At 68.5% G+C, this 55,524-nt stretch carries 55 protein-coding genes (2 of these 55 cut by a window edge); 34 read left to right on the forward strand and 21 right to left on the reverse strand.

All coding sequences use genetic code 11. The features are described from left to right. Positions 1–144: the 3' portion of a glutathione peroxidase gene (locus AC3WLD_RS14730; protein WP_492557729.1), read on the forward strand. It extends 336 nt beyond the left edge of the window; only the last 144 of its 480 coding nucleotides appear in the window; the start codon falls outside the window, past its left edge; its stop codon occupies positions 142–144. 129 nt (positions 145–273) lie between these two features. Here AC3WLD_RS14730 and AC3WLD_RS14735 read toward each other — a convergent pair whose 3' ends face one another. Next, positions 274–930, reverse strand: a complete 657-nt coding sequence (locus AC3WLD_RS14735) for an alpha/beta hydrolase (protein ID WP_492557730.1) — start codon at positions 928–930, stop codon at positions 274–276. A 111-nt stretch (positions 931–1,041) separates the two neighbouring features. Here AC3WLD_RS14735 and AC3WLD_RS14740 point away from each other — a divergent pair, with 111 nt between their 5' ends. The 3 genes from AC3WLD_RS14740 to AC3WLD_RS14750 are packed head-to-tail and all read left to right on the forward strand — an operon-like array spanning position 1,042 to position 3,497. Next, positions 1,042–2,088 carry a cysteine desulfurase family protein gene (locus tag AC3WLD_RS14740; RefSeq protein ID WP_492557731.1) on the forward strand — a complete coding sequence of 349 codons (1,047 nt, stop codon included), beginning with the start codon at positions 1,042–1,044 and terminating at the stop codon, positions 2,086–2,088. Further along, a complete protein-coding gene (locus tag AC3WLD_RS14745) occupies positions 2,085–3,164 on the forward strand; it encodes a cysteine desulfurase family protein (RefSeq protein WP_492557732.1) in 1,080 nt (359 codons plus the stop codon). The genes AC3WLD_RS14740 and AC3WLD_RS14745 overlap by 4 nt, the downstream gene beginning before the upstream one ends. A 3-nt stretch (positions 3,165–3,167) precedes the next feature. After that, positions 3,168–3,497, forward strand: a complete 330-nt coding sequence (locus AC3WLD_RS14750; protein WP_492557733.1) for a 2Fe-2S iron-sulfur cluster-binding protein — start codon at positions 3,168–3,170, stop codon at positions 3,495–3,497. A 133-nt stretch (positions 3,498–3,630) separates the two neighbouring features. On the opposite strand, the gene AC3WLD_RS14755 is transcribed toward AC3WLD_RS14750, so the two are convergent. Further along, entirely contained in the window at positions 3,631–4,212 is a 582-nt protein-coding gene (locus AC3WLD_RS14755; RefSeq protein WP_492557734.1) for a type 1 glutamine amidotransferase domain-containing protein, read from the reverse strand. Between the two features lie 110 nt (positions 4,213–4,322). Between AC3WLD_RS14755 and parC the strand changes: the two genes are divergently transcribed. After that, positions 4,323–6,608 carry a DNA topoisomerase IV subunit A gene (gene parC, locus AC3WLD_RS14760; protein WP_492557735.1) on the forward strand — a complete coding sequence of 762 codons (2,286 nt, stop codon included), beginning with the start codon at positions 4,323–4,325 and terminating at the stop codon, positions 6,606–6,608. A 14-nt stretch (positions 6,609–6,622) separates the two neighbouring features. Then, positions 6,623–7,402, forward strand: a complete 780-nt coding sequence (locus AC3WLD_RS14765; protein ID WP_492557736.1) for an SDR family oxidoreductase — start codon at positions 6,623–6,625, stop codon at positions 7,400–7,402. Between the two features lie 133 nt (positions 7,403–7,535). Here AC3WLD_RS14765 and AC3WLD_RS14770 read toward each other — a convergent pair whose 3' ends face one another. Then, the gene (locus AC3WLD_RS14770; RefSeq protein ID WP_492557737.1) at positions 7,536–9,596 is read right to left on the reverse strand and encodes a protein-disulfide reductase DsbD family protein; all 2,061 of its coding nucleotides are present in this window, start codon (positions 9,594–9,596) and stop codon (positions 7,536–7,538) included. A 58-nt stretch (positions 9,597–9,654) separates the two neighbouring features. On the opposite strand from AC3WLD_RS14770, the gene AC3WLD_RS14775 reads away from it, so the two are divergent. Both AC3WLD_RS14775 and AC3WLD_RS14780 read left to right on the forward strand, forming a co-directional pair. Beyond that, positions 9,655–11,403, forward strand: a complete 1,749-nt coding sequence (locus AC3WLD_RS14775) for an alkaline phosphatase family protein (protein ID WP_492557738.1) — start codon at positions 9,655–9,657, stop codon at positions 11,401–11,403. Between the two features lie 10 nt (positions 11,404–11,413). Continuing rightward, complete coding sequence (locus AC3WLD_RS14780; protein WP_492557739.1) at positions 11,414–12,643, forward strand: UbiH/UbiF/VisC/COQ6 family ubiquinone biosynthesis hydroxylase; 1,230 nt, start codon at positions 11,414–11,416, stop codon at positions 12,641–12,643. A gap of 112 nt (positions 12,644–12,755) precedes the next feature. Here the strand turns inward: AC3WLD_RS14780 and AC3WLD_RS14785 are convergent, their stop codons facing one another. The 3 genes from AC3WLD_RS14785 to hemC are packed head-to-tail and all read right to left on the reverse strand — an operon-like array spanning position 12,756 to position 15,240. After that, positions 12,756–13,601: a hypothetical protein gene (locus AC3WLD_RS14785; RefSeq protein ID WP_492557740.1), complete on the reverse strand. Its 846-nt coding sequence runs from the start codon at positions 13,599–13,601 to the stop codon at positions 12,756–12,758. Between the two features lie 11 nt (positions 13,602–13,612). Beyond that, on the reverse strand, positions 13,613–14,314 hold the full coding sequence (locus tag AC3WLD_RS14790; protein WP_492557741.1) for a uroporphyrinogen-III synthase: 702 nt from the start codon (positions 14,312–14,314) through the stop codon (positions 13,613–13,615). Then, positions 14,311–15,240: a hydroxymethylbilane synthase gene (gene hemC / locus AC3WLD_RS14795; RefSeq protein WP_492557742.1), complete on the reverse strand. Its 930-nt coding sequence runs from the start codon at positions 15,238–15,240 to the stop codon at positions 14,311–14,313. Before hemC ends, AC3WLD_RS14790 begins: the two co-directional genes overlap by 4 nt. A 42-nt stretch (positions 15,241–15,282) precedes the next feature. On the opposite strand from hemC, the gene tsaD reads away from it, so the two are divergent. The 5 genes from tsaD (at position 15,283) to AC3WLD_RS14820 (ending at position 21,392) form a co-directional block, all read left to right on the forward strand. Then, positions 15,283–16,473 (forward strand): tRNA (adenosine(37)-N6)-threonylcarbamoyltransferase complex transferase subunit TsaD, encoded by a 1,191-nt coding sequence (gene tsaD, locus AC3WLD_RS14800; RefSeq protein WP_492557743.1) that lies wholly within the window; start codon positions 15,283–15,285, stop codon positions 16,471–16,473. Then, positions 16,470–17,462: an NAD(P)H-dependent glycerol-3-phosphate dehydrogenase gene (locus tag AC3WLD_RS14805; protein ID WP_492557744.1), complete on the forward strand. Its 993-nt coding sequence runs from the start codon at positions 16,470–16,472 to the stop codon at positions 17,460–17,462. The genes tsaD and AC3WLD_RS14805 overlap by 4 nt, the downstream gene beginning before the upstream one ends. Further along, positions 17,459–18,937 carry a lipopolysaccharide biosynthesis protein gene (locus AC3WLD_RS14810; protein WP_492557745.1) on the forward strand — a complete coding sequence of 493 codons (1,479 nt, stop codon included), beginning with the start codon at positions 17,459–17,461 and terminating at the stop codon, positions 18,935–18,937. The genes AC3WLD_RS14805 and AC3WLD_RS14810 overlap by 4 nt, the downstream gene beginning before the upstream one ends. A gap of 414 nt (positions 18,938–19,351) precedes the next feature. Next, the gene (locus tag AC3WLD_RS14815; RefSeq protein ID WP_492557746.1) at positions 19,352–20,803 is read left to right on the forward strand and encodes a vWA domain-containing protein; all 1,452 of its coding nucleotides are present in this window, start codon (positions 19,352–19,354) and stop codon (positions 20,801–20,803) included. Positions 20,804–20,837: 34 nt separating this feature from the next. Continuing rightward, positions 20,838–21,392 carry a helix-hairpin-helix domain-containing protein gene (locus tag AC3WLD_RS14820; RefSeq protein WP_492557747.1) on the forward strand — a complete coding sequence of 185 codons (555 nt, stop codon included), beginning with the start codon at positions 20,838–20,840 and terminating at the stop codon, positions 21,390–21,392. A gap of 46 nt (positions 21,393–21,438) precedes the next feature. On the opposite strand, the gene AC3WLD_RS14825 is transcribed toward AC3WLD_RS14820, so the two are convergent. The 4 genes from AC3WLD_RS14825 to uvrB all read right to left on the reverse strand — a co-directional run bounded on the left by AC3WLD_RS14825 (position 21,439) and on the right by uvrB (position 24,943). Further along, positions 21,439–21,981 carry a hypothetical protein gene (locus AC3WLD_RS14825; protein WP_492557748.1) on the reverse strand — a complete coding sequence of 181 codons (543 nt, stop codon included), beginning with the start codon at positions 21,979–21,981 and terminating at the stop codon, positions 21,439–21,441. 38 nt (positions 21,982–22,019) lie between these two features. After that, positions 22,020–22,337, reverse strand: a complete 318-nt coding sequence (locus tag AC3WLD_RS14830; protein ID WP_492557749.1) for a HigA family addiction module antitoxin — start codon at positions 22,335–22,337, stop codon at positions 22,020–22,022. Beyond that, positions 22,312–22,593 (reverse strand): type II toxin-antitoxin system RelE/ParE family toxin, encoded by a 282-nt coding sequence (locus AC3WLD_RS14835; protein ID WP_492557750.1) that lies wholly within the window; start codon positions 22,591–22,593, stop codon positions 22,312–22,314. Before AC3WLD_RS14835 ends, AC3WLD_RS14830 begins: the two co-directional genes overlap by 26 nt. Positions 22,594–22,738: 145 nt before the next feature. Continuing rightward, entirely contained in the window at positions 22,739–24,943 is a 2,205-nt protein-coding gene (gene uvrB / locus AC3WLD_RS14840) for an excinuclease ABC subunit UvrB (protein ID WP_492557751.1), read from the reverse strand. A gap of 99 nt (positions 24,944–25,042) precedes the next feature. On the opposite strand from uvrB, the gene AC3WLD_RS14845 reads away from it, so the two are divergent. The 4 genes from AC3WLD_RS14845 (at position 25,043) to AC3WLD_RS14860 (ending at position 27,401) form a co-directional block, all read left to right on the forward strand. Continuing rightward, on the forward strand, positions 25,043–25,426 hold the full coding sequence (locus AC3WLD_RS14845; protein WP_492557752.1) for a PilZ domain-containing protein: 384 nt from the start codon (positions 25,043–25,045) through the stop codon (positions 25,424–25,426). Positions 25,427–25,544: 118 nt separating this feature from the next. After that, a complete protein-coding gene (locus AC3WLD_RS14850; protein WP_492557753.1) occupies positions 25,545–26,111 on the forward strand; it encodes a DUF3617 domain-containing protein in 567 nt (188 codons plus the stop codon). A 10-nt stretch (positions 26,112–26,121) separates the two neighbouring features. Beyond that, on the forward strand, positions 26,122–26,664 hold the full coding sequence (locus tag AC3WLD_RS14855) for a DUF3617 domain-containing protein (RefSeq protein ID WP_492557754.1): 543 nt from the start codon (positions 26,122–26,124) through the stop codon (positions 26,662–26,664). Then, positions 26,661–27,401 (forward strand): esterase/lipase family protein, encoded by a 741-nt coding sequence (locus tag AC3WLD_RS14860; RefSeq protein ID WP_492557755.1) that lies wholly within the window; start codon positions 26,661–26,663, stop codon positions 27,399–27,401. Before AC3WLD_RS14855 ends, AC3WLD_RS14860 begins: the two co-directional genes overlap by 4 nt. Positions 27,402–27,556: 155 nt before the next feature. Here the strand turns inward: AC3WLD_RS14860 and AC3WLD_RS14865 are convergent, their stop codons facing one another. Beyond that, entirely contained in the window at positions 27,557–29,614 is a 2,058-nt protein-coding gene (locus AC3WLD_RS14865) for a molybdopterin oxidoreductase family protein (protein WP_492557756.1), read from the reverse strand. A 73-nt stretch (positions 29,615–29,687) separates the two neighbouring features. Beyond that, positions 29,688–30,191: an RrF2 family transcriptional regulator gene (locus AC3WLD_RS14870; RefSeq protein ID WP_492557757.1), complete on the reverse strand. Its 504-nt coding sequence runs from the start codon at positions 30,189–30,191 to the stop codon at positions 29,688–29,690. A 66-nt stretch (positions 30,192–30,257) separates the two neighbouring features. On the opposite strand from AC3WLD_RS14870, the gene AC3WLD_RS14875 reads away from it, so the two are divergent. The 8 genes from AC3WLD_RS14875 (at position 30,258) to AC3WLD_RS14910 (ending at position 37,980) form a co-directional block, all read left to right on the forward strand. Next, a complete protein-coding gene (locus AC3WLD_RS14875; protein WP_492557758.1) occupies positions 30,258–31,181 on the forward strand; it encodes a hypothetical protein in 924 nt (307 codons plus the stop codon). Between the two features lie 128 nt (positions 31,182–31,309). Further along, positions 31,310–31,945 carry a response regulator transcription factor gene (locus tag AC3WLD_RS14880; RefSeq protein WP_492557759.1) on the forward strand — a complete coding sequence of 212 codons (636 nt, stop codon included), beginning with the start codon at positions 31,310–31,312 and terminating at the stop codon, positions 31,943–31,945. After that, positions 31,935–32,387 carry a BLUF domain-containing protein gene (locus AC3WLD_RS14885; protein WP_492557760.1) on the forward strand — a complete coding sequence of 151 codons (453 nt, stop codon included), beginning with the start codon at positions 31,935–31,937 and terminating at the stop codon, positions 32,385–32,387. The genes AC3WLD_RS14880 and AC3WLD_RS14885 overlap by 11 nt, the downstream gene beginning before the upstream one ends. Before the next feature lie 114 nt (positions 32,388–32,501). Beyond that, on the forward strand, positions 32,502–33,929 hold the full coding sequence (locus tag AC3WLD_RS14890; RefSeq protein ID WP_492557761.1) for a circularly permuted type 2 ATP-grasp protein: 1,428 nt from the start codon (positions 32,502–32,504) through the stop codon (positions 33,927–33,929). Between the two features lie 169 nt (positions 33,930–34,098). Continuing rightward, positions 34,099–35,046, forward strand: a complete 948-nt coding sequence (locus tag AC3WLD_RS14895) for an alpha-E domain-containing protein (RefSeq protein ID WP_492557762.1) — start codon at positions 34,099–34,101, stop codon at positions 35,044–35,046. Positions 35,047–35,319: 273 nt separating this feature from the next. After that, entirely contained in the window at positions 35,320–36,132 is an 813-nt protein-coding gene (locus tag AC3WLD_RS14900) for a transglutaminase family protein (RefSeq protein ID WP_492557763.1), read from the forward strand. A gap of 92 nt (positions 36,133–36,224) precedes the next feature. Continuing rightward, positions 36,225–36,989: a proteasome-type protease gene (locus AC3WLD_RS14905; protein WP_492557764.1), complete on the forward strand. Its 765-nt coding sequence runs from the start codon at positions 36,225–36,227 to the stop codon at positions 36,987–36,989. Positions 36,990–37,356: 367 nt separating this feature from the next. Beyond that, the gene (locus AC3WLD_RS14910; RefSeq protein ID WP_492557765.1) at positions 37,357–37,980 is read left to right on the forward strand and encodes a response regulator transcription factor; all 624 of its coding nucleotides are present in this window, start codon (positions 37,357–37,359) and stop codon (positions 37,978–37,980) included. 180 nt (positions 37,981–38,160) lie between these two features. Here the strand turns inward: AC3WLD_RS14910 and AC3WLD_RS14915 are convergent, their stop codons facing one another. From AC3WLD_RS14915 to rpsF, 4 genes are all read right to left on the reverse strand, one after another. Beyond that, positions 38,161–39,033: an OmpA family protein gene (locus AC3WLD_RS14915; protein WP_492557766.1), complete on the reverse strand. Its 873-nt coding sequence runs from the start codon at positions 39,031–39,033 to the stop codon at positions 38,161–38,163. Positions 39,034–39,237: 204 nt separating this feature from the next. Then, positions 39,238–39,834 carry a 50S ribosomal protein L9 gene (gene rplI, locus AC3WLD_RS14920; RefSeq protein ID WP_492557767.1) on the reverse strand — a complete coding sequence of 199 codons (597 nt, stop codon included), beginning with the start codon at positions 39,832–39,834 and terminating at the stop codon, positions 39,238–39,240. 12 nt (positions 39,835–39,846) lie between these two features. Further along, a complete protein-coding gene (gene rpsR, locus AC3WLD_RS14925; protein ID WP_067617428.1) occupies positions 39,847–40,071 on the reverse strand; it encodes a 30S ribosomal protein S18 in 225 nt (74 codons plus the stop codon). A 3-nt stretch (positions 40,072–40,074) separates the two neighbouring features. Beyond that, a complete protein-coding gene (gene rpsF / locus AC3WLD_RS14930) occupies positions 40,075–40,437 on the reverse strand; it encodes a 30S ribosomal protein S6 (RefSeq protein WP_492557768.1) in 363 nt (120 codons plus the stop codon). 319 nt (positions 40,438–40,756) lie between these two features. Here rpsF and AC3WLD_RS14935 point away from each other — a divergent pair, with 319 nt between their 5' ends. Both AC3WLD_RS14935 and AC3WLD_RS14940 read left to right on the forward strand, forming a co-directional pair. Next, the gene (locus tag AC3WLD_RS14935; protein WP_492557769.1) at positions 40,757–41,236 is read left to right on the forward strand and encodes a group III truncated hemoglobin; all 480 of its coding nucleotides are present in this window, start codon (positions 40,757–40,759) and stop codon (positions 41,234–41,236) included. 259 nt (positions 41,237–41,495) lie between these two features. Beyond that, positions 41,496–42,443 (forward strand): DUF808 domain-containing protein, encoded by a 948-nt coding sequence (locus AC3WLD_RS14940; protein WP_492557770.1) that lies wholly within the window; start codon positions 41,496–41,498, stop codon positions 42,441–42,443. A 4-nt stretch (positions 42,444–42,447) separates the two neighbouring features. Here the strand turns inward: AC3WLD_RS14940 and AC3WLD_RS14945 are convergent, their stop codons facing one another. From AC3WLD_RS14945 to AC3WLD_RS14955, 3 genes are all read right to left on the reverse strand, one after another. Further along, entirely contained in the window at positions 42,448–42,804 is a 357-nt protein-coding gene (locus AC3WLD_RS14945; protein ID WP_492557771.1) for a PilZ domain-containing protein, read from the reverse strand. Between the two features lie 131 nt (positions 42,805–42,935). Next, the gene (locus AC3WLD_RS14950) at positions 42,936–43,370 is read right to left on the reverse strand and encodes a hypothetical protein (protein ID WP_492557772.1); all 435 of its coding nucleotides are present in this window, start codon (positions 43,368–43,370) and stop codon (positions 42,936–42,938) included. A gap of 11 nt (positions 43,371–43,381) precedes the next feature. Next, the gene (locus AC3WLD_RS14955; RefSeq protein ID WP_492557773.1) at positions 43,382–44,791 is read right to left on the reverse strand and encodes a UDP-N-acetylmuramate--L-alanine ligase; all 1,410 of its coding nucleotides are present in this window, start codon (positions 44,789–44,791) and stop codon (positions 43,382–43,384) included. 266 nt (positions 44,792–45,057) lie between these two features. Between AC3WLD_RS14955 and AC3WLD_RS14960 the strand changes: the two genes are divergently transcribed. The 6 genes from AC3WLD_RS14960 (at position 45,058) to AC3WLD_RS14985 (ending at position 50,623) form a co-directional block, all read left to right on the forward strand. Further along, on the forward strand, positions 45,058–45,876 hold the full coding sequence (locus AC3WLD_RS14960) for an LD-carboxypeptidase (RefSeq protein WP_492557774.1): 819 nt from the start codon (positions 45,058–45,060) through the stop codon (positions 45,874–45,876). A 134-nt stretch (positions 45,877–46,010) separates the two neighbouring features. Further along, complete coding sequence (fabD, locus tag AC3WLD_RS14965; RefSeq protein ID WP_492557775.1) at positions 46,011–46,946, forward strand: ACP S-malonyltransferase; 936 nt, start codon at positions 46,011–46,013, stop codon at positions 46,944–46,946. Positions 46,947–46,984: 38 nt separating this feature from the next. Further along, positions 46,985–47,425 (forward strand): GxxExxY protein, encoded by a 441-nt coding sequence (locus AC3WLD_RS14970; RefSeq protein ID WP_492557776.1) that lies wholly within the window; start codon positions 46,985–46,987, stop codon positions 47,423–47,425. Position 47,426: 1 nt separating this feature from the next. Then, a complete protein-coding gene (fabG, locus tag AC3WLD_RS14975) occupies positions 47,427–48,191 on the forward strand; it encodes a 3-oxoacyl-[acyl-carrier-protein] reductase (RefSeq protein WP_492557777.1) in 765 nt (254 codons plus the stop codon). A 159-nt stretch (positions 48,192–48,350) separates the two neighbouring features. Then, positions 48,351–49,469, forward strand: coding sequence for a DNA polymerase III subunit beta (gene dnaN / locus AC3WLD_RS14980; RefSeq protein ID WP_492557778.1), 1,119 nt, complete (start codon positions 48,351–48,353; stop codon positions 49,467–49,469). Positions 49,470–49,546: 77 nt separating this feature from the next. Beyond that, positions 49,547–50,623 carry a DUF2855 family protein gene (locus AC3WLD_RS14985; protein WP_492557779.1) on the forward strand — a complete coding sequence of 359 codons (1,077 nt, stop codon included), beginning with the start codon at positions 49,547–49,549 and terminating at the stop codon, positions 50,621–50,623. Positions 50,624–50,665: 42 nt separating this feature from the next. On the opposite strand, the gene AC3WLD_RS14990 is transcribed toward AC3WLD_RS14985, so the two are convergent. After that, a complete protein-coding gene (locus AC3WLD_RS14990) occupies positions 50,666–52,429 on the reverse strand; it encodes an N-acyl-D-amino-acid deacylase family protein (RefSeq protein WP_492557780.1) in 1,764 nt (587 codons plus the stop codon). Between the two features lie 140 nt (positions 52,430–52,569). Here AC3WLD_RS14990 and AC3WLD_RS14995 point away from each other — a divergent pair, with 140 nt between their 5' ends. Then, a complete protein-coding gene (locus AC3WLD_RS14995) occupies positions 52,570–53,622 on the forward strand; it encodes an acyltransferase family protein (RefSeq protein ID WP_492557781.1) in 1,053 nt (350 codons plus the stop codon). Positions 53,623–54,344: 722 nt separating this feature from the next. On the opposite strand, the gene AC3WLD_RS15000 is transcribed toward AC3WLD_RS14995, so the two are convergent. Further along, a protein-coding gene (locus tag AC3WLD_RS15000; RefSeq protein ID WP_492557782.1) for an FAD-dependent oxidoreductase crosses the window boundary here: on the reverse strand, positions 54,345–55,524 show its 3' portion. Its footprint extends 137 nt past the window's final position; only the last 1,180 of its 1,317 coding nucleotides appear in the window; the start codon falls outside the window, past its right edge; it ends in the stop codon at positions 54,345–54,347.

Genomic DNA, 55,524 nt, shown 5'->3' on the forward strand with positions numbered 1-55,524 from the left:
GAGGCGCGCGGGCTGATGGGCTCGCGCGGGATCAAGTGGAACTTCACCAAGTTCCTGATCGACCGCGAAGGCAAGGTCGTCGGGCGGTACGCGCCGACGACGAGGCCGGCGGACCTGGAAGCGACGATCGAGGGCCTGCTTTGAACCTCGGCTGCGTCCCCGCCCTTCGACAAGCTCAGGATAAACTTCCGACCGAAGGTCGGAAGGCGGGGACCTCCATCGATCTAGCGGACCGTAACCGGCACGAGACCCCCGCCTCCGCGGGGGCTCACGTCATTTAATCGGCGAATCCGGCGCCAGCCGCATGTCGAGGTAGTTGTCCACCGACCGCATCATGTCGTCCATTTCGTTCTCGAAGAAATGGTTGGCGCGCGGGATTTCGTCGTGGTGGATGGTGATGTGCTTCTGGGTGCGCAGCTTGTCCACCAGCTTCTGCACGGCGCCCGGCGCAACCACGGTGTCTGCCGCGCCCTGGACGATGATGCCCGACGACGGGCACGGGGCGAGGAAGCTGAAGTCGTACATGTTGGCCGGCGGCGCGACCGAGATGAAGCCGCGGATTTCCGGGCGGCGCATCAGCAGTTGCATGCCGATCAGCGCGCCGAAGCTGTAGCCGGCGATCCAGGTCGTCTGCGCCTCCGGGTGGATCGACTGCACCCAGTCGAGCGCGGCGGCCGCATCGGACAGTTCGCCGATGCCGTTGTCGAAGCTGCCCTGCGACCGGCCGACACCGCGGAAGTTGAAGCGCAGCGTGGCGAAGCCGCGGTTCACGAAGGTCTTGTACATCGCCTGGGTGATGCGGTCGTTCATCGTGCCCCCGGCCTGCGGGTGCGGATGGAGGATCATCGCGACGGGCGCGCGCGGGCGCGGGGCCGGCTGGAAACGGCCTTCGAGACGGCCCTCGGGACCGGGGAAGATGACTGCGGGCATGAGGACCTGCCTGATCTGGAGCCAATCCGGCGCTGGAGCCGCCGGGGCTGTGAATTGAAGTTGGGCGCTATATAGAAAGCGATGCCTCGAAAGCAATGAAAACGGAACGACTTGCCGCCCCCGCTCTACCTCGACCACGCCGCGACCACGCCGCTGCTGCCCGAAGCCCGGGCGGCGCTGGCGCATGGCTTTGCGATCTGGGCCAATCCGTCGAGCCCCCACGCCGCCGGCCGCAAGGCCCGCGCGGCGCTGGAAGACGCCCGCGCGCGGGTCGCGGCGGCGCTCGGCTGGGCAGGCGAGGTGGTGTTCACCGCGGGCGCGAGCGAGGCACTGGCGCTGGCGATCCGGGCCTGTGTCCAGCCGCTCGTCGCGGTCGGCGCGACCGAGCACGAGGCGGTGCTGCGCCTGGCGGGCGATGCGGCGCGGCTGCCGGTCGATGCCAATGGCCTGGTCGACACCGAAGACTGCCGCCTCTCCGGCCTCGTCGCGGTGCAGCAGGCGAACAGCGAAACGGGCGTGATGCAGAGCGATTTCCGCATTGCCGAAACGGTGCGCGAGGCGGGCGGTATCTACCTGTGCGACGCGGCGCAGGGCGCGGGCAAGCTGCTGACGCCTGAGGCCGATCTCGTTGCGCTGTCGGCCCACAAGTTCGGCGGACCGATCGGCGTCGGCGCGCTGCTGGTGCGCGACTGGAAGCTGCTCAGGCCCGGCGGCGGGCAGGAGCGCGGCTACCGCGCCGGGACCGAGAACCTGCCCGGCGCGCTGGCCATGGCCGCCGCGCTGGAGGCCCCGCGCGACTGGCTGGACGATGCGGTTCGGCTGCGTCACAAGCTTGACGACGCCATCCTTGCGGCGGGCGGGGAGTCGCTGTGCATCGACACGGCGCGGGTGCCGAGCATCGCCGCCTACCGGATGCCCGGCCGCTCGGCCAATGCCCAGCTGATCGCCTTCGACGCGCAGGGAATCGCGGTCTCGGCGGGTAGCGCGTGCTCGTCGGGCTCGCTGCGCACCAGCCACGTCCTCACCGCGATGGGGATGGACGAGAAGGCCGCGGGCGAGGTGATCCGTGTCTCCATCGGGCGCGAGACGACCGAGGCCGATATCGACCGCTTCATCGCCGCGTGGACCGCATTCGCCGGCGGACGGCGCGCGGCATGATCTACCTCGATTACCAGGCGACGACCCCGCTCGCCCCCGAAGCGCGCGAGGCGATGCTGCCGTGGCTCGCCGGGCCGGAAGGGCCCGGCTTCGCGAATCCGCACAGCCCGCACCGGATCGGCCGCGCTGCGGCTGCGGCGGTCGAGGTCGCGCGCGAGCAGGTCGCCGCGCTGTTCCCGCCGGGCGGCCGCGTGATCTTCACCGGCAGCGCGACCGAGGCGCTTAACCTCGCCATCTTCGGCTCGCGGGCGCAGCGGCTGGCGGTCTCGGCGATCGAACACGCGGCGGTGCTCGACACGGCGCGGGCGGCCGACCCGGGCGTCCATGTCCTGCCGGTCGGCACCGACGGGCTGGTCGATCCGGACGTTGAAATTCCGGCGGGCACCGGCCTCGTCGCGGTGATGCAGGTCAACAACGAGATCGGTACGGTCCAGCCGGTCGCCGCGCTGGCGCAGAGGGCGCACGGCGCGGGCGCACTGTTCCTGTGCGATGCGGTGCAGGGCGCGGGCAAGCTCGCCGCGCCCGAAGGAGCAGACCTGATCGCGGTTTCCGCGCACAAGCTCTACGGCCCCAAGGGCATCGGCGCGCTGTGGGTGCGCGAAGGCGTGGAACTCACGCCGCTGATCCATGGCGGCGGGCAGGAAGGGGGCCTTCGCTCGGGCACGCTAAGCCCGGCACTGTGCGCGGGTTTCGGGGCGGCGGCGGCCCTGTGCAGAGCCTTGCGGGAAAGCGATGCGGCGCATGTGGAAAGGCTGTGGACAAGGGCGGGAGAACTCTTCGCCGGCTGGACCCTGAACGGCAGCGCGGAGCAACGCTGGCGCGGCAACCTCAACCTGCGGCGCGGCGGGCTCGATGTCGCAAGGCTGTTGTCGGAATGTCGCAGTGTCGCGTTTTCAGCGGGTTCGGCCTGCGCCAGCGGCTCCGGGCGGCCCAGCCATGTCTTGCGCGCCATCGGACTTTCCGACAGGGAAGCAAGAACCGCGATCCGGCTCGGCTTCGGACGCTATACGAGGGAAGAGGATCTGGAAGAGGCTGCTGCGGCAATTCTTGCCGCCGCCGCGTCGCAGGGAGTCTGAGCCATGGTCCGCGTCACCTTCGTCACCGCGCAGAACCAGAAGGTGGAAGCCCAGGGGCAGGAGGGCCAGCGCCTGCTCGAACTGGCGCAGAGCGCGGGGATGCCGCTCGAGGGCACCTGCGAGGGCCAGATGGCCTGCTCGACCTGCCATGTGATCGTCAGCGGGGACTGGTTCGACCGCCTGCCTGCCGCCAGCGATGACGAGGAAGACATGCTCGACCTCGCCGCCGGGGTGACCCGCACCAGCCGGCTATCCTGCCAGATCAGCCTGAGCGCCGCGCTCGACGGGCTGGAGGTGCGCATCCCGGCCGAGAGTCACGACATGCAAGGGTGAGGGGACGGGGCGTCAGGCCCACCCCCCGGCCCCCTCCCGCAAGCGGGAGGGGGAGATTGAAGGGCCAGCTTTTACGGTCAGCTTGACCAATTCCCCTACCGTTTGCGGGAGGGGTCAGGGGTGGGCCTGAAAGTCAAAGCTCCTCGACTTCATCCTCGACTTCGTCCTCGTCTTCCTCGTCCTCTTCATCCGCGTTTTCCAGCGCCTCGATCAGCGCGCGCGAGAACGCCGGGATGTCCTCGGGCTTGCGGCTGGTGATGAGGTTGTCGTCGATCGCCACTTCCTGGTCGACCACATCGGCCCCGGCATTTTCGAGGTCGGTGCGGATCGAGGGCCAGCCGGTGACGGTGCGGCCGTCGAGGATGTCGGCTTCGGCGAGCAGCCACGGCGCGTGGCAGATCGCGGCGATCGGCTTGCCGGCGTCGTCGAAGTCCTCGACCAGGCCGATCACCCGCTCGTCCATGCGCAGGATGTCCGGGTTCATCTGCCCGCCGGGCAGCATCAGCGCGTCGAAATCGCCCACGGCGACATCGTCGATGCTGGCGTCGACCGGCACGCTCTCGCCCCAGTCCTTCTGGTGCCAGCCTTTGATCGAGCCGGATTCGGGGCTGGCGACGACGGTTTCGATACCGGCGGCCTCGAGAGCCTTCTTCGGCTCGATCAGTTCGGACTGCTCGAAGCCGTGGGTGGCGAGGATGAGCACGCGCTTGGTCATGAGACGCTCCTGTCAGGGAAATGTGGGAAGATTGCCCCCGACAATGAGCGGTGGATGCCGTGGTTCCGGTGCTTTCTTGCAACCCGCCCGCTTGCTAGGGCGTTTCGGCCATGGTCACCGAGACTTCAGAACCCGATCCGTTCGATGCAATCGTCGATGCGCCGTTCGATTCCGCGCTGTCGGAACGCTATCTGGTCTATGCGCTGTCGACGATCACCGCGCGCTCGCTGCCCGACCTGCGCGACGGGCTGAAGCCGGTCCACCGCCGCCTGCTGTGGGCGATGCGCCAGCTGAAGCTCGATCCGGCCAGTGCGTTCAAGAAATCGGCGCGTGTCGTCGGCGACGTGATCGGCAAGTACCATCCGCACGGCGACCAGTCGGTCTATGACGCGATGGTCCGCCTCGCGCAGGACTTTGCGCTGCGCTATCCGCTGGTCGACGGGCAAGGCAACTTCGGCAACATCGATGGCGATAACGCCGCCGCCTACCGCTATACAGAGGCGCGGCTGACGAAGACCGCGATCCAGCTGATGGCCGGGCTGGACGAAGGCACGGTCGATTTCGTCCCCACCTACAACGGCGAGGAGCAGGAGCCGGAGATTTTCCCGGGCCTGTTCCCCAACCTGCTCGCCAACGGGTCCAGCGGCATCGCCGTGGGCATGGCGACCAACATCCCCAGCCACAACGTCGCCGAGATCGTCGACGCCACCCTGCTGCTGATCGACAACCCGCATGTCGAGCACGCGCAGCTGATGGAGGTGTTCAAGGGGCCCGACTTCGCCACCGGCGGCGTGGTGGTGGACAGCCCGGCGGTGATCTCCGCCGCCTATGAGACAGGCCGCGGCTCGTTCCGGGTGCGCGGGCGGTTCCATGCGGAGGAGGCCAAGGCCGAGGAAGACCGTCTTGCTGGGATCGAGCGGCTGGGCAGCGGGCAGTGGCAACTGGTCGTCAGCGAAATTCCCTACATGGTCCAGAAGGGCAAGCTGATCGAGCAGGTCGCCCAGCTCATCGCCGACAAGAAGCTGCCGATCCTCGAGGACGTGCGCGACGAAAGCGACGAGCAGATCCGCATCGTTTTCGTGCCCAAGAGCCGCAACGTCGATCCGGAGCTGCTGAAGGAATCGCTGTTCCGCCTGACCGACCTCGAAACGCGGTTCGGCCTGAACCTCAACGTGCTGGATTCGCGCCGGACTCCGGGCGTGCTCGGGCTCAAGCTGCTGCTGCAGGAATGGACGATCAGCCAGATCGACATCCTGCTGCGCCGCACCCGCCACCGGCTCGACAAGATCGCGGCGCGGCTGGAGCTGCTCGAAGGCTACATCATCGCCTTCCTCAACCTCGACCGGATCATCGAGATCATCCGCACCGAGGACGAGCCCAAGCCGGTGATGATGGCCGAGTTCGAGCTGAACGACCGCCAGGCCGAGGCGATCCTCAACATGCGGCTGCGGTCCCTGCGCAAGCTCGAGGAAATGGAGCTGCGCAAGGAACACGCCGAGCTGCTGGTCGAGCAGGAGGAACTGCAGAAGCTGCTCGACAGCCCGGCTCGCCAGCGCACCCGGCTGAAGCGCGACCTCGCCGCGCTGCGCAAGGACTACGGCGAGGACACCGAACTCGGCCGCCGCCGCACGACGATTGCGGAGGCCGCGCCGACCGCCGTGTTCAGCATGGACGCGATGATCGAGAAGGCCCCGGTGACCGTGATCCTCTCGGCCCGCGGCTGGATCCGCGGCGCTTCGGGGCACGAGCCGCTGGACCGCGAATACAAGTTCAAGGAAGGCGACGGCCCGGCCTTCGTGCTCCATGCCCAGACCACCGACAAGCTGCTGATCGCGGTCGATAACGGACGGTTCTATACGCTGGGCTGCGACAAGTTGCCCTCGGCGCGCGGCTTCGGCGAGCCGATCCGGACCATGCTGGATATCGACGCGGCGGCGCAGATCGTGGCGGTGACGGTGTACAAGCCCAAGGGCCAGCTGCTGCTCGCCTCCAACGCCGGGCGCGGGTTCGCGGCGGAGATGGACGAACTTCTCGCCGAGACCCGCAAGGGCCGGAGCGTGGTCACCACCAAGCCGGGGGTCCGGCTTGCCGTGGTTCGCGAAATCGCCGCCGCGCACGACCATGTCGCGGTGGTCGGCGACAACCGCAAGCTGGTGATCTTCGCGCTGAGCGAGGTGCCGGTGCTGGCCAAGGGGCAGGGCGTGACGCTCCAGCGCTACAAGGACGGCGGACTGTCGGATGCGGTGACGCTGAGGCTCGAGGACGGGCTCAGCTGGGCGATGGGCGGTGACACCGGCCGAACCAGGACGGAAAAGGACCTGATGCTGTGGAAGGTCGCGCGCGGTGCCGCAGGCCGCCTGCCGCCGCAGGGCTTCCCGCGCGACAACAAGTTCTGATCAGGAGAGAACCCTTGCACTTTGACAACCTGCCCTATTCGCTTGCCGGCCGCACCGCGTTCATCACCGGAGCCTCGTCCGGTTTCGGCGAGCGGTTTGCGTGGCTCTGTTCGGCGGCCGGGGCCAACGTCGTGTTCGGCGCGCGCCGGGTCGAGCGGGTCGAGCGGCTCGCGGCGGAGATCGAGGCGGGTGGCGGCCAGGCGCTGGCGGTGCCGCTCGACGTGACCGACGAGGCTTCGATCATCGCCGCGTTCGACGCCGCCGAGGCGCGGTTCGGCGCGCCGGACGTGGTGGTGGCGAACGCCGGCACCTCGGCGGCCGGGCGCTCCACCGACGTGCCGCTGTCGGGCATCCGGTCGGTCGTCGATACCAATTTCACCGGCCTCTACCTGACCGCGCGCGAGGGCGCGAAGCGGATGATGGCGGCGGGGAGCAAGGGCAGCGGGCGCGGGCGGATCATCCTCCTCGGCTCGATCACCGCGCTGATGACCGGGCAGGGCGATTCCGCCTATGCCGCATTGAAGGCCGGGGTTGCCCATCTCGGCCGCCAGTTCGCCCGCGAGTGGGCGCGCTCGGGCATCAACGTCAACACCATCCAGCCGGGTTACATCCGCACCGAGATCGACGGCGAGTGGTTCGACACCGAAGGCGGCGCGCGCCAGATCGCCTCGTGGCCGCGCAAGCGGCTGGCCGACATCTCGGCGCTCGACGACATGGTCCTGTACTTCGCCTCGGACCGTTCGGCGCAGGTCACCGGGGCGGTCATGACGATCGACGACGGGCAGAGTTTGTAAGGCTTTCGCGTCCCATATCAAAACCGTCGGTCCTGAGCTTGTCGAAGGACCGTACTTTCTTTTCCGCGACGGTGGACCAGAAGGACAGTGCTTCGACAGGCTCAGCACGGGCGGGGTTGGGGTAGAGGGATGGTTATTCCTCAGCCAATTCCGCCAGCGTCTCCGGCCCCAGCACCTGCGGCAACTGCCGCGGTGCCCCTCCGCCCGCCGGATACCACAGGTAGAGCGGCACGCCCGCGGCCCCCTGTGCCGTCAGGAACCGCGTGATCGCGTCGTCGCGGCGGGTCCAGTCGCCGCGCAGGGTCACGACCCCGGCCCTGGCGAACGCGGCTTTCGTCGCCTCGGTCTCGATGGCGACGCCCTCGTTGACCTTGCACGACAGGCACCAGTCGGCGGTGAAATAGACGAACACCGGCCTGCCGGACTTGCGGGCCTCGGCCAGCGCGGCCTCGCTGAAGGGCTTCGCGTCGAGCAGCCCCGCCTGCGCCGCCGCGCCGGTTCCGGCGAAGCGCGGCAGCGCGGCGATCGCGGCCACGCCCAGCACGAGGCTCAGCGGCAGTGCCCAGCGGCCCGCATGGTGCCCGGTCCGCTGCGCCCGCCCGGCCAGCCACAACAGCGCAAGCAGGACCAGCATCGCCAGCAGGGCCAGTGCGGCGAAGGTCGTGCCGCCCAGCCGCGAGGCGAGCCACAGCAGCGCCAGCGTGGTCAGCCCCATCGGCAGCGCCATCCAGCGGCGGAAGCGCTCCATCCACGGGCCAGGCCGTGGCAGGGCGCGGCGCAGTGCGGGGACGAAGCCCAGCAGCAGGAACGGCAGGGCGAGGCCCAGCCCCAGCGCGGCGAACACGCCCAGCGCCGCCGCCGTCGGCAGGACCAGCGCCGCGCCCATTGCTGCGGCCATGAACGGCCCGGTGCATGGGGTGGCGACGAACGCCGCGAGCAGCCCTGTCGCGAACGCCCCCGGCGAGCCCGAGCCGCGCTCCAGCGAGAGGCCCGGAAGGTCATAGAGCCCCGCAAAGTTGGCGGTAATCGCGCCCGCGAGTAGGACCAGCGCGGCGACGACGCCCGGCTCCTGCAGCTGGAACGCCCAGCCGACCTGTTCGCCCGCGGCGCGCAAGGCCAGCATCGCCCCGCCGAGCGCGAGGCAGGCGAGCACCACGCCCGCGGTATAGGCCAGCCCCTCGGCCCGCGCCGCCGCGCCCGAATGGCCCGAGCGCGCCAGCGTCAGCGCCTTGAGGCTGAGTATGGGAAACACGCAGGGCATCACGTTGAGCACCAGCCCGCCGAGCAGCGCCGCGCCGAGCAGCAGCGTCAGCGCCCCGGCATCGAGCGCGCCGCCGCCGACGGGATCGCCGCCGGTCGGGACAGGGCCGGGCGTTGCGGAAATCTCCAGCCCCCGCGCCTCGCCGCCGATCGCCAGCACGCCGCTCATCGATGGCACCGCGCTGGCCGCAGGGTCGCGTTGCAGTTCGGCGACCAGCATGTCCCCCTGCCGCAGGAACCGTTGCGGCGCGGCGTAATCGAGCTGCCCGGTCTCGACGATGAAGAAGTGCGGATCGCTGACCGGGGCACCCGCCGGGAAGGGGATCGCAATGCGCAGCGTCTTGCCGCTGATCGCGAACCGCGCCGGCTGGCCGAGCGGGGCAGGAAGCGCCGCGCGCCATGCGGCAAAGCGCGGATCCCTGGCGCCGCTGCCGATGCTCACCGCGCCCTCCAGCTCGGCGCGCTCTGGCACGCAGATCTTGTCGGTGCAGGCGAGCCAGTCCGCCTTGACCTTCACGGGCACGATCCCGCTCGCATCCCTGGGCAGGGTCAGCGGCACCAGCACGGCATAGTCGTGCTCGTAGACGTGGTTCATCAGGCCCGAGAGCAGCAGCGTCTGCGGCACCGGGAACTCCAGTTCGCCCACGCTCGCCCCTTGTGGCAGCGTCCAGTCGAGCGTCAGTCCGAAGCCCGCGTTGCCGGGGTTCTTCCAGTAGCCGTGCCATCCGGGCTCCGGCTCCATCAGCACAGCCAGCATGACCGTCTCGCCGGGCCTTGCCGGGCCTTCGGCGACGAGGCTGGCGCGGATGTTGTTGGCCAGCGCGGGGGGTGACGCGAAAGCGACACAGACGAGCGCGATGAGAGCGGCCAAGAGAACCCGAAGACTGCGCCATACCGGCGCAGCACAGTTGTATCGCGGACATTCCCCGGCCATGCAGTCGCTCTACGGTCGCATGGGATTCGTGTCCAGCAACCACCCAGGAGGAAGCAGAATGTTGAAGCGGGCCTTGGCAGGAGGACTAGCGGCAGTGCTGGCGGGCGCGATCGCGATGCCGTCGTTCGCGGACGACGTGGCGCCTGCCGCGCTGGAGCCGCCGCCGGTGGCGAACGCACGGCTCAACATTCCGCCCAAGCTGATCGTGGCGATCTCGGTCGACCAGTTTTCCGCCAACCTGTTCGCGCAGTACCGCCAGCGCTTCGTGGGCCAGAAGATCGTGCCGCTGGTCAATCCCCGGCCGAAGGGCAAGGCTCGTTACGTCCCCGGCGGCTTCGATGTGTTGATGCGCGGGGCGGTGTTCCCCTCCGGCTACCAGTCGCACGCCGCGACGGAGACCTGCCCGGGCCACTCGACGATCCTGACCGGCATGCGTCCCGAGCACACCGGGATCATCGCCAACAACTGGTACGATCCGGCCCGGCCAAAGCCGAAAATCTACTGCGCCGAGGACGAGAATTCGCCGATCAAGCCCGATTACGGCAGCTACGTGCCCTCTGCCGTCCACCTCAAGGTGCCGACGCTCGGCGAGAAGCTGATGGCCGCCAACCCCTTGAGCAAGAACGTCGCCGTGTCGGGCAAGGACCGCGGCGCGCTGATGATGGGCGGCAACAAGACCACCGCCGCCGTGTGGTGGGATGACAAGGCGAAAGCGTTCCGCACGTACGACGGGCAGGCGGTGAGCCCGGCCACGAAGATCGTGAACGACGCGCTCGAAAAGGTCGTTGACGACGGTTCGGCCGGTCTTCCGCCGCGGGATTGCGCAAGGTTCGACCGCGCGATCGCTGCCGGCAGCACCAGTGTAGGTACCGGCCGCTTCGCCATGGACAAGGGCAGCTATCCTGCGTTCAAGACGTCTCCGCGGCTCGACAAATCCACGCTCGACCTCGCCTATCGCCTGATCGGCGAGAACCAGCTTGGCCAGGACAACAATCCCGACGTTCTCGCGATCAGCCTCTCCGCGACCGACTATGTCGGCCACGCCTATGGCACCGAAGGGCCGGAGATGTGCATCCAGATGGCGATGCTCAACGAGCGGCTGGGCACGTTCATCGACCAGCTCAATCAGGCCAAGCTCGACTACGTCATCGTCCTGACCGCCGACCACGGAGGCTTCGACGTGCAGGAACGGCTGGTCGAGCAGGGTGCTCCGCAGGCGCAGCGGGCATTGGACACCCTCGAGCCGGGCAATCTGGGGGACGCGATTTCCACGACGCTGCGCCTTGGCGTGGCGAACCTCCTCCTGGGGGACGGCCCCGCCGGGGATTACTACATCGCCTCGTCGGTCACCGGATCGAAGCGCGACGCAGTCGTTGCCGAGGCCAAGAAGCTGGTCGACACCAACCCCCAGGTCGCGGCCGTTTTCTCCGCGAAGGAATTGCAGGCCGCGCCCGAGCCGAAAGGTTCGCCCGATGCCTGGTCGCTGCTCGACCGCGCCAAGGCGTCCTACATGCCGGGTCGCTCCGGCGACTTCGTCATCCTCCTCAAGCCCCAGGTGGTCGCGCAGACCAAGGCCGGTCCCGGCTATGTCGCCACGCACGGCTCGCCGTGGGACTATGACCGCCGCGTGCCCATCCTGTTCTATCGCAGCGGGATGACCGGCGGGTTCGAGCAGTCGGTCCCGGTCGAGACGGTCGATATCGCGCCGACCCTGCTGTCGCTGGTAAAGCGCCCCGATCTCGCCGCGGGCCTTGACGGACGCTGCATCGATCTCGATTCAGGACGATACGATTTCTGCAAGCCTTGAGGACTGTCCCGTGACCCAGCCTGCCCGCGAAGACGCCGCCGATGTCGTGATCCTCGGCGGCGGGCTGGTCGGCATGACGCTGGCCATCGCCCTGTCGCAGAAAGGCATCGTCAGCCACGTGGTCGACGCTGCCGATCCCGCGGCGCTGACGGCGGAGGGCTTCGATGGCCGCGCCTCGGCGATTTCGACGGCGAGCTGGAACCTCTATACCCACCTCGGCATGGCCGATGCGCTGGCCGAAAAGGGCTGCCCGATCGAATCGATCGCGGTGACCGACGCGATGAAGCCCGGGCGGATCGACTTCCAGCCCAAGCCGGAGGAAGGCTCGCTGGGCTTCATGTTCGCCAACCGCGACTTGCGCATGGCGATGTATGCGCAGGCCGAGAATGAGCCGAACATCCGCTTTCACCCCGGCGCACGGGTCGTCTCGCGCGAGCGGGGCGAGCATGGCGTAACGGTAACGATGGCCGATGGCCGCTTGCTGAAGGGCAAGCTGCTCGTCGCCGCCGAGGGGCGTGCTTCGCCGACCCGCGACGAGGCCGGATTCACCCCTGCGCGCTGGGACTACAAACACCGCGCGATCATTGCCGGCCTGACGCACGAGAAGCCGCACGGCAACGTCGCGTGGGAAATCTTCTATCCCGCGGGCCCGTTCGCGCTGCTGCCCTTGCGCGACGATGCCGAGGGCAGGCACCGCTCGGCGCTGGTCTGGACCGTGTCGGAAAAGGACGCGGCCGGCGTGCTGGCGCTGCCCGAGGACGTGTTCCTTGGCGAGGTGGCGAAACGGATGGACGGCATCTTCGGCGAGATCGCGCTCGCGGCGCCGCGCACGTCGTACCCGCTCAACTTCCACCACACCGCGAAAGTCGTGGAGCACCGGCTGGCGCTGGTGGGTGACGCCGCGCACGGGATGCACCCGATCGCCGGGCAGGGCCTCAACGTCGGCCTGCGCGACGTGGCGGCGCTTGCCGAGGTGCTGGGCGACGGGATGCGGCTGGGGCTCGAGCCGGGCGATGCCCAGCTCCTCGCGCGCTACGAACGCTGGCGCGCGGTCGATACCTTCATGGTCGCGGGCGCGACCGACGTGCTGACCCGGCTGTTCGGCCTCCCCGGCCGTATCCCCAGCGCGGTGCGGCGCCTCGGCATGGCCGGCGTCCAGCGCCTGCCCACGCTCAAGCGCTTCTTCATGAACGAGGCGCGGGGGATGAGCGGCGACCTGCCACAACTGCTGCGGGCTTAGGCGCGCACGCTTTCAAATAACCTTGCGCGTCCCCGCGCAGGCGGGGACCTCGTGCCGCATACGGTCCGCTCGATTGAGGGAGGTCCCCGCCTGCGCTGGGACGCAAGCCCTGTCAGGGCGCGGCCGTCGGTGACGGGGCAGGCGCAGGTGACGCCGCAACCGGCGCCTGCGGCTGCAGGAGCGCCGCCGTCTCGAGGATATCCAGCGCCCGCTGCGTCGTCACGTATGCCTCGGCGCGGCCCAGCCAGCCCTGCGCCGCAGCCGCACCGGGCATGCGCCGGATCTCGTCCGCCGCGGCATCGACGCGCCCCCCGGCGAGGTACAGCCTGGCCCGGTCGAGCCGCTTTTCCGGCGCGGGCGAGGGCGAGTCGGCGTGGCGAATGATGAACAGCTCGCTGGTCTCGCGGGCGATCCAGTCCCACGTCCCCTCCTGCGGGGAAGAGCTGACGAGCTGCGGCTCCAGCGCCAGCAGCTGTTCGTTGAGCTGGTCGAGCGTCAGCGGGTGCGCGGCGGCATCGACCACCTGCTTGACGGCCCTCGGCTGGACCTCGCCGAAGCGCAGCTGGAGCTGGTTTTCGAGATAGCCGAGCGCCTGCCCGCGCTCGATCGCGCGGCGGGTGGCGAAGGCGATCAGCAGGCCTTCCGCGCGGGTCGCCTGGCCGGACGCGGCGGTGGCCTGGGCATCGACCTGGGCGATGCGGGATTCGAGGCTGGCGAGCTTGGCGGCGCTGTCAGGCGCAATCACCGGGACCGGATCGGGCGCACCGGCGACCTGCTGCGGCGCGGCCTCGCCGCCCAGCCACGGGCCGTCGATCTTGAGCCAGCCCATCTCCCAGCTGAGCCACGCCGTCCCCGCAGCGCCGAGCAGCAGCGCCCCGGCAAAGGCCGCGGCGAGCCAGCGCCCTCGTCCGGCGCGGCGGCGCATCGCCTGTGGCGCGGTGAAAGTGTCGTCCTGCATGCCCGTGTTGTTTATCCTAGGCCCCCGATGGAGGCGTTCTGGCACATTGCGCGGGCCAAGGCCAGCAGCGCGGAATCGCTGCGCTCGGTGGAAACCCGGCACGCGGCCCAGCCCTCGCCGGCCAGCTCGGCGATGCGCGGGGCGAGGCAGGCCAGGGCCATGCGGCCATGGGCCAGGGCGAGCCGGTCGCACTCGGCGGCGAAATGCCGCGCCGCTTCGCCCGAGTGCAGCGCGACGACGGCTCCGCTGCGGAGCAGGTTGGCGGCCTGCGCGGGGAGTGCGAGCGGCCGCGCGGTATAGACCTCGCGCGTCTCGAGGCTCGTCCCCGCAGGCGGGTGCAGCACGATCCGTTCGGTTCCGGCGAGGCGGAGCAGGCGCCGCCCCGGCAGGCGGTCGAGCACCGACTGCAAGCCGCCCTCGCCAGTGGTGGCAACGGTGAACCCTGCGCTCCGCGCGGCCTCGGCGGTGGTCGCCCCGACGACATGGACGGGCAGGGCGCGCAGCCGTTCCAGTGCGGTGCCGCCATGGCGGAACACGTTGGCGCTGCCGGCGAGGATGCCGTCGAACCCGGCCGCATCGGGCGCGTCCCAGTCCAGCGGGGCAATTGCGAACACCGGCGCGGCGTGCGCGTCCAGCCCCAGTTTCCGCGCCGCGGCCACGGTCGCCGCGTTGCCCGGTTCGGGCCGCACCACGAGGAGCGGCAGCGCGCTCATGCGGCGGCGGGCGGCCCGTCGAAGTGGACGCGGATGCCCTCGGGCGCATCGGCCAGCAGCTGCGCGGCGAGGCGGGCGGGCCCGTCGGCGTCGGTGAACGCGGCGCTGCCCTCGACCCGCATCGACCCGTCCGGACTGAACAGCGCGGCGCGCATAGTCAGGCCCGCTCCGTCCGGCTCGGTCAGCACCGCGATCGGGCTGTGGCAATTGCCGCCGAGCGCCAACAGCAGCGCCCGCTCGGCCTCGATGGCGGCGCGGCTGGGGGCATGGTCGATGGCGGCGAGCACGGCGCGCACGTCGTCGCGCGCGGCGAGGCACTCGATCCCGATCGCCCCTTGCGCCGGGGCCGGGAGCCATTCGTCCACCGCCAGCGGGTGGCCGACGCCGGTCTCGCCCAGCCGGTGCAGCCCGGCGGCGGCGAGGAGCGTCACCTCGGCCTCGCCCGCCGCCAGCTTGGCGAGGCGGGTGGCGACATTGCCGCGGAACGAAACGACCGAGAGGTCCGGCCGGGCGTGGAGCATCTGCGCGGCGCGGCGCGGGGCGCTGGTGCCGACGCGCGCGCCCGGCGGAATCGCGGCGACGCTCTCGGCCCCCACCAGCACGTCACGCACGTCCTCGCGCGGGAGCACGGCGGCAATGGCGAAGTGGTCGGGGCGGATCGTCTCAACGTCCTTCAGCGAATGGACCGCGAAGTCGATCCGGCCGTCCTCCAGTGCTGCGTCGAGTTCCTTGGTCCAGAGCGCCTTGCCGCCGATCTCGGCGAGCGGGCGATCCTGGATCTTGTCGCCGCTGGCGAGCACGGTGACCAGCTCGACGGCGCTTTCCTCCCAGCCATGTGCGGCGCACAGGCGGGAGCGGGCCTCTTCGGCCTGAGCGAGGGCGAGGGGAGAGCGGCGGGTGCCGAGGCGCAGAACGGCTTGGGTCATCGGCCGCTTGCCCTAACCGCCATTCCTTCTAAGGGGAACCCCATGGCGCTGATCCTCGGCATCGAATCCAGTTGCGACGAAACCGCCGCCGCGGTGATCGACAGCGAGGGCAAGGACCTTGCCGGCCGCATCGTTGCGCAGCGCATCGCCTCGCAGGAGGACGCGCACCGTCCCTACGGCGGCGTCGTCCCCGAAATCGCCGCCCGCGCCCATGCCGAGATCGTCACGCCGCTGGTCGAGGGAGTGCTCGCCGACGCCGGGCTGGGGCTCGACGATATCGACGCGATCGCCGCGACCGCCGGTCCGGGCCTCATCGGCGGGGTCATGGTCGGGCTGGTCACCGGCAAGGCACTAGCGATGGCGAGCGGCAAGCCGCTGATCGCGGTCAACCACCTCGAAGGCCATGCGCTGTCGCCGCGCCTCGCCGATCCGGGGCTGGCTTATCCTTACCTGCTGCTGCTCGTCTCTGGCGGGCATTGCCAGATCCTCGAGGTGCAGGGGCTGGGCGAGTACCGCCGCCTCGCCACCACCATCGACGACGCGCTGGGCGAGGCGTTCGACAAGACCGCCAAGATCCTCGGCCTCGGCTATCCCGGCGGTCCGGCGGTGGAGCGGCTGGCGAAGCTGGGCAATTCGAAAGCCGTCCCCCTGCCGCGCCCGCTGGTCGGCAGCGGCGAACCGCACTTCTCGTTCGCCGGCCTCAAGAGCGCCGTGATGCGGGCCAAGCAGGGGCAGGCCAATGCGCTTCAGCCCAGCCCCGCCCATCCTGAGCCTGTCGAAGGATCGTCCTTCTCTTCGGACAAGGCGCAAACCGCTGAAAGGAAGAGCGGTCCTTCGACAGGCTCGGCACGGGCGGGTTCGGGGGCACGGGCAGCGGCATACACCGACGCCGACATCGCCGCCTCGTTCCAGCAGGCTGCGCTCGATTGCGTGATCGACCGCACCCGCATCGCGCTTGCCGGGACCACGGGCATGACCGCGCTGGTCGTCGCCGGCGGGGTCGCGGCCAATGCGGCGCTGCGCGGCGCGCTTCAGCAGCTTGCCGGGGAATACCGCCTGCCGCTGGTTGCGCCGCCGCCCGCGCTGTGTACGGATAACGCCGCGATGATCGCGTGGGCCGGGGCGGAGCGCCATGCGCTCGACCAGTCCGACCCGCTCGACATCGCCGCGCGCCCGCGCTGGCCGCTCGACGAAGGGGCCGCACCGGTGCGGGGAGCAGGGGTCAAGGCATGACGGCAGCAATCGGTGTGGTGGGTGCGGGAGCCTGGGGCACCGCGCTCGCCCAGATGCTGAGCTCCGACGATCGCGAGGTCGTGCTGTGGGCGCGTGAGCCTGAGCTGGTTTCGCAGATCAACGACGACCGCCGCAACGGGCTGTTCCTGCCCTCGGCGACGCTGAACCCCACCATCCGCGCCACGAATGCGCTGGCCGACCTCGGCGGGCTGCCGGTGCTGCTGGTGGTCACCCCGGCGCAGCACCTCGGCGCGATCCTCTCGCAGATCCCGGGCTCGGGCGCGGACCTCGTGCTCTGTTCCAAGGGGATCGAGGCGGGCAGCGGACGACTGATGGCCGACGTCGCCCGCGATGTCGCGCCCGCCGCCAGCCTCGCCGTGCTGTCCGGCCCGACCTTCGCGCACGAAGTCGCTGCGGGCCTGCCCACTGCGGTGACGCTGGCCTGCGCCGGCGGCGAAGCGCAGTGGGAACGGCTCGCCCCGGCCGTCGCCCGTCCGGCGTTCCGGCCCTATTATTCCGACGACGTGACCGGCGCCGAGATCGGCGGGGCGGTAAAGAACGTCCTCGCCATCGCCTGCGGGGTGGTCGACGGGCTGCGGCTCGGGCAGAACGCCCGCGCCGCGCTGATCAGCCGGGGCTTTGCCGAAATGGTCCGGTTCGGGTCAGCCATGGGGGCCAGGCAGGAAACCTTGTCCGGGCTTTCGGGGTTGGGAGACCTCGTGCTGACCTGCTCCTCCACCTCCAGCCGCAACTATTCGCTCGGCAAGGACCTTGGCGAAGGGGCGAGCGCGGCCGCGATTCTCGCCGACCGCACCACCGTGGCCGAGGGCGCCTTCACCGCGCCGGTGCTGGCCAGGCTGGCGGCGGAGAAGGGCGTGTCGATGCCGATCGTCGACGCGGTCGCCGCGCTGCTCGAAGGAGCGGCCCCGGCCGGTGAGGTCGTAACCCGCCTGCTCTCGCGCCCGCTGCGTGCGGAAACCGCCGCTTGAGCGACGATACCCCTCCCGGCAAGGCGGACATCGCCGCGCTCGCCAAGGGCGGGCGAACGAACTTCCTCGGCTTCCTGCTGCGCCTCGTCGCGCGCATCCCGTTCCTGTTCATCGCCAGCCGGCTTTACGGCGCGCCGGCGATGGGCCGGTTCGTCTCGGCGCTGGTCATGGTCGAGTTCGCGGGGATGCTGGCGACCTTGGGCCAGAAGCGCGGGCTTGCGCAGCGCCTGGCCGAGGACAAGGAACACCCGGCCAACACCGTCGGCGATGCATTCCTGCTCGCGCTGGCGGTGTCGCTGGCGATGGGCGGGCTGATCTATGCCTTCCCGGAGTCGATGTATCCCACGGGCAATTATACGCTGGCCGACCGGCTGCTGGTGCTGGCGATCCCGGGCCTTGCGCTGGGCGACATTGCGCTGGCGGCGCTGGCCTATCGCTTCGATGTGGCGACCACGGTGCGGGCGCGCTCAGTGGTGGAGCCGTGGACCATCTCGATCGCCGCGGGCGCGTTCTTCTTCATCTGGCCCAAGGCGGGGCTGAGCATGGCCTATCTCGCCTCGGTCTGGGCGGCGACCGGGGTCGCGCTGTTCGCGCTGGTCCGCGCTTATGGCCTGCCCAGCGCATGGAAGCCGCGACCGATGCTGCTGTGGCAGATCGCCCGCCGCAACCTTCCGCTCGCCGGGGCCGACGCGGTCGAATGGGGCACGCGCAAGCTCGACGTGTTCATCCTGCGCTTCTTCGTCGGCGAAGCGCCGCTTGGCATCTATTATTTCGCGCAGCAGTTCGCATCGCTGCCGCAGAAATTGAAGACCAGTTTCGAGCCGGTGCTGGGCCCGGTCATCATCCAGAGCGTCAGGGCCAAGGACTATCTCGCGATCGCCAAGCAGGTCTGCCAGGTCGGCTTCTGGATCACCGCCGCACAGGTCGGCATCGCGCTGGCGCTGGGCATTCCCGGCGAGGGGCTGATGGGTCTCGGCGGCCCGGAGTTCGTCTCCGGCACCGCCGCGCTGGTGTTCCTGCTGATCGCCGAGGTCGTCGCCTCCAAGGCGGTGGTGAGCGAGGCGGCGCTCGTCTACCTCGCGCGGCTGCGCAACCTGTGGGTCAGCCTCGCCACGATCGGGCTGCAGGCGGTGCTTACGATCGGCCTGATCCTCGTCGCCAAGCGGATGGGGATGGGGCCGATGTACGTCGCCGCCGCCGCCGCGCTGGCGCTCGCGATTTCGCTGGCGCTGTCGTCGGCAGTCAAGTCGCGGGTGCTCGCCAAGGTGCTCGGCCACGGCATCAGCAACTGGCGCTGGGGCTTGGCGTGGGCGGTGATTCCGGCGGTCGCGCTGGGCACGGCGATGACCTGGCTGCCCGAATGGATGGAGATGGCGGTCGGCATCCCCGCGATCCTCGGCATCTATTGCTGGATGCTGTGGTTCAAGGCCTTCGGGCCCGAAGACCGGGTGCTGTTCCGCAAGCAGCAGGCCTGAGTCGGCATTTTCGAGGCCCGTGACTTCGGCGTGATTTCAATCACTTCATCGCTTGCCAAAAACGTTCAGTCGTCGTTCAAGCCCTCGAGCGTGTTTTCGCGACAGGGAAACGAAGGGGACTGGATCATGGCATTTCGGAAGGCGCTCATCCTTCTAGTGGGAACCTCGCTGATCGCCGGCTGCGCCGCGCGCGACCGGGTGGCGGACGCGGGGCCGGTGCCGGGTTCAGCCGACGAGAACTATCCTTATCCGCCTGCTCCGCCCCCGCCGCCGCCTCCTCCCCCGCCGCCGCCGCCACCGGCATATGCTCCGCCTTCTGCGCCCAGAACCGGCGCAGTCAGGGGTTCCGGGGATATTCTCGTGACCGGAGCCAAGAGGACTGAAAGTCTTCAGAGCGTGCCTGTCGCCGTCTCCGTGGTTGGACCACAAAGCTACGTCCCGCCGGTCGTGGTCCCCGCAGACCCCGGCAACGAACGCTACGACGGCGAGGAGGTCAGCCCGGTCCATATCGCGAAGGCCGAGCCCGTCTCAACCTTCTCGGTCGACGTCGACACCGGGGCCTACGCCAACACTCGCCGCTACCTCACCGCCGGTCGCGTGCCGCCGAAGGACGCGGTGCGGACCGAGGAGCTCATCAATTACTTCCGCTACGACCTGCCGAAGCCGGCGACGCGCGAGGTGCCGTTCAGCGTGACGACCGACGTCGCCGCCAGCCCGTGGAACCCGGAGACGAAGCTCATGCGCGTCGCGCTGCGCGGCTACGACCTGCCGCGCGAGAGCCGGCCGCCGGCGAACCTCGTGTTCCTGCTCGACGTTTCCGGGTCGATGGGCGATCCCGACAAGCTGCCGCTGGTCAAGACCGCGCTGGCGGGCCTCGCCGACCAGCTCCAGAAGCAGGACCGCGTCTCGATTGTCGTCTATGCCGGCGCGGCCGGGCTGGTGCTCGAGCCGACCAATGACGCAAACAGGATCAAGTCGGCGCTCGACCGGCTGAACGCGGGCGGCTCGACCGCGGGCGGGGCGGGATTGCAGCTCGCCTACCAGGTCGCGCGCGACAACTTCATCGAGGGCGGCGTCAACCGCATCCTGCTGGCGACCGACGGCGACTTCAACGTCGGCGTGTCCGACACCAAGGCGCTGATCGACATGGTCGAAAAGCAGCGCGACAGCGGCATAACGCTCACCACGCTGGGCTTCGGCGAGGGCAACTACAACGAAGCGCTGATGGAGCAGGTCGCCGACCACGGCAACGGCAACTACGCCTACATCGACTCGGCGCTGGAGGCGCGCAAGGTGCTGGGCGAACAGATGGAATCGACGCTGTTCACCATCGCCAAGGACGTCAAGATCCAGGTCGAGTTCAACCCGGCGGTTGTCGCCCAGTACCGCCTGCTCGGCTATGAGAACCGGGCGCTGCGCGAAGAGGACTTCGACAACGACCTCGTCGACGCGGGCGACATCGGCGCGGGCCACCAGGTCACCGCGATCTACGAGATCGTGCCGGTGGGCGCGAAGGGCTGGATCGCCCCGCGCCGCTACGACGATGCGGCTGCCGCCCCGGCAACCTCGGCAGGCAAGGGCGAGATGGCCTTCGTCAAGCTGCGCTACAAGGCGCCGACCGGCACCGCCTCGAAGCTGATCGAAAAGCCCGTGGCCGCCTCGCTCCTGCGCACCGCGGCGCTGCCGCGCGGGGACATGGCGTTTGCCGTGGCAGTCGCCGCGTTCGGGCAGAAGCTGCGCGGCGATCCGCTGCTCGGCACCCTGACCTATGACCGGATCGCCGCCATCGCGCCGGACTCGACCGACTACTACCGGCAGGAGTTTGCCAAGCTGGTCGGGCTGGCGGGATCGCTGAACGCGAAGTAAGGCAGCTCCACCAATTGAGCGGTGGAGACTGACGATGAGCGATTGGATCGCGGCAAACTGGGTCTGGGCGCTGGGCGTGCTGCTCATCGCGATCGGCGTGGCCTGGGCGATCTGGGGCCGGAAGCCCGCGATCCGCGAACGCAAGGCCGCGCCCGACGTGCTCTCCGAAGGCGCGGCCCGGGCCCAGCGCAACACCGCGCTGGTCGATGCGCCGCCTGCGGCGACCCCCCATGTCGCTATCGTGCCGCCGGCGGTCTCGGTCGGCATGGCCGGGATCGGCGAGATCGTCAGCGAGGCCGCCGAGCAGGAAGTCGCCGCCGCCGCGCCGGTGGCACCGGAGATTGCGGTCGAGGGCGACGACCTGTCGCGGATCAAGGGCCTGGGCCCGAAACTTCGCACTCTGCTTGCAGGTCTTGGCATAACCCGCTTCGAACAGATCGCTTCGTGGAGCGATGCCGACCTCGACGAACTCGACGGCAAGCTTGGCGCGTTCGCGGGGCGGCCGCGGCGGGACAACTGGGTGGAGCAGGCGAAGCTGCTTTCGGCCGGCGACAGAGCGGCTTACGAGGACAAGTTCGGCAAGCTCTGAAGATCGATCCAATAGCGTCCCCGCGAAGGCGGGGACCTTGCTGTTGTTACTGGTCCTCGCCTGCGCCGTTGGAGGCCCCTGGCTGCGCGGGGGAGGGATCATTCAGGGCAGCGCCACCCGGCGCACACCCCTCGACCACCGCCTTCAGCTCCGTCCCGCCCGGCACCTCGATCTTCCCCGCGCCTGGCAAGGTCGCGTCGAGCTTCTGGCCGAGGAACACCTTCACCTTTTCATCGCCGGCGGCGATGTTCCCCCGCCACTCCGGCCACTTCGCCCCCGGGACCGCCACCGCCTCGACCGGCAGTCGCAGGATCGTCCCGTTTCCGATCAGCGCAAACAGTGCGGATGCGCCCTTGTCGGTGGGGGCGTGGCGGGTGACGACGAGCCTACCCGCCTCGCAGGCGACGGTGAGCAGGCGCTCATCCGGATAGGCGAGCGTGGCGGAGGTCGCATTCCCCGACCACGCGGGCTTCTGCCCCTCCGGTCGCGGCGCGCGCTCAGGCCCGGACGAAGGCAAAGCCACCCGCACGGCATCGAGCGGCTGGTTCGGCGCGGCCTGGGGCGCTTGAGGGGCGCGCGAGCAGCTCACAAGAATGAGAGTTGCCAATACTGAGGAGGCAACCCGCGTCACGCTGCCCGCGGAACAATCCGGTCAAGGTCGCCATTGAGCGAGCGCTTCGCTTCGCGGATCTCGTAATCGTCTTGGAGGCCGAGGAAGAACCCCTCAGACATCCGAAAATAGCGCCCAAGACGCAGATCCAATTCTGCGTCAATGGCAGTCCGTCCTTCTATGACGGACTGCAGACGCGCCGGGTCGGCAGCGATAGCCTGCGCTAGCGCCGCACAATCGAGCCCTAGCGGTTCCATAAACTCTGACACCAGCAGGTCGCCAGCGTGAGGATTATAAAGCCAGTCGGTTTCAGTGGTAGTCGACGATTTCGACACCGTGCGCTTCTCCGTCTTTCCAAACGAAGCATATACGCCATTGCATGTTAATGGAAAGGGAGTGCTGCCCCGCTCGGTCGCCGCTTAGCGCGTGCAGTCGGTTGCTCGGCGGGTTTTTAAGTTCGTCCAGTGTCCGCGCTCGATTGAGAAGCGCGAGCTTGTTCAGCGCCCGCTGCTGAATATCCATCGGTAGCTTGCGACTGCGGCGACTTTGCCAGACGAGCTCGGTTTCCCTGTCGGCGAAGGAGAGGATCATTTGGCACTCCAAGGGCGCAACTCGCCCAAAAATTTAGAGTGCCCTCCCCCTAACCCCAAACTTCGCGAGTCGGTGGCCATTGGTCAAGAGCAGCAGGGACAGTGCCGGTGGATACGGAAGCCATTCGTCGCATTGAGGATTCCACTCAACGCCCCCACTTGCGCTTGCTCTCGCGCCCGAAACGTCCCTTCCTTGTCCCCGGCTTGCCCTCGTTGCTCCGCCCGACCAGCGGCGCCTTCCGGTCGCCATCGGGCAGGCCGAGTTCGGTGGCCTCGAGCTGGCGGATTTCGTCGCGCAGCCGTCCGGCCTTCTCGAACTCGAGGTCTGCGGCGGCGGCGCGCATCTTGCGTTCGAGTTCCTCGATGTACGCGCGCAGGTTGTGCCCGACGAGATTGTTCGCGCCCTCGGCGTCGATGTCCACCAGCACACCGTCGCGGCTGGCGGTATCGGCGACAATGTCGTGGATGTTGCGCTTGATCGTCTGCGGGGTGATCCCGTGGAGCTCGTTGTATTCCTGCTGCTTGGCGCGGCGGCGGTCGGTTTCGGCGATCGCGCGCTCCATGCTCCCGGTCATCCGGTCGGCATAGAGGATCACCCGGCCATCGACGTTGCGCGCGGCGCGGCCGATGGTCTGGATCAGCGAGGTCTCGCTGCGCAGGAACCCTTCCTTGTCGGCATCGAGGATGCAGACGAGCCCGCACTCGGGAATGTCGAGCCCCTCGCGCAGCAGGTTGATGCCGACCAGCACGTCGTAGACCCCCAATCGCAGGTCGCGGATCAGCTCGATGCGCTCCAATGTCTCGACGTCGGAGTGCATGTAGCGGACCTTGAGGCCCGCCTCGTGCATGAATTCGGTCAAGTCCTCGGCCATGCGCTTGGTCAGCGTGGTGACGAGCGTGCGATAGCCGGCAGCGGCGGTCTGGCGGCACTCCTCGATGCAGTCCTGGACCTGGTCCTCGACCGGGCGGATCAGCACCGGCGGGTCGATCAGCCCGGTCGGGCGGATCACCTGCTCGGCGAACACGCCGCCCGATTCCTCCATCTCCCAGCCGCCGGGGGTGGCGGAGACGGCAACGGTCTGCGGGCGCATCGCGTCCCATTCGTTGAAACGCAACGGGCGGTTGTCGATGCAGCTCGGCAGGCGGAAGCCGTATTCGGCGAGCGTGATCTTGCGGCGGTGGTCGCCCTTCGACATTGCGCCGATCTGCGGCACCGTCTGGTGACTTTCGTCGACGAACAGCAGGGCGTTGTCCGGCAGGTATTCGAACAGCGTGGGCGGCGGCTCGCCGGGGAGGCGGCCGGTGAGGAAGCGGCTGTAGTTCTCGATCCCCGCACACGATCCGGTCGCGGCGATCATTTCGAGGTCGAAGTTGGTGCGCTGCTCGAGCCGCTGGTGTTCGAGCAGCTTGCCTTCCGCTTCCAGTTCCTTGAGCCGTTCGGCCAGCTCGAAGCGGATCGCCTCGGTTGCCTGCTTCATCGTCGGGCCGGGAGTGACGTAGTGCGAGTTGGCATAGACGCGCACGGAATTCAGCTTCGTGCCGGCCTTCCCGGTCAGCGGATCGAACTCGGATATTTCCTCTATCTCGTCGCCGAAGAACGAGACGCGCCAGGCCATGTCCTCATAGTGCGACGGGAAGATCTCGAGGTTGTCGCCGCGCACGCGGAAATTGCCGCGCGAGAACGCGGCGTCGTTGCGCTTGTACTGCAGCGCGACGAGCTTGCGGATGATCTCGCGCTGGTCGACCGACTGGCCTTTCTTGAGGTCGAAGATCATCGCCGAATAGGTTTCGACCGAGCCGATGCCGTAAAGGCACGAAACCGAGGCGACGATGATCACGTCGTCGCGTTCGAGCAGGGCGCGGGTGGCCGAATGGCGCATCCGGTCGATCGCCTCGTTCACCGAGCTTTCCTTCTCGATGTAGGTGTCGGACCGGGGGACGTAGGCCTCGGGCTGGTAGTAGTCGTAGTACGAGACGAAATACTCGACCGCGTTGTTCGGGAAGAAGCTCTTCATCTCGCCATACAGCTGCGCGGCAAGGATCTTGTTGGGCGCGAGGATCAGCGCCGGGCGCTGGGTTTCCTCGATCACCTTGGCCATGGTGAAGGTCTTGCCCGAGCCGGTGACACCGAGCAGCACCTGGGTCTTCTCGCCCTCCTGGCCTTCGGCGCCGCGGATGCCGGCGACAAGATCGGCGATCGCGGTCGGCTGGTCGCCCGCCGGCTGGTATTCGGAAACGATCTCGAAGCGCTTCCCGCCCTCGACCTTGTCGGGGCGTTGGGGCTTGTGCGGGACGAAACCGCCCGAGGTGTCCGGTTCCTCGAGGCCGCGGCGGATGACGAGCTGGCTCATGGTGTACATATGGCGAACGACGGTGCCCCGTTCAACCGCCCCCTGAATGATCGGAGCGCGCCGCCGTCCTCATGCATGAGGCAGCACGGGAGCCGGTCGATGGGCCAGTCCGAAGCACGATTTCGCGAGAGCAGAGCGGAACAGCGCCGCGCCGGGCGGCCACCGGTGGTGCTTCCGGCGCGGTGCCGGTCGCGCAGCGGCTTCGTCGATCACGTCGTCATCGCCGACATCAACGAATGGGGCTGCCGGATCGAGAGCGGCGCGCTGATCCTCTCGCCCGGCCAGCTCGTGGTGATCAGCCCCAAGGGCCTTGAAGGGCTGTGCGGGGAGATCCGCTGGACCAACGGGCACACCGCCGGGATCGCCTTCGCCCAGCCGCTCTACCGCCCGGTGGTCGAGCATCTCCAGCGCCGCCATGCCCGTTTCCTCGGCACGCCGCGGCTGGAGCCGTGGCAGGTGCGGCAGGCGCTGCGCGCCGCCTGACCCTGCACGGGAGGGGCCTTCCGCCCGCCCTGGCCCAGTCCCTGCTTGTTTCATGGCCCGTCCGCTGGCAATCGTGCGATCGCCGTGACTGCGCGGCGGCAGAGCAAGGATGCGGGACATGATGCGAACGCTGGTGACGCCCCTCGCGGGGCTGGCCCTTCTGGGCCTTACGGCGTGTGGCGGCAGCAAGTCCGAGGCGCCGCCGCCGGCCAAGAAGGAAGAATCGAAGAAGGCGGAAAAGGGCGCAAAGCCGGGCCCGGTCGAGGTGCGCTTTGCGCCGGGCCGCTGGGAGTCGACGATCAAGGTCGAAAAGCTCGACCTCGGCCAGATGCCGCCGCAGGTCCGCCAGGTGATCGAGCAGGAGCTGGGCAAGGAGCGCAAGCTGATTTCCTGCCTGACGGCGGAGGAGGCTGGCAAGCCCGACGCCGATTTCTTCGGCGGCGACAAGTCCGGCGACTGCACTTATGACACCTACGACGTCACCGGAGGGCGCCTCAACGTCGAGATGTCGTGCAAGACCGGCAAAGGCGTCCAGAAGGTCCGCCTCAACGGAACCTATTCGGCCGATACTTATTCGATGACGATGTCGACATCGGGCGATGCCGGGCTTGGCCAGCCGATGCTGATGACGATGAACATCGCGTCGCGCCGCACCGGCGCCTGCACGGGCGACGAGAAGAACTGACGGTTCCAGCTTGCGCCGCACGATCGCCCTGCTCCTGTCCTGCCTGACGCTGGCCGCGTGCGGCTCGGCCGCGCCGACGGGCACGCCTTCGGCCGGGCGGTACGAGATCGCCGTGACGGTGACGAAGTTCGATGTCCCCGGGCTGGATGCTCCGCGGCTCAACGCGATGCAGCGGGCGATCGTAGGCAAGCAATCGAAGTACAACTACTGCCTGTCGGACAAGAGCGCGGCCAAGCAGGCCAAGGCGCTGTTCCGGCAGGTCGGCGAAGGCTCGTGCTTCCTTCACTCGTTCAAGCCCAAGGGCGGCAAGCTCGACGTGCTGATGACCTGCCGAGCGATCACCGGGCGGCAGAGCTACAACCTCAAAGGCACCGTCTGGGGATCCGGCACGAAGTTCACCGCGACCGGCGTCGTCACCAATCCGCGGTTTCCGCAGGGGCAGGCCTCGATCGTCAAGGACGTGGCGATGAAGCGGATCGCCAACTGCACCCCGCCCAAGCCGAAGCCCAAACCCAAAGGCAAGAAGAAGGGCAAGGACGAGGACGACGAATGAGCGATCGGCGCGGCTTCCTCGCCGAGCTGGCGCGCCGCCGGGCGCTGGCGCGCGAGCCCCAACCGGCCGGTGTCACCCCGCCCTCCCGAGCCTTGCTGCGGGGCGAGCTCGCGGCGCTCAGGCCCCGGCGCTACCGCCTGTCCGACATGCCGCCCGCGCAAAGGCCGCGCCCGGTCATGCTGCTGCCCGGGTTCATGGCCAGCCCGTTCTCGATGCGCCCGCTGCGGCGGCTGCTCGAAGCCGCAGGGCACCGGGTCAGCGACTGGGGCCTCGGCTTCAACTTCGGCGCGAGCGAGGAGCGGCTCGAGGCGTTGAAAGAGCGCGTCTCCGCGATGGCCCGGCGCGAGGGCCAGCCGGTGGTGCTGGTTGGCTGGAGCCTGGGCGGGGTCTTCGCGCGAGAGGTCGCCAAGCTCTGCCCGGAGGCGGTCGCGGCGGTCATCACGATGGGCTCGCCGTTTTCCGGCTCGATGCGCGCCAACAACGCCTGGCGGATGTACCATCTCGTCGTCGGTCACCATGTCGACGAACCGCCGATCGAGGGCGACTTTTCGGTCAAGCCCCCGGTGCCGACGATCGCGCTGTGGAGCGCGATGGACGGTGTCGTCGCGGTCCGCTCCGCCGCGGGCAAGCCCGGCGAGCGCGACCGGGCGATCCCCGTCCGCTGCCTCCACATGCGCTTCGCCCGCGATGCCGGGGTGGCCAAGGTGGTGGCGGGGCTGCTCGACGAACTGGATTGAGTTCCAGGCCCACCCCCCGACCCCCTCCCGCGAGCGGGAGGGGGAGAGTAGGCACGACCAAGTCCCCCTCCCGCAAGTGGGTGGGGGAGACCAAGTGCGACCCAGTCCCCCTCCCGCTTGCGGGAGGGGTTAGGGGTGGGCCTGCATGATAATCCTCAACCCGCCGAAGCCAGCACCACCACGGGCACGCCGGACAGCCCCGCATTGCCCGAAAACGGATCGATCCGGCGTTCGTCGGTGATGTCGTTGACGCTGACCCCGGCGTGGGCGCGCGCCACGCCCATCGCCATGCCGGGCAGCGCGTGGCCCCAGCCGTGGGGGATCGAGACGGTGCCGGGCATCATGTCGTCGGTCACCTCGACCGCCAGCGTCACCGATCCGGCGCGCGAACGGACCGTCGCCTTGCCGCCGTCGCGAAGCCCGCGCGAGGCCGCGTCGTCGGGGTGAATCATCATGGTGCAGCGGTCCGGCCCCTTGACCAGCCGGCGGCTGTTGGCGAGCCACGAGTTGTTGGTGCGCAGGTGCCGCCGCCCGATCAGGCGCAGGCCCTGCTGCGGCTCGGGGATTTCCAGCGCGGCGAGCGCTTCCAGCATCTGCGGGGTGGCGCAATCGATCGCCTTGTCCGGCGTGCGCAACCGTTCTGGCAAGCGCCCCGCTTTCGGCGGACCGAAGTCGATACCCGAAGGGTTCGCCTCCAGCTCCGCCAGCGACACGCCGTACTCGCCGCCGCGCAGCATCATGTCGAGCATCTCGCGCGGGGTCGGCGACTGGACCGGCTGGCCGGTGATCGCCCCGGCCAGTCCGCGCAGGATCTCCCAGTCCTGCAGCCCGCCCGCTTCCGGCTCCAGCGTCGGCGGGGAGTAGGCGGCGAAGTTGCGGATCGCCAGGGGCAGCAGGAACAGGCCGTAGTGGTCCTTCTCCAGCGGGCCGAGCGGGGGGAGGATGTAGTGCGCGCGGCGGCTGGTGGCGTTGCGGTACATGTCGATGCTGACCATCAGATCGAGGCCCGCGAGCGCCTTGTCCAGCCGCGCCCCGTTGGGGGTCGACAGCACCGGGTTGCCGGCGACCACGAACAGCGCGCGGATCTGGCCTTCGCCCGGCGTCTCGATCTCCTCGGCCATTGCCGCTGCGGGAAACTCGCCGAGCACATCGGGGTGGCCGGAGACGCGGCTGCGGCGCTTGCCGATCGTGCCGGGGCCGGCGGTCGCCGTGAGGTCCACGGCGGGGGAGGGGAACACCAGCCCGCCCTCGCCGTCGAGCTGCCCGGCGGCGATGTTGATCAGGCCGATCAGCCAAGCGTTGAGCGTGCCGGTCTCCTGCGTCGCGATGCCGATCCGGCCATACAGACCGGCGGGGCGAGCGGTCAGGCGCTCCGCCAGCCACGCGAGGTCGTCGCCCGCGATCCCGCACGCGGCGAGCGCGGCGTCGCTGTCGAACCCGGCGAGCGCTGCTGCCACGTCATCCAGCCCGCGCACCCATTCGCGGCGGGGGCTGCCGTCGGTCCGCGCCAGCACGGCCTTGAGCAGCGCGGCGAGGAACAGCGCGTCGCTCGCCGGGTGGATGAACAGGTGGCGGTCGGCGATCTTGGCGGTCTCGGTCCGGCGCGGGTCGATGACCACAAGCTGCCCGCCGCGCGCCTGCAGCGCCTTCACCCGTGCGCGGAAGTCGGGGACGGTCCACACGCTGCCGTTCGACGCCATCGGATTGCCGCCGACGATCACCAGCGTCTCGGTCCGGTCGATGTCGGGCACCGCCCACAGCCCCGAGTGACCATAGAGGAACAGGTTGGCGACCTGGTGCGGCATCTGGTCGACCGTGCTGGCCGAGAACACCTGCGGCCGGCCCAGCGCTTTCTTCAGTTCGCCGGAATTGAGCACGTTGCCATAGGAGTGCGCATTCGGATTGCCGATATACATCGCCGCCGATGCGGGATCGCGGGCAAGGATGGCGCGCATCTTCTCGCCGATCTCGGCGAACGCCTGCTCCCAGCCGATCTCCTCCCACGTCTCGCCGCTGCGCTTCAGCGGACGGTGCAGGCGGTCGGGATCGTCCTGGAGGTCCTGCAACGCGGTCGCCTTGGGGCAGATATGGCCGCGCGACAGGGCGTTGTCGGGATCGCCCTTGATCGACAGAACCCGTCGCCTTTCGACCTCGACGAGAATGCCGCAATTGGCCTCGCAGATATGACAGGTCCGCCTGCGGATCTCGCCCATGTGCTCTCTCCCATGTCCGGATTCTCTCCGGTATGAATGGAGACTGGCACCCCGGCGGGCGGGTGGCAAGCGCTCAGCCGCCGGGCAGTGCGGTCATGTTTTCGCGCATCCACGCCGCGCCCTTGGCAAGATGGGGCTGGTCGGGCTGGCTGGCGACATCGGCGGCGATGGCGGCGATGGAGGTGGCGGACAGGACGCTGCGCCACGCGGTCTCCGCCTCGGCAAAGGCGGCGGCGATCTGGCAGGGGCGGCGACATTCCTCGCGCGCGGCGGCGCAAGGGCCCTGCTGGCGGATCTCCGTGCAACGAAACGCGGGAAGCGCCCCGTCGATGGCGCGGGCGACGTCCCACAGGCTGATCACCGCCGGATCGCGGGCGAGGGCATAGCCGCCGGTCTTGCCCCGGCTGGTCCGGACGATCCCGGCCTTCGACAGCAGCTGCATCTGCTTGGCCATGTAAGGCGCGGGCACGCCGTGGAATTCGGCGAGCGCGGCCAGGCTCAGCCCGCGGGCCGGCCATAGCGGCGCGAGCAGCGTGCAGGCGTGAACCGCCCATTCGACGCCCTGGTTCATCCGCATGGCTTGCCGGCTCCGTTTAATTCGGATAAATGATATCCGTATTGAGTCGAAAGGGGAAGCATCATCATGGGAAGGCCTGACGCAGGGGACCAGATCGCGCAAGCTCTCGTCGCCATCGCCGCGCTGCTGGCGCTCGCCAACGGGGCGTTCATGCTCGTCGATCCGTTCGGGTGGTACGAGGCTGTGGGGACGGTCAAGGCGACTGGTCCGGCGAACGCCCATTTCCTGCGCGACATCGGCCTGGCCTATCTGGTGAGCGCGGGAATGCTGCTCTACGCCGCCGGAAACCTCTACCTGCGCTGGAGTTCGGCGCTGGCGGGCTCCGCGTGGCTGCTGCTCCACGGGGTCCTGCACGTGTGGGAAGTGACGAGCGGGATCTGCGCCCCCGGCATCTTCTGGCGCGACGCCCCCGGCGTTCTCGGCATCCCGGTGCTCGCGCTCGCCGGGGTCGCGGTGATGTTCGTCCGCGCCCGCGTTGCGCCAGGGGCGCTGCCCAATGCGCTGTTCTTCCCGCTGGCCGACCGGCTGACCTTCGGCCTCTCCCCGCACCTGCCCGATTTCCGCGCCGCGCCGGGGCATCTCGCCGCCAAGTTCCGCCAGTTCATGGCGCTGTCGGTGCATGGCCACGCCGCCAGCCCGTCCGAGCTCGCCATGGCCCGCCTTGGCGCGGTCATGGCCGAGGACTGCGGCCCCTGCGTCGAGATTGCCGCTCGCAGCGCGCTCGCCGGGGGCATGGACCGCGACACCATCAACGCCGCCCTGCGCGGTGCGCTGCCCGAGGGACCGGAATCGCGCGCCTTCGCGTTCGCCGCCGCGATCGCGACTGGCGACCCGGCGGTCGGCGAACTGGGCGATGCGATCGAGGCAGAACGCGGCCGCGCGGTGCGGACCGAACTGACCGTCGCCGCCGCGGTGACGCGTGCGCACCCCGCCTTCAAGCGCGGGCTGGGCTTCGCGCAAAGCTGCTCGGCAAGGCCGTTCGCGGTGTAACCGTCCACCGCCGGGGCCAAGCTTCTGTTTTCAGGAAAGTTCTGCGCCACAATGATTGCGCAGAACCCGGTGTCTCCGCTAGTTGACAGGAAGCACCCGCAGCGGGGTAGCGCGAGTAGGTGGTGTAGATGGACGCAGTATCCGAGGGCGAGAGGCCCGTCTACGCCGTCAACATGCCCGGACTAGACGATCCCGGCCTCCGTGACATGATCGAGGCACTGGGCCACCCGTACCGAAATCTCGCCGACGCCGATGCATTCTGCGCAAGCGTCGGCGAACTGCCGCCGGGCGTGATCCTCATTGGCGTCGGCGGGTTGGGCGAGGGGCTGGCCATCTTGCGCGCCCTTCGCACCGGGCGCTGCCTGTGGCCTGTCGCCGTCCTGTGCGAAGTTCCGTCAATTCCCCTCGCGGTCGAGGCGATCCGCTGCGGCGCTTTCGACTTCGTCGCCTTCCCGCCTCCGCACGGCATCCTCGAGGCGGTGCTGCACGAGGGCTTTTCCCAGCTGACCGCCGCCGTCGAAGAGGAAAGCAGGCGCAAGAGCGCGCGAGACCTGTATCTGAGCCTGAGCCCTCGCCAGGCCCAGGTGTTCGAAGGCGTGACGCTCGGCCTTTCCAACAAGCACATCGCGCGAAAGTACGGGCTGAGTCCGCGCACCATCGACGGCTACCGCGCGGCGGTGGCACGCAAGCTCGGCACGAAGTCGGCGTTCGCCATGCTGGCGATCCGGTCGCTGGCGCAGTCTGGTGACGTCGATGACGGCTGACCCGGGGTCAACGCTGAAATGCTGGATTTACGTCAGCGAATCGACGTCATCCGACAGTGTCCGGACAGCGGACGTCGAGGCGATCGTGGAAGGCTCGATCCTTCGCAACGGCAGTCTTGGCGTGACCGGCGCGCTCCTGCTGTGCCAGCGGCGGTTCGCGCAGTTTCTCGAAGGCGGCAGGGAGTCGCTCGAAGTGTTGCAACGGTCGATCCTCGCCGACCCGCGACACCGCCTGGTGACGACCCTAGCCGACATCTCGATTGACCGCCGCGCGTTCGGTGACTGGTCGCTCGCCTACTCGGGCCAGTCCGAGTTCTTCGCCGCAATCCTCAACGATTTCGCGCTCGGCGGGGCGCGACCCGGTTCGGCAGCTGCGACCGAAAAGGTCCTGCAGCTTTTCGCGGAGTTCGCCAGATCGCTGCCGCAGAAGAGCACCTGGTAGCGCAGACCGGCTGCCCGTGCCCGATGAGCAGCCCAAATTATTTCGCAAGTGCAGCAATGCCGTCTTGGCAAAGCCAAGTGCTTGTGCAAGCTTCGTCATCGAACGGGAGCTTGCATGACACAAACCCCCTCGTCCTATGACGAGATGCTGATGCCGGACGGGACCATCCGTCCGGCCTATGCCGCCTACCGCGAATGGCTGGATGCCCAGGACAAGGGGCTGGTCAAGCGCAAGGCGAGCGAGGCGGAGGCGTTCTTCCGCAAGACCGGGATCACTTTCAACGTATACGGCAACGAGGACGCGGAAGAGCGGCTGATACCGTTCGACATGGTCCCGCGGATCGTCACCGGGCAGCAGTGGCGCAAGCTGTCGAAGGGGATCGAGCAGCGGGTCCGCGCGCTCAACGCTTTCCTGCACGATCTCTACCACCGCCAGGAGATCGTCCGCGCCGGCCGCGTGCCGCAGCGGCTGCTCCACGGCAACCCGGCGTTTCTCCCGCAGATGGTCGGTTTCACCCCGCCGGGCGGGGTCTATTCGCACATCGTTGGCATCGACCTCGTCCGTACCGGCGAGGACGACTTCATGGTGCTGGAAGACAACGCCCGCACCCCCAGCGGCGTCTCCTACATGCTGGAGAACCGCGAGACGATGATGGCGATGTTCCCGGAGCTGTTCACCCGGGTCCGCGTCTGCGAGGTTTCGGACTATCCGCGCAAGCTCGCCCGCAGCCTCGCCGCCTGCGCGCCGGCGGGCTGTTCGGACCGCCCGGTGGTCGCGGTACTGACGCCGGGGATCTACAACTCGGCCTATTTCGAGCATGCCTTCCTCGCCGACCAGATGGGCGCCGAACTGGTGGAAGGCAGCGATCTCAGAATCGAGGACGGGCGCATCGCCATGCGCACCACCCGCGGCTACCAGCCGATCGACGTGCTCTATCGCCGGGTCGACGACGAATACCTCGATCCGCTGACGTTCAACCCGAATTCGGTGCTCGGCGTCTCCGGGATCATGGACATCTACCGCGCCGGCCGGGTCACCATCGCCAACGCGCCGGGCACGGGCATCGCCGACGACAAGGCGATCTATTCGTTCATGCCCGAGATCGTCGAGTTCTACACCGGCGAGAAGCCGCTGCTGAACAACGTCGAGACCTGGCGCTGCGCCGAGCCTGACAGCCTCGCCTATGTGCTCGACAATATCGCCGAACTGGTGGTCAAGGAGGTCCACGGCTCGGGCGGGTATGGCATGCTGATCGGGCCGACCTCGTCGAAGCGCGAGATCGAGGCGTTCACCGCCAAGCTCAAGGCCAAGCCCGAAAACTACATCGCCCAGCCGACGCTCTCGCTGTCGACCGTGCCGATCTTCACCAAGGCCGGCCTCGCCCCGCGCCACGTCGACTTGCGTCCGTTCGTGCTGGTCAGCCCCAAGGGGATCGAGATCACCCCCGGCGGGCTCACGCGGGTGGCGCTGCAGAAGGGCAGCCTGGTGGTCAACTCGTCGCAGGGCGGGGGGACCAAGGACTCGTGGGTGCTGGAGGACTGATGTTGATGGTCTTCGCCTCCAACCCCGGCCCAATGCCCACCCGCCTCGTCATTGCGAGCGAAGCGAAGCAATCCGGCAGCGTTTGCGCCGCCAGTGGATTGCCGCGGGACTTTGTCCCTCGCAATGACGAGGGTGTGGTGGCGGTCTCCGATCTCGAAGGAGAGACCTCATGCTAGGCCGCTCCGCCAACGGCATCTTCTGGATGTTCCGCTACCTCGAGCGCGCGGAAAACACCGGGCGGCTGGTCGATGCGGGTTTCCGCCTCGCGCTCACCCGCGACGCTGCGGACGCCAGCGACGAATGGCGCTCGGTCATCGTCACGCTCGGCCTGCAATCCGCCTACCAGGCCAAGTTCGGCCGCGAATACAACGGCCCGCAGGTGTTCAACTTCATCCTGCGGGACAAGGACAACCCCGGCAACGTCCTGACCATGTGCGAGCTCGCCCGTACCAACGCCCGCATGGTCCGCGCCGGGATCACCCGCGAGCTGTGGGAGGCGGTCAACGAAAACTGGATGCGGCTGTGCGAACTGCTCACCCGGCCGGTGCGCGAAACCAGCCTCGGTCTCGTCCTCGACGCGATCCGCCGCCAGGCGACGCAGGTGCGCGGGGCGATGATGGGGACGATGCTGCGCAACGAGATCTTCAACTTCGCGCAGATCGGCAAGTTCGTCGAGCGGGCCGACAACACCGCCCGCATCCTCGACGTGAAGTACTACGTCCTGCTGCCGGCGGTGTCCTATGTCGGGTCGAGCCTCGACAACGTGCAGTGGGACAACGTGCTGCGTTCGGTCGCGGGCGAGCGGGCCTATCGCTGGCTCAACGCCGGGCGCATGGACCCGCGCGGGATCGCCGAGTTCATGATCCTCGACAAGCGCTTCCCGCGGAGCCTGGCGTTCTCCTATACCAAGCTGCGCTCTAACCTGGCCTCGCTGGCGAGGGAGTACGGGTCGGAAATGCCGGCGCACGAGATCCTGCGCGATGCCGACAGCCGGATGCACGCGCTGACGATCGACGCAATCTTCGAGCAGGGCCTGCACGAATACATCGGCGACTTCATCCGCCAGAACCAGAACCTCGCGCTGCAGGTCCAGCGCGACTACCGCTTCGTGGAGTAGTTAGAGCCAGATGATGCTAGGTTGCACCGCCGTGACGGAGCCGATTTTGGCTCAGCGCGAGAAGAGAGGAGGGAGCCATGCTCTCGCATAGTGACCGACGATCGACGCTGCGATGGGCCAAAAGCGGCCCGCCGCGTGCGGTTGCGTCAGGAAGCCCCTCGGACAGCGTCGCGTTGCTTGTCCGGGCAACCAGCCCGGCCTGCGCAACGCTCCTTGCCGAGAAGCTTCCTGACGCAATCCCGGCGATGCAACCTAGCGTCATCTGGCTCTGAGATGCGTCTCGCGATCGACCACACCACGCATTACGAATTCTCCGACCCTGTCGCGCACGGGCTGCAGCGGCTGCGGCTGACCCCCAAGGTCAGCGCCGGGCAGAAGATCCTGCGCTGGAACATGGAGTTCGAGGGCGCGGTCCGGCAGGTCGAGTACGAAGATCACAACGCCAACCGCGTCACCCTGATCGCGCTCACGCCGGGCTCGTGCACGGTGACGATCCGCTGCGAGGGGGTGGTCGATACCTCGGACCACGCCGGGGTGGTCGGGCGGCATTCGGGCTATCTCGCGCTGTGGCACTTTCTCGATCCGACCGAGCTGACGACGCCGGGGACGCGGGTGAAGGGTCTGTGCGCGGCGCTGGGCGGGGAGGGCGACCCGATCGCCCGACTGCACCGCCTGTCGACGCTGGTACGTGAACGGATCGATTATGAGCTCGGCCACACCGATCCCAATTCGAGCGCCGAGGCAGTGCTCGCCGCGGGGCGCGGGGTCTGCCAGGACCACGCCCACGTCTTCATCGCCGCCGCCCGCCAGCTCGGCATTCCGGCGCGCTATGTCTCGGGCTACCTGATGATGGACGACCGGATCGAGCAGGACGCCGGCCATGCCTGGGCCGAGGCGCACGTCGAGGGCGTGGGCTGGATCGGCTTCGACATCTCCAACGGGATCAGCCCGGATTCGCGCTATGTCCGCCTTGCCACCGGGCTCGATTACCGCGACGCGGCGCCGGTGACCGGCATCCGCTATGGCGCGCTGGAGGAAACCATGCACGTCACCCTTGCCGTCGAACAGCAGCGTGTGGAACAGTAGCGCGGTGATCACCTCGGTGGGACCTGCGGCGACTCGGCGCGGCTGACATGTCGGGCCAGCACAGGGCAAGGGGAAGGGGAAGGGGAGAACCGATGACCTATTGCGTGGGCATGATCCTCGACAAGGGGCTCGTGATGATGAGCGACACCCGAACCAATTCGGGCGTCGACAACATCTCGGTGTTCCGCAAGATGCACGTCTGGTCGGTGCCGGGCGAGCGGATGATCACGATCATGACCGCGGGCAACCTTGCCACCACGCAGGCCGTGATCAGCCAGCTGGAGGAGCGCAACAAGGCGCCCAACGACCGCCGCCCTTCGGTTCTGGAGGCGCCGACCATGTTCCAGGTCGCGACCGTCGTCGGCAACCTCCTGCGCGACGTGATCGAGGGCCGCAACGCCGAAAGCGGCATGTCCTCGTCGGGCCCGCGCTTCACCGCCTCGATGATCGTCGCCGGGCAGATTGCGGGGATGGAGCCGCGGCTGTTCATGATCTACCCCGAAGGCAACTTCATCGAGGCGAGCTTCGACACGCCGTTCTTCCAGATTGGCGAGACCAAGTACGGCCGGCCGATCATCCTGCGCGGCTATGACCGCTCGATGAGCTTCGAGGACGCGGTCAAGCTGCTGATGGTCTCGTTCGATTCGACCGTGGCGGCGAACCTGTCGGTCGGGCTGCCGTTCGATCTCGTGGTGATGGAGCGCGACACGTTCGAGCCGCTCCACCAGCGGCGGATCCTCAACAACGATCCCTACTTCCGCGCGATCAGTTCGAGCTGGAGCGAGGCGCTGAAGAAGGCGTTCCACTCGCTGCCGGACTACAGTTTCTATCAGGAGACCGAAACGCCGGTGGAGTAGTTTGCCAAAGGCATGCCAACTCCCTCGACAGGAAACGTCATGCTGAACTCGTTTCAGCATCTCCTCGCGGTTGTGTTTCGGAGCGCTGGGTTTGGCACAACCTCCCGATCGCGCGAGCCTCGCCGGTTCCGAAGCGATCAGGGGAGACCCTGAAACAAGTTCAGCTTGGCGGGTTTGGAATGGCAGATGCGCACTTCGCGCAGGACCGTAGTTACCCTGAGAGCCATCCCCTTAGGGAAAATACCTCGGAACCCGATCTAAATTTATCGCGGTAAATCGAGTCTTAACCACGTTTGCGCTTGTCCAATCGCTTCCATTCGGAGGTGCTGGCGCTGGCCTCGACGGAGCCCGGTGGCATTCTCGCCGCATGAGCACCGAACGCACCACCCTCCACATCCTCGACACCGACAGCGCCCGCCGCGCCCGGATTGCCCGGCTGGCGTTCTCGGCGGGGTTCCACGCCGAAATCTACGCGGACCGCGAAGAGCTGCTCGGCCATGCCCCGGACCACGGCATCGTGCTGGCCCACGACGAACCGGACGGGCGCGGGGTGGTGGGCCTCGTCAACGAGATGATGCTGCGGGCGAGGTGGCTGCCGGTGGTCGCGTTTTCGGAAGAGCCCGTGACCCAGCAGGTGGTCCGCGCGGTCAAGGGCGGCGCGCTCGACTATCTCGTCCTGCCGCTGGCCGAAGATGCGCTGCGCCAGGCCGTCGACCGCGCCCGGCGCGAGGCGGAAGTCCACCGCGGCCAGCGCGAGCGCGCCGTCGCCGCCCGCCAGCGCATCGCCACGCTCAGCCAGCGCGAGCGCGAGGTGCTCGACCGGCTCGCCGCCGGATGCAGCAACAAGGTGATCGCCCGCGAACTCGCGATCAGCCCGCGCACGGTGGAGATCCACCGGATGAAGATGATGGGCAAACTGGGCGCCCGCCACGCCGCCGAGGCGGTCCGCCTGCGCATCGAAGCCGACAGCGCGGGCGAGATCGCGGCGTAAGGCTCGCCGGACGGTCGCGCCGGACCCAGGGTCGTGTCCCCCCCGGGCCGTCATTGCGAGGAACGCAGCGACGAAGCAATCCACGGCCAATGCCGCTCTGGATTGCTTCGGGCCGTGCCCTCGCAATGACGGAATGGGATGGCGTCAGCGCCTCTCCCGTCAAGGGAGAGGCACCTCAACTCACTGCATGTCGACAGCCTTGCTGACGAGCACGTTCACCGCGACGCGGCGGTTCTGCGCCTTGCCGTCGGGGGTGTCGTTGCTCGCGGCGGGATCGGCCTCGGCCATGCCGGTGGGGGTCAGCATGCGGTAGGGCTGCCAGTGGCAGACCTGCTGGAGATAGTTGATCACCTTGGCGGCGCGCTTTTCGCTCAGCGTCTGGTTGTAGTCCTCGTCACCGGTGGAATCGGTGTAGCCGACCACCAGCAGCAGCGCGTTGTCGGTCGAGTTGGCGGTCGCCGCCGCGTTGCACAGCTCGGCCTTGGCCTGGTCGCTCAGCGTCGCCTTGCCGGTGTCGAAGTAGACGTTGGTGGTGGCCTTGACGTTGTACTTGTCGATATCGCCCATCCGGCCGCGCAGCGCCTCGGTCGCGGCGGTCTGCTCGCCGAACTGCTGGGCGGTGCCGTTGCGGATCATCGACGCGACCTTGAGGTCGCTGCCCTTGAAGGTCACCTGGTTGGCGACGAGCCCGCCGCTCCACTGCGCGGTCTTGACCGTGATCGGCAAGCCGTTGAGCAGCTCGGCCGTGGTCAGCTTCTTCTTGCTCGAGCCGAACAGGCCGCCGGTCGACTTCACGGTCGTCGCCGGGGTGACGAACACCACGGTGCTCGAACCGTCGGCTGCGGTCACCTTGATCTGGTCGCCGCTGCGGGCGGTCAGCACGCCCTTGAGTTCGGGGCCGGCGGGCAGCGTATCGAGCGCCGGGATCGCCTCGCCGGTGACGGTGATGCTCGGGTCGTAGGCAGCCTGCTGGGCCGAGACGACCGCCGGTGCGGCCAGCGCGAGCGCGGCCAGCGGCAGCGCCATGCGGGTGGTGAAAGTGGTCCGGTTCATGGTGTTCCTTTTGAAACTGTGCGCCCCGCGAACGCACCTGTTCGGCTGAAACTGACCGCTGGATGAACGGACTTTGCCGCGCCTTTCCGACTGCGGGGAGCGAAGGTCCCGGCGCGACGAACCGAGTTGGCCGGTCGCCTCGCCCAGCAAAAAGGGCGCTCCCTCGCGGAAGCGCCCCTTTCGAGTCTCGGCATGAGCGAAGGCTCAGGCTTCGGCGGTTTCCTCGCCTTCGACCATGTCCGTCGGGATTTCGCCCGGTTCGGCATTGGGATCGTAGGCTTCGGTGAATCCGCCGGTGTCGGTGTCGAACATCGCGGCCATGACGTCGACGCCCTGCGACTGCAGTTCGGCTTCGTCGGGCGAGCGGGCGACGTTGACCTTGACGGTCACGACCACTTCCGGGTGCAGCGCGACCTTGACGGTCGAGACACCGATGGTCTTGATCGGGCGTTCGAGGACGACCATCGACTTGGTCACCTTGGCGCCCTGTTCGACCAGCGCGTCGACGATGTCGCGCACCGAAACCGAACCATAAAGCTGGCCCGAGTTCGACGAGGCGCGGATGAGGACGACTTCCTTGCCCTCGACGTTGCCGGCTTCAGCGCTGGCGACGTCGCGGCGGGCGGCGTTGTCGGCTTCGATCTTGGCGCGGTTGGCCTCGAACAGCTTGCGGTTGGCGGCGTTGGCGCGGAGCGCCTTCTTGCCGGGCAGCAGGAAGTTGCGGGCGTAGCCGTCCTTGACGGTGACTTCGTCGCCGATGGTGCCCAGCTTCTCGATGCGCTCGAGCAGGATGATCTGCATGGTGGGCGCTCCTTACTTGACGATGTACGGCAGCAGGCCGATGTGCCGGGCGCGCTTGATCGCCTGGCTCAGCTCACGCTGCTTCTTCGCGGAAACCGCGGTGATGCGCGAAGGCACGATCTTGCCACGCTCGGACATGAAGCCCTGCAGCAGGCGCACGTCCTTGAAGTCGATCTTCGGCGCGTTCTTGCCCGAGAACGGGCACGACTTGCGGCGGCGGAAAAACGGACGGGCCATCTCTTATTCCCCTTCGCGTTCGCGGCGGCGGCTGCGCTCGCGGTCGTTCTTGCGCATCATCACCGAGGGGCCACCCTCGTGCTCGTCGACGCGGACGGTCATGTAGCGGATGACGTCTTCGTTGATCTGGGTCTGACGCTCGAGCTCGGCGACGACGTCACCGGGGGCTTCGATGTTCAGCAGCACGAAGTGCGCCTTACGGTTCTTCTGGATCTTGTAGGCGAGCGAACGCAGGCCCCAGGTTTCCGTCTTGGTAACTTTGCCACCGTTCGATTCGACGATCTCGGTAGCGGCCTGGGCCAGCGCATCGACCTGAGCCTGGCTCAGATCCTGGCGCGCCAGGAAGACATGCTCGTACAACGGCATGCGTGTTTCCTTCACACTGTAACCGATCGCTGGCTGATCCGCGGGATTGCGGGGCCCCTCCGGCTTTCTTCAAGCTCCCCCGGCGAGGGGGAAGCGGTGGCCCATAGCGGAAAGGCGCGGGAATGCAAGGGGAGTCCTCGGGTTGAGCAGGCCCACCCCTAGCCCCTCCCGCAAGCGGGAGTGGGGGAATAGGGAGCGACATCGCCTCGCCGCGCGACCAGTCCCCCTCCCGCGTGCGGGAGGGGCCAGGGGTGGGCCTGTAATCAAATCAGGCATCTCAGACATTGCTATACCATCCCGCCAGCGCCATCTCCGCCCCATGCCCGCCCACATCGAACGCAGCCGCGCCGAAGTTCTCGAAAGCCGCGCCCGCCGCAAGGACGAGGCCGTCGCGCTGGGGGTGGACGAGGCGTTCGTCGACCGGCTGGTCGAGACCTTCTATGCCCGCATCCGCGACGACGCGCTGCTCGGCCCGATCTTCGCGGCACGGATCGAGGACTGGCCGCATCACCTGACGCGAATGAAGGCGTTCTGGCGCTCGATCCTCCACACCTCGGGCGAGTACGTCGGCAATCCGATGGCCCGGCACCTTGCCATTCCTGGGCTGGAGGAGCGCCATTTCGCGCACTGGCTGGAGCTGTTCTACGCCACCTTGCGCGAACTGTCGGCCGAACCCGGCGCGGTGCCGCTGGTGGCCGGGCGGGCGCGGATGATCGCCGACAGCCTGCTCACCGGCATCGAAACGAAGCGGCTCGGCATCGCCGGGGCGCGGGCGGGGGAGGGTCTTCCCCGCATCTGAGCGGCGAATGCCGGACGTGCCCTCATGCTGAACTTGTTTCAGCATCCCGCCAGCATACTCCTCGGTAGCCCGAGGCGTGGCGTGGTCCGCCGGTTGGCCTTTGCCGCGTAGCTCCCGGTGAGAACGACGCGGGACCCTGAAACAAGTTCAGGGTGACGCGAGTTGTAGGGCGAAGGTGGCGAACTCGCCCCCTTGCGCGAACGGCCGCGTTCCCGCACATCCGCGCTACGTTTTTCCCGCAATCGAAGGATCCCGCCCCGTGCCCACCGGTCTCGTCGCCCTGCTTGACGACGTCTCCGTCATCGCCAAGGCCGCCGCCGCCTCGCTCGACGATGTCGCGGCCGCCGCCGGCAAGGCCGGGACCAAGGCGGCGGGCGTCGTGATCGACGACGCCGCGGTCACGCCGAGCTACGTCACCGACTTCACCCCCGACCGCGAGCTGCCGGTGATCGCCGCGATCGCCAAGGGCAGCCTCAAGAACAAGCTGCTGATCCTCCTCCCCGTGGCGCTGCTGCTCAGCCAGTTCCTGCCGTGGGCGATCACCCCGCTGCTGATGGCGGGCGGCCTGTTCCTGTGCTTCGAGGGCGCGGAAAAGATCATCGAGAAGTTCGGCGCGGAGGAAATCGGCGAAACCCTTGAAGGCGGGATCACCGATGCCGCCACCTTCGAGCAGGAGCGCATCAGCGGGGCGATCCGCACCGACATGATCCTATCGGCCGAGATCATGGCAATCGCGCTCGACGCGGTGGCCCAGCTCGGTTTCATTCCGCGCGCGATCAGCCTCGCGCTGGTCGCGGTCGCGATCACCGTGGGCGTCTATGGCGCGGTGGCGCTGATCGTGAAGATGGACGACATCGGCCTGCACCTTGCCAAGAAGCCCGGAGCAGGGACCCAGTCGCTGGGGCGCGGGCTGGTCAAGGCGATGCCGGTGGTGATGGCCCTGCTCGGCACGATCGGCACCGCGGCGATGCTGTGGGTCGGGGGGCAGATCATCCTCCACGGCCTGCACAAGCTGGGCGTGCATGGGCCCGAGGACGTCGTAAAGGGCATCGAACATGCCGTTGCCGCCGCGACCGGGCCGCTCGGCGGCGTGCTGGGCTGGCTGACATATGTCGCACTGTCGGCGGTGGTCGGCCTGGTGCTTGGCGCGATTGTCGCGGGCGTGGTCCACGTGATCCACGCCGCCCGCCACAAAGGCGCGCATTGAGCGGTCAGGCGGCGGCGGGCAGCACCGGGCCGGTCTCGGCGCGGCGCACCGCGAAGTCGGCGACGATCCGCTGGAACACCTCCGGATGGAGCGGCCTGTCGAACTCCAGGCCCGCGGTCATGTCCCCCGACCAGGCGACATAGGCCTCCTTCGGCTGCAGGCCGGGAAGGAACAGTGTGACCGGCTCGTCGAGGTGCAGGCCCTCCAGCCCCTCGATCCGTGCGCCGTGGGTGGTCATGTCCTTGAGCATGACCGTGGTCCGGTGAAGCCCGCGCTTGCACCGCACCGGCAGCTCGAAGCCGACCCGCTCGGCGCGGCGGCGGAAGGGGTGGGTCTTGCCGGTTTCAGGATCGAGCCACATCGCGTCATGCTCCCTTGCTTGAGGGGTAACCATGACCGTGAACGGCTTTAGGCTTCGGAAATTCAGGGGCGAGCGCGTTTGCAGTGGCAGCGCAGATTCGTGCGTTAAGCCTTTCGGCAAGCGCTTGCCGGTCAGTCCAGCTTGTTGAGCGAGGCGTAGCAACCGCTCAGGAAAGGGATGCCATCCTCGGTATGGGTCGGGGCGGGACAGACCAGCATGGCGCCGTCGTTGAAGCGCATGATCAGGCTTCGACGCTCGCCTTCGTCAGCCGCGGGCGCCTTGGCGCGATTTCCCATGCAGTCCGGCGCGCTGTTGGTCGAAAGGCGCCTCGTCACCAGCCAGTTGCCGTCGCGGTCGGTTTCGGTGCGGAAGCGGCTCTCGACCACTTCCTCGCCGCTGTTCACGGTCATCCGGTCGGGTGCGGCAAAGGTCCAGATCTCGGTGCAGACCGGGTTGTGGTCCGCCCCGCGCTCGGTCGTGTTGAAGCGGTAAGGGCCGTCGAACGCGAGTGGTGCGGCATGGACCGGCGCGGCGAGCAGGGCGGCGAGGATCAGGAGGCGCTTCATGGCCCGAAGGATTAGCGCAGCCGCGCGAGGATGTCAGCCGCGAACGTCGTCAGGGTATCGTCGCGCGCTCCCATGATCACGATGCGGTCGCCGGGGCGGGCGAGCGCGACGATCCGGTCGGCACAGGCGGCGCGTTCGGGCAGGTATTCGGCGCGCCCGCCGTGCTCGCCGATCAGCCTTACGATCCGCTCGCTGCCCTCGCTGCGGTCGACCGTGCCGCCGAAATAGACCGGGTCGCACAGGATGGTGACGTCGTCCGGGCCGAGCCGCGTGGCGAGCACCTCGGCCAGTTCATGGCCCATCTGGCGCAAGGGGCCGTAGCCGTGCGGCTGGAAAAACGCGATGACCCGGCCGGGATGGGCCTTGAGCGTGGCGAGCGTGGCGGCGACCTTTTCCGGGTTGTGGCCGAAATCGTCGATCACGGTCACGCCCGCCGGACTGGTCCCGACGATGTCGAAGCGCCGGGCGAGGCCGGCGAACGTCGCGAGCGCGGCGACGCTTTGCGCCACCGGCACGCCCGCGGCCTTTGCCCCCGCGATCGCGGCGAGCGCGTTGGCGAGGTTGTGGCGGCCGGGGACGGCGAGCGTCAAGGCATGCGCTTCGCCATCGGCGGTGACGGTGGCGGTCAGCGAGACCGGGCCTTCGACGATGCTCTCCGGCAGGGCACGCACGTCGGCGTCCGTCTCGATCCCGAAGGTCATCGCCGACTTCGCCCGCGGCAGCAGCGCGGCGCTTTCGGCGTCGTCGAGGTTGACCGCGCAAACCTCTGCCTCGGCGAGGAAGTTGCCGAACAGCTCGCGCAGTTCCTCGAGGCTCTTGTGGTCGAGGCTGACGTTGTTCAGCACAGCCACGCGCGGCCGGTAGAGCGCGATCGAGCCGTCGCTCTCGTCCACTTCCGATACGAACGCATCGCCGCCGCCGACCCGCGCACTGGCGAACGGCGCGTCGGGCGAGCGGAAATTCTTCATCACCGCGCCGTTCATGATCGTCGGGTCGCGGCCCGCCTCGTGCATGATCCAGCCGAGCATGCCCGTGACCGTCGACTTGCCACTGGTCCCGCCGACCGCGATGCCGCACGCGCTCTGGTTGAACAGCGCCGCGAGCAGCTCCGCCCGGCTCATCCGCGGGCAGCCCAGTTCGCGGGCGCGGACCATTTCGGGCACGGTGTCTTCGACCGCGGCTGAGGCGACCAGCGTCTGGTCTGCGCTCGCAATCCCGCTGCCGTCCTGCGGGTGGAGCTTGAAACCCAGGCTCTCCAGCCACGCGAACTTTTCGGGCGTGCGCCCCTGGTCACGGCTGCGGTCGGAACCCGCGACCTCCGCTCCCATCCCGCGCAGGATCAGCGCCAGCGGCAGCATCCCCGAGCCGCCGATGCCGCAGAAGAACCAGGGGTGAGCGGTGAGTTGGGTGTCGCCAGTCATCGCGCGAGCGGTATGCGCTGGGGCGTTTGAAGGCAACCTCGGGGCGGTGAGGGGTTCGCGCAAAGGCGCGAAGAAGGATTGTCTCGCGCGGAGACGCGGAGAAGTGACGGAACACTGCCGCGCCGCAGGCTTTCAACGGTTGGTAGACCGCTGCCTTTGAGATTGAGAGCGGCTGCGCCGCAAGAGCAAGGTCCTCCGCGTCTCCGCGTCTCCGCGCGAATCCAGAAAAAGCTTGGCGAGCCGGGCGAGCCGATTAGACCACCCCCATGCCCCGCATCGCCATCTGCGCCCCCAGCACACCCTTCACCCGCGAGGATGCCGCTCGTGTCACCGCGCTGGCGGCGGCGGAGTTTCCTTCGGTCCGGCTCGACTTCCACGAGCAGTGCTTCGCCGTGGAGGGCCATTTCGCCGGACCCGACCACATGCGGCTCGCTGCGTTCCTCGATTGCGCCAACGATCCGGGGGCCGACGCGGTGTGGTTCGTGCGCGGCGGCTATGGCGCGGTGCGGATCGCCGGGGACGCGGCGGCGAAGCTCTCGCCGGTCGCGCGCGGCAAGCAGTACCTCGGCTATTCCGACGCCGGCACGATGCTGGCGATGCTCTACCGCGAGAGGATCGGCCGCCCGGTCCATGCGCCGATGCCCGCCGACATCCGCCGCGAGGGCGGCGAGGACGCGGTGCGGCGCTCGCTCGGCTGGCTGTGCGGGGACCGCTCGGGGCTGGAGCCGGGTCTCGACCACCGCCCCGCCGCCGCGTTCAACCTGATGACGCTGGCGATGCTCTGCGGCACCCCGCTGATGCCGGACCTGTCGGGCCACACGGTGCTGGTCGAGGAGGTCAGCGAATATCTCTATGCCGTCGACCGGCTGATGTTCCACGTCACCAGCCATCTCGCGCCCATGGGTATCGCCGGCCTGCGGCTCGGCCGGATCGGCGACGTGCCGGAGAACGACCGCCCGTTCGGGGCGACGGCGGAAGAGATCGGCCGCCACTGGTGCCGCCGCGCCGGGATCCCGTTCTTCCGCGGGGCCGACATCGGCCATGACGCCGCCAACAGGATCGTGCCCTTCGGGCTTGCGGGCTGAACGCGAGCGCCGCTAGGGCGCGGGTGAACTCCCCTCCCGCTCGCCGGAGGGGCCGGGGGTGGGCATAAGCCCGACACAGGCCCATCCCTGACCCCTCCCGCGAGCGGGAGGGGGACTGAACAAGGAGATTAGTCATGCGTGCATTCGTGTTCCCCGGGCAGGGCAGCCAGAAGGTCGGCATGGGCGTCGAGCTGGCCGAAGCCAGTACCGCCGCGCGCGAGGTGTTCGAGGAAGTCGACGACGCGCTCGGCCAGAAGCTCTTCCAGATCATGAAGGAAGGGCCGGAAGACCTTCTGACCCTGACCGAAAATGCCCAGCCGGCGATCATGGCCAATGCCATCGCGGTCCTGAGGGTGCTCGAGAAGGAAGGCGGGATCGCGCTGGCCGACAAGGCCGACTTCGTCGCAGGGCACAGCCTCGGCGAATACACCGCGCTCTGCGCCGCGGGTGCGTTCAGCCTGTCCGACACGGCCCGGCTGCTCAAGCTGCGCGGGCAGTCGATGCAGGCGGCGGTGCCGGTGGGCGAAGGCGCGATGTGCGCGCTGCTCGGCGCCGACATCGACAAGGCGACCGCGCTGGCGGCCGCTGCCGCTGAGGGAGACGTCTGCACCGTCGCCAACGACAACGACCCGGGGCAGGTGGTGCTGTCGGGCCACAAGGCGGCAATCGAGCGGGCCATCGCCATGGTCAAGGACCACGGCATCAAGCGCGGCGTGCTGCTCCCCGTCTCCGCGCCATTCCACTGCCCGCTGATGGCCCCCGCGGCGGACGCGATGGCCGAGGCGCTGGAGAAGACCCCGCCGGGCCCGCTGCGCGTTGCCCTGTTCGCCAACGTCACCGCATCGATCGTCACCGATCCCGCCGAAGTCCGCCGCCTGCTCGTCGAACAGGTCACCGGCCGCGTCCGCTGGCGCGAAAGCGCGATCGCGATGAAAGCCGCCGGGGTGGAGCGCTTCGTCGAACTGGGCGGCAAGGTCGTCGGCCCGATGATCTCCCGCTCCGCCGGCGAGGTCGAAGTGACCAGCGTCGTGGGCATGGCGGAGATCGAGGCTTTGGCGGCTGTGCTCTAATAGGACTCGCGCTGAGACCGCAGAGGACGCAGAGGGGTATGATCGATATCAACGATCTAACGTCCGCCGTCGTTGGCGAAGCAATTCGGATCCATCGGGAGCTTGGCCCTGGGCTGCTTGAAAGCGTTTACGAGACGGTGCTCGCAGCGAGCTTGGAACGCCGGGGATTCGCCGTGGCGCGGCAGGTGCCCGTAGCGATCGAGTACGACGGCCTTCGGCTCGAAAATGCCTTTAGAGTGGATTTGCTCGTCGAAGGTGTGTTGGTGGTGGAGATCAAATCGGTCGAGCAATTGGCAAAGCTGCATGCCAAGCAGTTGCTTACATATCTGCGGCTCCTGAAGCAGCCCGTTGGGTTGCTTCTGAATTTTTCCGGCCTCACGATGAAAGAAGGCATTCGCCGGCTGGTCAATAACTACGAAGCCGCCACTGAAAACTCTGCGTCCTCTGCGATCTCTGCGCGAGCAAATTCTGGAGAATAAGATGGAACACCGCCTTTTCGACCTCACCGGGATGACCGCCCTCGTGACCGGCGCTGCCGGGGGTATCGGGTCTGCGATCAGCCATGCGCTGGCCCGCCAGGGCGCGCGGCTGGCGCTTTCGGGGACCAACCCGGCCAAGCTCCGCGCCTTCCGTGAGGAGCTCAACGACACCTACGGCCACGACCACGTCGAGATCACCTGCGATCTTTCGAACAGCGAGCAGGTCGAACACCTCGTCCCCGCCGCGGTCGATACGCTGGGGAAGATCGACATCCTGGTGAACAACGCCGGCATCACCCGCGACAACCTCGCCATGCGGATGAAGGACGAGGAGTGGGACGCGGTGATCCGGGTGAACCTCGAAGCGGCATTCCGGCTGATGCGCGCGAGCGCCAAGCCGATGATGAAGGCCCGCTTCGGGAGGATCATCACCATCACCAGCGTCGTCGGCGCGACCGGCAACCCGGGGCAGGTCAACTATGCGGCGGCCAAGGGCGGCCTCGTCGCGATGTCGAAGAGCCTCGGGCAGGAACTCGCCACCCGCGGGATCACCGTCAACTGCGTCGCCCCCGGCTTCATCCGCACCGCGATGACCGACGTGCTGCCCGACGCCCAGAAGGACGCGCTCAACGCCCGCATCCCGATGGGCCGGATGGGCGAGGGCGAGGACATCGGCGCCGCGGTCGCCTACCTCGCCAGCAGGGAGGCGGGCTACATCACCGGCCAGACCCTGCACGTGAACGGCGGCATGGCGATGATCTCGTAAGGGTTTTCGGCCCGCTTATGCACAGGTTCCCGGCGCTTTGCCGGCTTCGCGCTTGCCGCTGGCACGGCCAACGCTAAGACTTGGGCTCGAACCTTCGGCCGCTTGCGCGATTCCGCGCCTGGGCCGTGCTGACAGCCCGTTGGGGGGACACGAAAGACCATGAAGGCCACCATCGAACGCGCCACCCTGCTGCGTTGCCTTTCGCACGTGCAATCGGTGGTCGAGCGGCGGAACACCATTCCGATCCTCTCGAACGTGCTGATCGAGGCCGCGCCCGACAATTCGGTACGGCTGATGGCGACCGACCTCGACCTCCAGATCGTCGAGACGATGGCGGCGGTTTCGGTCGAGAGCGCGGGCGCGATCACCGTCTCCGCGCACCTCCTGTTCGACATCGCCCGCAAGCTGCCCGACGGCAGCCAGGTCAGCTTCGAGACGGCCGACAACCGCATGGTGGTCAAGGCCGGGCGCAGCCGCTTCCAGTTGCCGACCCTGCCGCGCGACGACTTCCCGGTGATCGTCGAGGGCGACCTGCCGACCTCGTTCGAGGTCCCGGCCAGCCTGCTCGCCCAGCTGATCGACCGCACCCGCTTCGCAATCTCGACCGAAGAGACGCGGTATTATCTCAACGGCATCTTCCTCCACGTCACCGACGAGGAACTGAAGGCCGCCGCGACCGACGGCCATCGCCTCGCCCGCTTCACCCTCAAGCGCCCCGACGGGGCCGAGGGGATGCCCGACGTGATCGTGCCGCGCAAATGCGTCGCCGAACTGCGCAAGCTGCTCGAGGAAGCGCTCGACACCAACGTGCTGGTCGACCTGTCGGCGAGCAAGGTGCGCTTCACCCTCGGCGGCGAGCACGGCGTGGTGCTGACCAGCAAGCTGATCGACGGGACCTTCCCCGATTACAGCCGCGTGATCCCGACCGGCAACGACAAGCTGCTCAGGCTCGATCCGCGCAGCTTCTTCCAGGGCGTGGACCGCGTCGCCACGATCGCCACGGAAAAGACCCGCGCGGTCAAGATGGCGCTGGAGACCGACAAGGTCACCCTCTCGGTCACCAGCCCGGACAACGGCACCGCGGCCGAGGAACTGGCCGCCGCCTATACCGCGCCGGGGTTCGAGATCGGCTTCAACGCCAATTACCTCAAGGACATCCTCAGCCAGATCGAGGGCGACACGGTGGAACTCCACCTCGCCGACGCCGGCGCGCCCACGCTGATCCGCCAGGACGAGAAGAGCCCCGCGCTCTATGTGCTGATGCCGATGCGGGTGTGATGGGCGCGCCTTCCACCAAGCGATAACATTGCAAGGGCGCGCCGCAGGGTGCGCCCTTCTGCTTTCGGGAGAGATCGATGCCGCAGACCGTCCAGATCGCCAGGGGCGACCTTGCCCGCTCCCGGATCGTCGATGCCGATCTCCCGCCTTTGCCGGAGGGCGCGGTGCGGCTGCGGATCGAGAGCTTTTCGGTCACCGCCAACAATGTGACCTACGCGGTGGTCGGCGATGCCTTCGGCTACTGGAACTTCTTCCCGGGCGAGGGCGAGTGGGGCGTGGTCCCGATGTGGGGCCATGCCGTGGTGACGGAGAGCCGCCATCCGGACATTGCGGTCGGCGAGCGTGTCTATGGCTACCTGCCGATGGCCAGCCACCTCGACGTGGTGCCGGGCAATGTTACGCCGGGCGGGTTCCTCGACACCGCCACTCACCGCCAGCCGATGAGCCCGATCTACAACCAGTACAGCCGCCTCGCGGCCGATCCCGAGCACGACCCGGCGCGCGAGGCGGAGCGGATGATCTTCGGGCCGCTGTTCAAGACCGGGTTCCTGATTGAATCGATGTTCCGCCGCGAGGGCTGGTTCGGTGCGGAGCAGGTGGTGATCACCTCGGCCTCGTCGAAGACCGCGCTGGCGCTGGCGAGTGTCGCGCGCGGCCGCTCGCCCCAGGCCCGGCGGATCGGCCTGACCTCGCCAGGCAACGTCGACTTCGTCCGCGCCTCGGGATTTTACGACGAGGTCCTGGCCTATGCCGATGTGGGCCGGATGCCGCAAAGGCCGTCGGTGTCCGTCGATTTCGCCGGCAATGCGGCGGTTCTCCACGCAGTCCACACTGCACTGGGGGACAACCTGCAGTATTCCTGCACCGTCGGTGCGACGCACGTCGGCGAGGGCTTTGGCCGCGACAACGGGCCGATCCCGGGGCCGACGCCGACCCTGTTCTTCGCCCCCGACCATGCCGTCGCCGCCATCGCCGAACTGGGCCCGAAGGCGTTCGGCGAAGCCATCGCGGCGAGTTGGGCGCGCTTCATCGGCGAAGTCGGCGATGCCGTGCGGATCGACGAGCGCACCGGGCTGGCGGCAGCGCAGGCAGCGTTCGCGGAGATCCTTGCCGGTAAGGGCGATCCGGGGGCGGGGGTGGTTGTCCGGCCCTGAGGAAACCGCGTCCCCGCCTGCGCGGGGACGCCAATGTATTTCCTACTCCGCCGCTTCGAGCATGTCCGCCCGCTGGGGCCCGCGGATCACGCCGCCGGGGGTTGCGCCGGTCCATTCGCCCTTGCGGAACGTGACCACGCCGCCCTTGATCGTCGCGTCATAGCCCTCGGCCTTCTGGAGCAGGCGCTTGCCGCCGGCGGGAAGATCGAACGCCAGCCACGGCTTGCCCAGCTTCAGCCCCTCGAAGTCGATCACGTTGAGGTCGGCGAGGTAGCCCGGCGCGATCACACCACGGTCGTTGAGGCCATAGAGCCGCGCGGTGTCGAGGCACTGGCGCTTGACCGCGTTTTCCAGCGTGATGCGCCCGCCCGGCTTGCCCGCGCCGCGCTTGCGGTCGCGGACCCAGTGCTGGAGCATGAACGTGGGGCTCGCCGCGTCACAGATCGTGCCGCAGTGCGCGCCGCCGTCGGACAGCGAGTTGAAGCAGTCGTCACGGGTCTGCAGCTCTTCGAGGAAGTCGAGGTTGCCGTCGGCGTAGTTGAGGATCGGCAGGTAGATGAACCCGGTTCCGTCGTCGGCGCTGAGCAGGTCATAGGCGTATTCGTCCGGCGTCTTGCCCGCCGCCGCGGCGCGCGCGGCGATGCTGGCGTCGGGGCCGGGTTCATAGTCGAAGTCGGGGTCCATCTCGAACTGGCCGTACCAGCCTTCGCCGATCATCCGCAGCAGGTGGATGATGTCACTTTCGGGGTATTCGTTGGCTTCGGACAGGAGCTGCGCCCTGAACGCCGGGTCCTGGATCCTCGCGAACTGTTCGGCCCACGGCAGGCTTTCGATCGCCCTGTAGCTCGGGCGAAAGCGGAACGGGTGGACCGTGCCCTGCCACGCCATGACGATGCCGTTGCCGCGCAGCGCGATCGCCGCGTGGATGTTCGCTCCAAGCGCGTTCTGGCGCTCCATCTCGGCGATCTGTTCGGACAGCGGCAGTTCCTTGGCGATCGACTGGAGCGCGGCGAAGGCCACCGGCAGGCCGGTTTCGCGGCTGACCGCGCCCATCCACTCGAACTCGTTCCATTCGCGCTTGAGGTCGCTGGCGAGCTCGAACACCCCGAACCCGGCCCGGCCCATCGCCCTGCCGATCGCGATCAGCTCCTCGGCGGTGGCGGTGGTGCCGGGGACAACCTCGCCGTCGACCGACTTGTGGATCACCGTGCGGCTGGTCGAAAATCCGAGTGCGCCGGCGTGCATGGCTTCCTCGACGATGGCCGACATCTGGCGGATGTCTTCGTCGGTCGGCACCGCGCCGGGCTGCTCGCGGTCGCCCAGGACATAGGCACGGACCGCGCCGTGGGGGATGTGGGTGCCGACGTCGACCGTGCGCGGCAGGCGTTCGAGCGCGTCGAGGTATTCGGGGAAGGTCTCCCAGTCCCACGTCATCCCTTCGGCCAGCGCGGTGCCGGGAATGTCCTCGACCCCTTCCATCAGCCCGATCAGCCAGTCGTGCCGGTCGGGCGCGGCGGGAGCGAAGCCGACCCCGCAGTTGCCCATGATCACCGTGGTGACGCCGTGCCACGAGGAGGGCGCCATTTCCTGGTCCCAGGTCGCCTGCCCGTCGTAATGCGTGTGCGCATCGACCCAGCCCGGCGCGACGATCCGCCCCGTCGCGTCGATCTCCTCCGTCGCGTCCCCGCGCACGTTGCCGACCGCCGCGATCAGCCCGTCCTTGACCGCGATATCGCCCGAATAGCGTGGGTTTCCGGTGCCATCGACGATGGTCCCGTTGCGGATGATCAGGTCATAGGCGGGCATGGCGGTCTCTCCTCTCGCGTGCCCGACTCTTCGCGGAGTCGGACGATTGCGGGGAGGGAAGCATATTATACCGGTCGGAACAATGGGGTGGCGTCTTAGGCCAACCGCCTCTTAACCCTTGCCGGTCTATGTGCCGCACGATGAGCGGGGGACGACTGACCGGGCTGGACGGCCTGCGCGGTGTGGCGGCGATCGGCGTCATGACGATGCATGCCCACCTCGCCGCGCTGCCGGTCGCGCATGGCTACCTTGCGGTCGACCTGTTCTACCTGCTGTCGGGCTATGTCATCGCGCGCAGCTACGAGCCGGCGCTGCGGCGCGGCGCGGCGGGCGGCGGGCTGGACCTTGCGGGCTATGTCCGGGTGCGGCTGGAGCGGCTTTACCCGATGCTGTTCGCGGGCGGGCTGCTCGGGATCGCGCTCTACCTTGGCGGCGCGCACGGCGTCTCGCCGATGGACGAGGTGACGCTGGCTTGGGCGATCATCGGCCAGCTGCTGCTGATCCCGCTGCTGGCTGGCCCGGCGACGTTCGCCTTCAACGGAGCGCAGTGGTCGATCGTCCACGAACTGGTCGCCAATGTCGTCCATGCGGTGCTGCTTCCATGGCTGGGAACCCGCGTCCTGCTTGGCATCGCGGCGCTGTCCGCCGCAGGTCTGGTGCTGACCGCCCACCACTTCGGCAGCATCGACGCCGGGTGGACGCGCGAAAGCTTCGTCTGGGCCTTTGCCCGCGTCGGCTTCGGGTTCTTCCTCGGCGTCTGGCTCCACCGGGTCGAGGGTCGCTGGCGGCACCGGATGCCGCGACTGCCGCTGTGGTTCCCGGTGGCGGTGCTGATCATGGTGATCAACCTGCCCAGCGACTGGCTCCCGGACGGTGACGGCTACGCCGCCTATGACCTTACTTGCGTCGTCGTGCTGTTTCCGGTGCTGGTGATGCTGGGCGTGGAAGCGGCGGCCGGGACGCTGGCCGAGGAACTGGGCGCGTTGTCCTACCCGCTCTACGCGGTCCACTTCCCGGTGCTGATGGCGCTGCGCGGGGCGGGGGCGGAACCGGCGCTGGTCATCGCGGTGATCCCTGCGCTGCTGGCCGTGTCGTGGGCGCTCGGCCGCTGGGTCGATGAACCGCTCAACCGCTGGCGGCGGCGGGTGAGGACGGCACGGGCGGGCCGGCCGGGGCAGGCCGCGCAGGCCTGAAAGGCCCCGCGCTTTCCTACACCGCGCAAATCTGCCGTAACCTGCGGGATGAACGCTCCCGCCTCCCGACCTTCACGCCGCGCCCGCCGCCGGCCCCGTATCCCTGCTTTCGTGCCCGTGCCGCTGCGGTCCCGCGCCGATGGGTGGACGCCGTGGCGGCAGGCGGGGTTCCTTGTCGCGCTGGCGCGGAGCGGGTCGGTGCGGGCGGCGGCACGTGTCGTGGGGATGGCGCGGGAGACCGCCTACCGGCTGCGGCGGCGGGCCGGGGCGGAGAGTTTCGCCGCCGCGTGGGACCGCGTGGCCGGGCGCGGGGACGCCGGACAGCGGAAGGTCACACACGGGGCGCTCGGACTGCGCGCGCAGGGCGGGCTGGTGCGCCCGGTGGTGCATCGCGGGTTGCTCGTCGCGCTAGAGCCAAGATCCTGTAACAGCTCGCTTTTGCGGCTGCTGGCACGGTTCGATCGGCTCTGCCGGGGGCGCGATCCGGGGTGGGGCGGGGGCGGTGCGCTGCCGGCCGGTTTCGCGTCAACTTGGGGGCTAGCTGCTTCCTCTGAACCCGTCAGCCCTGAGCTTGTCGAAGGACAGCCCTTTCTGCGGGCGCTGCGGAAGGAAAAACGGCCCTTCGACAGGCTCAGGACGAGCGGAGTTTAATATGCAGGTCATTTCCCCGTCCACCCGAACCCGTTCGTGCTGAGCTTGTCGAAGCACGTGCTGCCGGCCGCTCACCCCTTGGCCCGGATCATCTCGGCGATGTCGACGAACTTTTCGCGCGGGGCGCCTTCGCGGGCGCGGGCGGCTTCGGCTTCCTCGATCCGCTTCCAGTCGCGGAAGGTGACGATGTCGAGCCCGCGCTGCTCGGCCAGTGCGTCGAAGCCGGGGCGGCCCTGCTTGCCGCCGTGGCCGAGCGCGCCCGAGGCGAGGTCCTCGGCGATCTTCTCGATGACCCCGAAGCCGTCGGGGCGGTTGGTGCCGATCGTGCCGGAGGGGCCGCGCCGCGACCAGCCGACGCAGTACAGCCCCGGCAGGATGCGGCCTTCGTCGTTGGCGAAGCGCCCCTGCCGCTCGTCGAACGGCACGCCGGGGATCGGCGAGGTCTGGTAGCCGATGCAGGAGACCACGAGATCGGCCGGGATTTCATAGAACTCGCCGGTCCCGACGGCGCGGCCGCCCTCGAGCTTCGTCCGCTCGACCTCGACCGCCTCGACCCGGCCTTCGCCGAGCAGCGCCTTGGGCGCGGCGAAGAAGTCGAACTCCACCTCGAGCGGCAGGTCGGCGCGGTGGCTTTCGGGGATCGCGGCGAACGAGCGGAGGTGGGTGACCGACTTGCGGATGCCGGGTTCGAGCAGCGCGTCCTCGCCCTCTTCCGGAAGGTCGGCGGGATCGACGCGCGGCGCGGCGCGGCTGAGGTGGCCGAGCTCGCCCAGCTCCTTGGGCGTCATCATGATCTGGTGCGGCCCGCGCCGGCCGAGGATGACAATGCGCTCGAGCTTGGAGCCCATCAGCCGGTCGAGCGCGTGGGCGACGATGTCGCTGCCGCCGAATTCCTCGCGGGTCTTGGAGAGGATGCGCGTCACGTCGAGCGCGACGTTGCCCATGCCGATGACCACCGCGGTCCTGCCCGTCAGGTCGGGGGCGAGCTCGGCGAACTCCGGGTGGCCGTTGTACCAGCCGACGAAGGCCGCCGATCCGAACACGTTGGCGAGGTGGTCGCCGGGCATCTCCAGCGGCCGGTCGCGCGGCGCCCCGGTGGCAAGGACCACCGCGTCGTACAGCTCGCCGAGCTCGGCGATCGAGACGTCCCGCCCGACCATGACGTTGCCGACGAAGCGGACATTGTCGGACAGCGCGGTCGCCTCGTAGCGGCGGGAGACGGCCTTGATCGACTGGTGATCGGGCGCGACG

The organism is Novosphingobium sp. FW305-C-111 (genome assembly GCF_058783565.1).

Coding starts and splice junctions, on each gene's coding strand:
- AC3WLD_RS14735 (WP_492557730.1), bottom strand. CDS start 930: ATGCCCGCAGTCATCTTCCCCGGTCCCGAGGGCCGTCTCGAAGGCCGT.
- AC3WLD_RS14745 (WP_492557732.1), top strand. CDS start 2,085: ATGATCTACCTCGATTACCAGGCGACGACCCCGCTCGCCCCCGAAGCG.
- AC3WLD_RS14750 (WP_492557733.1), top strand. CDS start 3,168: ATGGTCCGCGTCACCTTCGTCACCGCGCAGAACCAGAAGGTGGAAGCC.
- AC3WLD_RS14755 (WP_492557734.1), bottom strand. CDS start 4,212: ATGACCAAGCGCGTGCTCATCCTCGCCACCCACGGCTTCGAGCAGTCC.
- parC (WP_492557735.1), top strand. CDS start 4,323: ATGGTCACCGAGACTTCAGAACCCGATCCGTTCGATGCAATCGTCGAT.
- AC3WLD_RS14770 (WP_492557737.1), bottom strand. CDS start 9,596: ATGGCCGGGGAATGTCCGCGATACAACTGTGCTGCGCCGGTATGGCGC.
- AC3WLD_RS14775 (WP_492557738.1), top strand. CDS start 9,655: ATGTTGAAGCGGGCCTTGGCAGGAGGACTAGCGGCAGTGCTGGCGGGC.
- AC3WLD_RS14785 (WP_492557740.1), bottom strand. CDS start 13,601: ATGCAGGACGACACTTTCACCGCGCCACAGGCGATGCGCCGCCGCGCC.
- AC3WLD_RS14790 (WP_492557741.1), bottom strand. CDS start 14,314: ATGAGCGCGCTGCCGCTCCTCGTGGTGCGGCCCGAACCGGGCAACGCG.
- hemC (WP_492557742.1), bottom strand. CDS start 15,240: ATGACCCAAGCCGTTCTGCGCCTCGGCACCCGCCGCTCTCCCCTCGCC.
- tsaD (WP_492557743.1), top strand. CDS start 15,283: ATGGCGCTGATCCTCGGCATCGAATCCAGTTGCGACGAAACCGCCGCC.
- AC3WLD_RS14805 (WP_492557744.1), top strand. CDS start 16,470: ATGACGGCAGCAATCGGTGTGGTGGGTGCGGGAGCCTGGGGCACCGCG.
- AC3WLD_RS14820 (WP_492557747.1), top strand. CDS start 20,838: ATGAGCGATTGGATCGCGGCAAACTGGGTCTGGGCGCTGGGCGTGCTG.
- AC3WLD_RS14835 (WP_492557750.1), bottom strand. CDS start 22,593: ATGATCCTCTCCTTCGCCGACAGGGAAACCGAGCTCGTCTGGCAAAGT.
- uvrB (WP_492557751.1), bottom strand. CDS start 24,943: ATGAGCCAGCTCGTCATCCGCCGCGGCCTCGAGGAACCGGACACCTCG.
- AC3WLD_RS14845 (WP_492557752.1), top strand. CDS start 25,043: ATGGGCCAGTCCGAAGCACGATTTCGCGAGAGCAGAGCGGAACAGCGC.
- AC3WLD_RS14850 (WP_492557753.1), top strand. CDS start 25,545: ATGATGCGAACGCTGGTGACGCCCCTCGCGGGGCTGGCCCTTCTGGGC.
- AC3WLD_RS14860 (WP_492557755.1), top strand. CDS start 26,661: ATGAGCGATCGGCGCGGCTTCCTCGCCGAGCTGGCGCGCCGCCGGGCG.
- AC3WLD_RS14865 (WP_492557756.1), bottom strand. CDS start 29,614: ATGGGCGAGATCCGCAGGCGGACCTGTCATATCTGCGAGGCCAATTGC.
- AC3WLD_RS14870 (WP_492557757.1), bottom strand. CDS start 30,191: ATGCGGATGAACCAGGGCGTCGAATGGGCGGTTCACGCCTGCACGCTG.
- AC3WLD_RS14875 (WP_492557758.1), top strand. CDS start 30,258: ATGGGAAGGCCTGACGCAGGGGACCAGATCGCGCAAGCTCTCGTCGCC.
- AC3WLD_RS14880 (WP_492557759.1), top strand. CDS start 31,310: ATGGACGCAGTATCCGAGGGCGAGAGGCCCGTCTACGCCGTCAACATG.
- AC3WLD_RS14885 (WP_492557760.1), top strand. CDS start 31,935: ATGACGGCTGACCCGGGGTCAACGCTGAAATGCTGGATTTACGTCAGC.
- AC3WLD_RS14890 (WP_492557761.1), top strand. CDS start 32,502: ATGACACAAACCCCCTCGTCCTATGACGAGATGCTGATGCCGGACGGG.
- AC3WLD_RS14895 (WP_492557762.1), top strand. CDS start 34,099: ATGCTAGGCCGCTCCGCCAACGGCATCTTCTGGATGTTCCGCTACCTC.
- AC3WLD_RS14900 (WP_492557763.1), top strand. CDS start 35,320: ATGCGTCTCGCGATCGACCACACCACGCATTACGAATTCTCCGACCCT.
- AC3WLD_RS14905 (WP_492557764.1), top strand. CDS start 36,225: ATGACCTATTGCGTGGGCATGATCCTCGACAAGGGGCTCGTGATGATG.
- AC3WLD_RS14910 (WP_492557765.1), top strand. CDS start 37,357: ATGAGCACCGAACGCACCACCCTCCACATCCTCGACACCGACAGCGCC.
- AC3WLD_RS14915 (WP_492557766.1), bottom strand. CDS start 39,033: ATGAACCGGACCACTTTCACCACCCGCATGGCGCTGCCGCTGGCCGCG.
- rplI (WP_492557767.1), bottom strand. CDS start 39,834: ATGCAGATCATCCTGCTCGAGCGCATCGAGAAGCTGGGCACCATCGGC.
- rpsR (WP_067617428.1), bottom strand. CDS start 40,071: ATGGCCCGTCCGTTTTTCCGCCGCCGCAAGTCGTGCCCGTTCTCGGGC.
- rpsF (WP_492557768.1), bottom strand. CDS start 40,437: ATGCCGTTGTACGAGCATGTCTTCCTGGCGCGCCAGGATCTGAGCCAG.
- AC3WLD_RS14935 (WP_492557769.1), top strand. CDS start 40,757: ATGCCCGCCCACATCGAACGCAGCCGCGCCGAAGTTCTCGAAAGCCGC.
- AC3WLD_RS14945 (WP_492557771.1), bottom strand. CDS start 42,804: ATGTGGCTCGATCCTGAAACCGGCAAGACCCACCCCTTCCGCCGCCGC.
- AC3WLD_RS14950 (WP_492557772.1), bottom strand. CDS start 43,370: ATGAAGCGCCTCCTGATCCTCGCCGCCCTGCTCGCCGCGCCGGTCCAT.
- AC3WLD_RS14955 (WP_492557773.1), bottom strand. CDS start 44,791: ATGACTGGCGACACCCAACTCACCGCTCACCCCTGGTTCTTCTGCGGC.
- AC3WLD_RS14960 (WP_492557774.1), top strand. CDS start 45,058: ATGCCCCGCATCGCCATCTGCGCCCCCAGCACACCCTTCACCCGCGAG.
- fabD (WP_492557775.1), top strand. CDS start 46,011: ATGCGTGCATTCGTGTTCCCCGGGCAGGGCAGCCAGAAGGTCGGCATG.
- AC3WLD_RS14970 (WP_492557776.1), top strand. CDS start 46,985: ATGATCGATATCAACGATCTAACGTCCGCCGTCGTTGGCGAAGCAATT.
- fabG (WP_492557777.1), top strand. CDS start 47,427: ATGGAACACCGCCTTTTCGACCTCACCGGGATGACCGCCCTCGTGACC.
- dnaN (WP_492557778.1), top strand. CDS start 48,351: ATGAAGGCCACCATCGAACGCGCCACCCTGCTGCGTTGCCTTTCGCAC.
- AC3WLD_RS14985 (WP_492557779.1), top strand. CDS start 49,547: ATGCCGCAGACCGTCCAGATCGCCAGGGGCGACCTTGCCCGCTCCCGG.
- AC3WLD_RS14990 (WP_492557780.1), bottom strand. CDS start 52,429: ATGCCCGCCTATGACCTGATCATCCGCAACGGGACCATCGTCGATGGC.
- AC3WLD_RS14995 (WP_492557781.1), top strand. CDS start 52,570: ATGAGCGGGGGACGACTGACCGGGCTGGACGGCCTGCGCGGTGTGGCG.